Origin of the sequence: Citrobacter sp. FP75 (assembly GCF_018342065.1) — a bacterium.
Taxonomy (GTDB): Bacteria; Pseudomonadota; Gammaproteobacteria; order Enterobacterales; family Enterobacteriaceae; genus Citrobacter.
On record NZ_JAFDOE010000002.1, the window covers coordinates 576,271 to 632,577 of the forward strand.

Annotated in this window: 58 protein-coding genes and 6 tRNA genes (2 of these 64 cut by a window edge); 31 read left to right on the forward strand and 33 right to left on the reverse strand. The window is 53.4% G+C overall.

Going from position 1 to position 56,307, the window contains the following annotated elements:
• The 5 genes in view from hycE to hycI are tightly spaced (at most 9 nt apart) and all read left to right on the forward strand, a layout consistent with a single transcriptional unit that may run on beyond the window.
• Positions 1-659, forward strand: partial view of a formate hydrogenlyase subunit HycE gene (gene hycE / locus JQ822_RS10390; RefSeq protein WP_213133397.1) — the end only. Its footprint begins 1,051 nt before the window's first position; only the last 659 of its 1,710 coding nucleotides appear in the window; its start codon lies off the left edge, out of view; the stop codon is at positions 657-659.
• A gap of 9 nt (positions 660-668) precedes the next feature.
• A complete protein-coding gene (gene hycF / locus JQ822_RS10395) occupies positions 669-1,211 on the forward strand; it encodes a formate hydrogenlyase subunit HycF (protein ID WP_213133398.1) in 543 nt (180 codons plus the stop codon).
• Positions 1,211-1,978 carry a formate hydrogenlyase subunit HycG gene (gene hycG / locus JQ822_RS10400; RefSeq protein ID WP_016154184.1) on the forward strand — a complete coding sequence of 256 codons (768 nt, stop codon included), beginning with the start codon at positions 1,211-1,213 and terminating at the stop codon, positions 1,976-1,978. Before hycF ends, hycG begins: the two co-directional genes overlap by 1 nt.
• On the forward strand, positions 1,975-2,385 hold the full coding sequence (locus JQ822_RS10405) for a formate hydrogenlyase maturation HycH family protein (RefSeq protein WP_213133399.1): 411 nt from the start codon (positions 1,975-1,977) through the stop codon (positions 2,383-2,385). The genes hycG and JQ822_RS10405 overlap by 4 nt, the downstream gene beginning before the upstream one ends.
• On the forward strand, positions 2,378-2,848 hold the full coding sequence (gene hycI / locus JQ822_RS10410; RefSeq protein ID WP_213133400.1) for a hydrogenase maturation peptidase HycI: 471 nt from the start codon (positions 2,378-2,380) through the stop codon (positions 2,846-2,848). Before JQ822_RS10405 ends, hycI begins: the two co-directional genes overlap by 8 nt.
• 64 nt (positions 2,849-2,912) lie before the next feature.
• Here the strand turns inward: hycI and JQ822_RS10415 are convergent, their stop codons facing one another.
• The 3 genes from JQ822_RS10415 to ascF all read right to left on the reverse strand — a co-directional run bounded on the left by JQ822_RS10415 (position 2,913) and on the right by ascF (position 6,249).
• A complete protein-coding gene (locus JQ822_RS10415; RefSeq protein WP_213133401.1) occupies positions 2,913-3,152 on the reverse strand; it encodes a SymE family type I addiction module toxin in 240 nt (79 codons plus the stop codon).
• A gap of 195 nt (positions 3,153-3,347) precedes the next feature.
• Positions 3,348-4,772 (reverse strand): 6-phospho-beta-glucosidase, encoded by a 1,425-nt coding sequence (locus JQ822_RS10420; RefSeq protein WP_213133402.1) that lies wholly within the window; start codon positions 4,770-4,772, stop codon positions 3,348-3,350.
• A gap of 22 nt (positions 4,773-4,794) precedes the next feature.
• The gene (gene ascF / locus JQ822_RS10425; protein ID WP_213133403.1) at positions 4,795-6,249 is read right to left on the reverse strand and encodes a PTS cellobiose/arbutin/salicin transporter subunit IIBC; all 1,455 of its coding nucleotides are present in this window, start codon (positions 6,247-6,249) and stop codon (positions 4,795-4,797) included.
• Between the two features lie 263 nt (positions 6,250-6,512).
• Here ascF and JQ822_RS10430 point away from each other — a divergent pair, with 263 nt between their 5' ends.
• From JQ822_RS10430 to hypF, 3 genes are all read left to right on the forward strand, one after another.
• A complete protein-coding gene (locus tag JQ822_RS10430) occupies positions 6,513-7,526 on the forward strand; it encodes a LacI family DNA-binding transcriptional regulator (RefSeq protein ID WP_213133404.1) in 1,014 nt (337 codons plus the stop codon).
• A 144-nt stretch (positions 7,527-7,670) separates the two neighbouring features.
• A complete protein-coding gene (hydN, locus tag JQ822_RS10435) occupies positions 7,671-8,216 on the forward strand; it encodes an electron transport protein HydN (RefSeq protein WP_096759340.1) in 546 nt (181 codons plus the stop codon).
• Positions 8,217-8,359: 143 nt separating this feature from the next.
• A complete protein-coding gene (gene hypF, locus JQ822_RS10440) occupies positions 8,360-10,600 on the forward strand; it encodes a carbamoyltransferase HypF (RefSeq protein ID WP_213133405.1) in 2,241 nt (746 codons plus the stop codon).
• Positions 10,601-10,710: 110 nt separating this feature from the next.
• On the opposite strand, the gene norW is transcribed toward hypF, so the two are convergent.
• Positions 10,711-11,844 carry an NADH:flavorubredoxin reductase NorW gene (gene norW, locus JQ822_RS10445; RefSeq protein WP_213133406.1) on the reverse strand — a complete coding sequence of 378 codons (1,134 nt, stop codon included), beginning with the start codon at positions 11,842-11,844 and terminating at the stop codon, positions 10,711-10,713.
• Positions 11,841-13,289 (reverse strand): anaerobic nitric oxide reductase flavorubredoxin, encoded by a 1,449-nt coding sequence (gene norV, locus JQ822_RS10450; protein ID WP_213133407.1) that lies wholly within the window; start codon positions 13,287-13,289, stop codon positions 11,841-11,843. Before norV ends, norW begins: the two co-directional genes overlap by 4 nt.
• 191 nt (positions 13,290-13,480) lie before the next feature.
• Here norV and norR point away from each other — a divergent pair, with 191 nt between their 5' ends.
• Positions 13,481-14,998 carry a nitric oxide reductase transcriptional regulator NorR gene (gene norR, locus JQ822_RS10455; RefSeq protein ID WP_213133408.1) on the forward strand — a complete coding sequence of 506 codons (1,518 nt, stop codon included), beginning with the start codon at positions 13,481-13,483 and terminating at the stop codon, positions 14,996-14,998.
• Here the strand turns inward: norR and gutQ are convergent.
• From gutQ to srlA, 7 genes are all read right to left on the reverse strand, one after another.
• Complete coding sequence (gene gutQ, locus JQ822_RS10460; RefSeq protein WP_213133409.1) at positions 14,995-15,960, reverse strand: arabinose-5-phosphate isomerase GutQ; 966 nt, start codon at positions 15,958-15,960, stop codon at positions 14,995-14,997. The genes norR and gutQ overlap by 4 nt on opposite strands.
• Positions 15,953-16,726 (reverse strand): glucitol operon DNA-binding transcriptional repressor SrlR, encoded by a 774-nt coding sequence (gene srlR / locus JQ822_RS10465; RefSeq protein ID WP_003037350.1) that lies wholly within the window; start codon positions 16,724-16,726, stop codon positions 15,953-15,955. The genes gutQ and srlR overlap by 8 nt, the downstream gene beginning before the upstream one ends.
• Positions 16,727-16,794: 68 nt before the next feature.
• Positions 16,795-17,154 (reverse strand): transcriptional regulator GutM, encoded by a 360-nt coding sequence (gutM, locus tag JQ822_RS10470; protein ID WP_213133410.1) that lies wholly within the window; start codon positions 17,152-17,154, stop codon positions 16,795-16,797.
• Between the two features lie 58 nt (positions 17,155-17,212).
• A complete protein-coding gene (srlD, locus tag JQ822_RS10475) occupies positions 17,213-17,992 on the reverse strand; it encodes a sorbitol-6-phosphate dehydrogenase (RefSeq protein WP_213133411.1) in 780 nt (259 codons plus the stop codon).
• A 17-nt stretch (positions 17,993-18,009) separates the two neighbouring features.
• Positions 18,010-18,372 carry a PTS glucitol/sorbitol transporter subunit IIA gene (gene srlB, locus JQ822_RS10480; protein WP_213133412.1) on the reverse strand — a complete coding sequence of 121 codons (363 nt, stop codon included), beginning with the start codon at positions 18,370-18,372 and terminating at the stop codon, positions 18,010-18,012.
• A gap of 13 nt (positions 18,373-18,385) precedes the next feature.
• Positions 18,386-19,357, reverse strand: a complete 972-nt coding sequence (gene srlE, locus JQ822_RS10485; protein WP_213133413.1) for a PTS glucitol/sorbitol transporter subunit IIB — start codon at positions 19,355-19,357, stop codon at positions 18,386-18,388.
• The gene (gene srlA, locus JQ822_RS10490; RefSeq protein ID WP_213133414.1) at positions 19,354-19,917 is read right to left on the reverse strand and encodes a PTS glucitol/sorbitol transporter subunit IIC; all 564 of its coding nucleotides are present in this window, start codon (positions 19,915-19,917) and stop codon (positions 19,354-19,356) included. The genes srlE and srlA overlap by 4 nt, the downstream gene beginning before the upstream one ends.
• Before the next feature lie 260 nt (positions 19,918-20,177).
• On the opposite strand from srlA, the gene mltB reads away from it, so the two are divergent.
• Positions 20,178-21,257, forward strand: a complete 1,080-nt coding sequence (gene mltB, locus JQ822_RS10495) for a lytic murein transglycosylase B (RefSeq protein ID WP_213133415.1) — start codon at positions 20,178-20,180, stop codon at positions 21,255-21,257.
• A 45-nt stretch (positions 21,258-21,302) separates the two neighbouring features.
• Here mltB and JQ822_RS10500 read toward each other — a convergent pair whose 3' ends face one another.
• Positions 21,303-21,554 (reverse strand): hypothetical protein, encoded by a 252-nt coding sequence (locus JQ822_RS10500; protein WP_213133416.1) that lies wholly within the window; start codon positions 21,552-21,554, stop codon positions 21,303-21,305.
• Positions 21,555-21,747: 193 nt separating this feature from the next.
• Between JQ822_RS10500 and pncC the strand changes: the two genes are divergently transcribed.
• The 16 genes from pncC (at position 21,748) to JQ822_RS10580 (ending at position 33,792) form a co-directional block, all read left to right on the forward strand.
• The gene (pncC, locus tag JQ822_RS10505; protein ID WP_213133417.1) at positions 21,748-22,245 is read left to right on the forward strand and encodes a nicotinamide-nucleotide amidase; all 498 of its coding nucleotides are present in this window, start codon (positions 21,748-21,750) and stop codon (positions 22,243-22,245) included.
• A 92-nt stretch (positions 22,246-22,337) separates the two neighbouring features.
• Positions 22,338-23,402 carry a recombinase RecA gene (gene recA / locus JQ822_RS10510; protein WP_213133418.1) on the forward strand — a complete coding sequence of 355 codons (1,065 nt, stop codon included), beginning with the start codon at positions 22,338-22,340 and terminating at the stop codon, positions 23,400-23,402.
• Positions 23,403-23,470: 68 nt separating this feature from the next.
• A complete protein-coding gene (recX, locus tag JQ822_RS10515) occupies positions 23,471-23,971 on the forward strand; it encodes a recombination regulator RecX (protein WP_213133419.1) in 501 nt (166 codons plus the stop codon).
• Positions 23,972-24,099: 128 nt separating this feature from the next.
• Positions 24,100-26,727 carry an alanine--tRNA ligase gene (gene alaS / locus JQ822_RS10520; RefSeq protein WP_213133420.1) on the forward strand — a complete coding sequence of 876 codons (2,628 nt, stop codon included), beginning with the start codon at positions 24,100-24,102 and terminating at the stop codon, positions 26,725-26,727.
• A 360-nt stretch (positions 26,728-27,087) separates the two neighbouring features.
• Positions 27,088-27,273: a carbon storage regulator CsrA gene (gene csrA, locus JQ822_RS10525; RefSeq protein ID WP_000906486.1), complete on the forward strand. Its 186-nt coding sequence runs from the start codon at positions 27,088-27,090 to the stop codon at positions 27,271-27,273.
• A gap of 380 nt (positions 27,274-27,653) precedes the next feature.
• Positions 27,654-27,746, forward strand: a tRNA-Ser gene (locus tag JQ822_RS10530).
• 3 nt (positions 27,747-27,749) lie between these two features.
• Positions 27,750-27,826, forward strand: a tRNA-Arg gene (locus JQ822_RS10535).
• A 60-nt stretch (positions 27,827-27,886) separates the two neighbouring features.
• Positions 27,887-27,963, forward strand: a tRNA-Arg gene (locus JQ822_RS10540).
• A gap of 194 nt (positions 27,964-28,157) precedes the next feature.
• Positions 28,158-28,234 (forward strand) — tRNA-Arg (locus tag JQ822_RS10545).
• A 194-nt stretch (positions 28,235-28,428) separates the two neighbouring features.
• Positions 28,429-28,505: transfer RNA gene (locus JQ822_RS10550), tRNA-Arg, on the forward strand.
• A 36-nt stretch (positions 28,506-28,541) separates the two neighbouring features.
• Positions 28,542-28,618, forward strand: a tRNA-Arg gene (locus tag JQ822_RS10555).
• A gap of 167 nt (positions 28,619-28,785) precedes the next feature.
• The gene (gene yqaB, locus JQ822_RS10560) at positions 28,786-29,352 is read left to right on the forward strand and encodes a fructose-1-phosphate/6-phosphogluconate phosphatase (protein ID WP_213133421.1); all 567 of its coding nucleotides are present in this window, start codon (positions 28,786-28,788) and stop codon (positions 29,350-29,352) included.
• Entirely contained in the window at positions 29,349-29,777 is a 429-nt protein-coding gene (locus JQ822_RS10565) for a YqaA family protein (RefSeq protein WP_213133422.1), read from the forward strand. The genes yqaB and JQ822_RS10565 overlap by 4 nt, the downstream gene beginning before the upstream one ends.
• 77 nt (positions 29,778-29,854) lie before the next feature.
• Positions 29,855-31,411, forward strand: a complete 1,557-nt coding sequence (gshA, locus tag JQ822_RS10570) for a glutamate--cysteine ligase (RefSeq protein WP_213133423.1) — start codon at positions 29,855-29,857, stop codon at positions 31,409-31,411.
• Between the two features lie 148 nt (positions 31,412-31,559).
• Positions 31,560-32,075 carry an S-ribosylhomocysteine lyase gene (gene luxS / locus JQ822_RS10575; protein WP_016154160.1) on the forward strand — a complete coding sequence of 172 codons (516 nt, stop codon included), beginning with the start codon at positions 31,560-31,562 and terminating at the stop codon, positions 32,073-32,075.
• Between the two features lie 346 nt (positions 32,076-32,421).
• Positions 32,422-33,792 carry a carbohydrate porin gene (locus JQ822_RS10580; RefSeq protein ID WP_213133424.1) on the forward strand — a complete coding sequence of 457 codons (1,371 nt, stop codon included), beginning with the start codon at positions 32,422-32,424 and terminating at the stop codon, positions 33,790-33,792.
• 48 nt (positions 33,793-33,840) lie between these two features.
• On the opposite strand, the gene emrB is transcribed toward JQ822_RS10580, so the two are convergent.
• The 14 genes from emrB to JQ822_RS10650 form a co-directional block, all read right to left on the reverse strand.
• The gene (emrB, locus tag JQ822_RS10585) at positions 33,841-35,379 is read right to left on the reverse strand and encodes a multidrug efflux MFS transporter permease subunit EmrB (protein WP_213133425.1); all 1,539 of its coding nucleotides are present in this window, start codon (positions 35,377-35,379) and stop codon (positions 33,841-33,843) included.
• Between the two features lie 16 nt (positions 35,380-35,395).
• Positions 35,396-36,568 (reverse strand): multidrug efflux MFS transporter periplasmic adaptor subunit EmrA, encoded by a 1,173-nt coding sequence (gene emrA / locus JQ822_RS10590; RefSeq protein ID WP_213133426.1) that lies wholly within the window; start codon positions 36,566-36,568, stop codon positions 35,396-35,398.
• Between the two features lie 130 nt (positions 36,569-36,698).
• Positions 36,699-37,229, reverse strand: a complete 531-nt coding sequence (gene mprA, locus JQ822_RS10595; protein ID WP_135324576.1) for a transcriptional repressor MprA — start codon at positions 37,227-37,229, stop codon at positions 36,699-36,701.
• 90 nt (positions 37,230-37,319) lie between these two features.
• A complete protein-coding gene (gene ygaH / locus JQ822_RS10600; protein ID WP_213133427.1) occupies positions 37,320-37,655 on the reverse strand; it encodes an L-valine transporter subunit YgaH in 336 nt (111 codons plus the stop codon).
• The gene (locus tag JQ822_RS10605; protein ID WP_213133428.1) at positions 37,645-38,382 is read right to left on the reverse strand and encodes an AzlC family ABC transporter permease; all 738 of its coding nucleotides are present in this window, start codon (positions 38,380-38,382) and stop codon (positions 37,645-37,647) included. The genes ygaH and JQ822_RS10605 overlap by 11 nt, the downstream gene beginning before the upstream one ends.
• Before the next feature lie 122 nt (positions 38,383-38,504).
• Positions 38,505-39,689, reverse strand: coding sequence for an MFS transporter (locus tag JQ822_RS10610; RefSeq protein ID WP_213133429.1), 1,185 nt, complete (start codon positions 39,687-39,689; stop codon positions 38,505-38,507).
• Positions 39,690-39,839: 150 nt separating this feature from the next.
• Entirely contained in the window at positions 39,840-40,835 is a 996-nt protein-coding gene (gene proX / locus JQ822_RS10615; protein WP_213133430.1) for a glycine betaine/L-proline ABC transporter substrate-binding protein ProX, read from the reverse strand.
• Positions 40,836-40,928: 93 nt separating this feature from the next.
• Positions 40,929-41,993 carry a glycine betaine/L-proline ABC transporter permease ProW gene (gene proW / locus JQ822_RS10620; RefSeq protein WP_213133431.1) on the reverse strand — a complete coding sequence of 355 codons (1,065 nt, stop codon included), beginning with the start codon at positions 41,991-41,993 and terminating at the stop codon, positions 40,929-40,931.
• The gene (proV, locus tag JQ822_RS10625; RefSeq protein ID WP_213133432.1) at positions 41,986-43,188 is read right to left on the reverse strand and encodes a glycine betaine/L-proline ABC transporter ATP-binding protein ProV; all 1,203 of its coding nucleotides are present in this window, start codon (positions 43,186-43,188) and stop codon (positions 41,986-41,988) included. Before proV ends, proW begins: the two co-directional genes overlap by 8 nt.
• Before the next feature lie 354 nt (positions 43,189-43,542).
• Entirely contained in the window at positions 43,543-44,502 is a 960-nt protein-coding gene (gene nrdF, locus JQ822_RS10630) for a class 1b ribonucleoside-diphosphate reductase subunit beta (protein ID WP_213133433.1), read from the reverse strand.
• A 10-nt stretch (positions 44,503-44,512) separates the two neighbouring features.
• On the reverse strand, positions 44,513-46,657 hold the full coding sequence (nrdE, locus tag JQ822_RS10635; protein ID WP_213133434.1) for a class 1b ribonucleoside-diphosphate reductase subunit alpha: 2,145 nt from the start codon (positions 46,655-46,657) through the stop codon (positions 44,513-44,515).
• A complete protein-coding gene (gene nrdI / locus JQ822_RS10640; RefSeq protein WP_213133435.1) occupies positions 46,630-47,040 on the reverse strand; it encodes a class Ib ribonucleoside-diphosphate reductase assembly flavoprotein NrdI in 411 nt (136 codons plus the stop codon). Before nrdI ends, nrdE begins: the two co-directional genes overlap by 28 nt.
• Positions 47,037-47,282, reverse strand: a complete 246-nt coding sequence (nrdH, locus tag JQ822_RS10645) for a glutaredoxin-like protein NrdH (RefSeq protein WP_213133436.1) — start codon at positions 47,280-47,282, stop codon at positions 47,037-47,039. Before nrdH ends, nrdI begins: the two co-directional genes overlap by 4 nt.
• Before the next feature lie 222 nt (positions 47,283-47,504).
• Positions 47,505-47,936, reverse strand: coding sequence for a carboxymuconolactone decarboxylase family protein (locus tag JQ822_RS10650; protein WP_213133437.1), 432 nt, complete (start codon positions 47,934-47,936; stop codon positions 47,505-47,507).
• 90 nt (positions 47,937-48,026) lie between these two features.
• Between JQ822_RS10650 and pdxR the strand changes: the two genes are divergently transcribed.
• The gene (gene pdxR / locus JQ822_RS10655; protein WP_213133438.1) at positions 48,027-49,361 is read left to right on the forward strand and encodes a MocR-like pyridoxine biosynthesis transcription factor PdxR; all 1,335 of its coding nucleotides are present in this window, start codon (positions 48,027-48,029) and stop codon (positions 49,359-49,361) included.
• Between the two features lie 122 nt (positions 49,362-49,483).
• A complete protein-coding gene (locus tag JQ822_RS10660) occupies positions 49,484-49,834 on the forward strand; it encodes a DUF2002 family protein (RefSeq protein ID WP_135324589.1) in 351 nt (116 codons plus the stop codon).
• 35 nt (positions 49,835-49,869) lie between these two features.
• Here the strand turns inward: JQ822_RS10660 and alaE are convergent, their stop codons facing one another.
• Positions 49,870-50,319, reverse strand: coding sequence for an L-alanine exporter AlaE (gene alaE / locus JQ822_RS10665; protein ID WP_096756011.1), 450 nt, complete (start codon positions 50,317-50,319; stop codon positions 49,870-49,872).
• A 487-nt stretch (positions 50,320-50,806) separates the two neighbouring features.
• Between alaE and stpA the strand changes: the two genes are divergently transcribed.
• A complete protein-coding gene (gene stpA / locus JQ822_RS10670; protein ID WP_213133439.1) occupies positions 50,807-51,211 on the forward strand; it encodes a DNA-binding protein StpA in 405 nt (134 codons plus the stop codon).
• 187 nt (positions 51,212-51,398) lie between these two features.
• Here stpA and JQ822_RS10675 read toward each other — a convergent pair whose 3' ends face one another.
• Positions 51,399-51,926 (reverse strand): rhodanese family protein, encoded by a 528-nt coding sequence (locus JQ822_RS10675; protein ID WP_213133440.1) that lies wholly within the window; start codon positions 51,924-51,926, stop codon positions 51,399-51,401.
• Positions 51,927-51,935: 9 nt separating this feature from the next.
• Complete coding sequence (locus tag JQ822_RS10680) at positions 51,936-52,235, reverse strand: ArsR/SmtB family transcription factor (protein WP_213133441.1); 300 nt, start codon at positions 52,233-52,235, stop codon at positions 51,936-51,938.
• A 184-nt stretch (positions 52,236-52,419) separates the two neighbouring features.
• On the opposite strand from JQ822_RS10680, the gene JQ822_RS10685 reads away from it, so the two are divergent.
• Positions 52,420-52,578, forward strand: a complete 159-nt coding sequence (locus tag JQ822_RS10685) for a YqaE/Pmp3 family membrane protein (protein WP_003037242.1) — start codon at positions 52,420-52,422, stop codon at positions 52,576-52,578.
• A gap of 97 nt (positions 52,579-52,675) precedes the next feature.
• Positions 52,676-53,125, forward strand: coding sequence for a peptidoglycan-binding protein LysM (lysM, locus tag JQ822_RS10690; RefSeq protein WP_135324594.1), 450 nt, complete (start codon positions 52,676-52,678; stop codon positions 53,123-53,125).
• A 12-nt stretch (positions 53,126-53,137) separates the two neighbouring features.
• On the opposite strand, the gene csiR is transcribed toward lysM, so the two are convergent.
• The 3 genes from csiR to gabT form a co-directional block, all read right to left on the reverse strand.
• On the reverse strand, positions 53,138-53,824 hold the full coding sequence (csiR, locus tag JQ822_RS10695) for a DNA-binding transcriptional regulator CsiR (RefSeq protein WP_135324595.1): 687 nt from the start codon (positions 53,822-53,824) through the stop codon (positions 53,138-53,140).
• Between the two features lie 45 nt (positions 53,825-53,869).
• Positions 53,870-55,270, reverse strand: coding sequence for a GABA permease (gene gabP / locus JQ822_RS10700; protein ID WP_213133442.1), 1,401 nt, complete (start codon positions 55,268-55,270; stop codon positions 53,870-53,872).
• 186 nt (positions 55,271-55,456) lie between these two features.
• A protein-coding gene (gene gabT / locus JQ822_RS10705) for a 4-aminobutyrate--2-oxoglutarate transaminase (protein ID WP_213133443.1) crosses the window boundary here: on the reverse strand, positions 55,457-56,307 show its 3' portion. It continues 433 nt past the right edge of the window; only the last 851 of its 1,284 coding nucleotides appear in the window; the start codon falls outside the window, past its right edge — the gene reads right to left on this strand; the stop codon is at positions 55,457-55,459.

Genomic DNA, 56,307 nt, shown 5'->3' on the forward strand with positions numbered 1-56,307 from the left:
AGATGCGTCGCGACGTGCAGGAGCTGGTCGATATGCTGCTCAGCACCCCGAACATGGAACAGCGCACCGTCGGTATTGGTCGTCTGGATCCGGAAATTGCCCGTGACTTCAGTAACGTCGGCCCGATGGTACGCGCCAGCGGCCACGCGCGTGATACCCGCGCCGATCACCCGTTTGTGGGTTACGGTCTGCTGCCGATGGAAGTGCATAGTGAGCAGGGTTGTGACGTAATTTCCCGTCTGAAAGTGCGTATCAATGAAGTCTATACCGCGCTGAACATGATTGATTTTGGCCTTGATAACCTGCCGGGCGGCCCGCTGGCCGTAGAAGGCTTTACCTATATTCCACACCGTTTCGCGTTGGGCTTTGCCGAAGCGCCGCGCGGGGATGACATCCACTGGAGCATGACCGGCGACAACCAGAAGCTGTATCGCTGGCGCTGCCGTGCGGCCACCTACGCCAACTGGCCGACGCTGCGCTACATGCTGCGCGGTAACACCGTTTCCGATGCCCCGTTGATTATCGGTAGCCTCGATCCTTGCTACTCCTGTACTGACCGCATGACCGTGGTTGATGTGCGTAAGAAGAAAAGCAAAGTCGTGCCATACAAAGAACTTGAGCGCTATAGCATCGAGCGTAAAAACTCGCCGCTGAAATAAGGAATCGCCATGTTTACCTTTATCAAAAAAGTCATCAAAACCGGGGCGCCAACGTCATCGTATCCGCTGGAGCCTATCGCGGTCGATAAAAACTTCCGTGGCAAACCGGAACACAATCCGCAACAGTGCATTGGCTGCGCGGCCTGTGTTAATGCGTGCCCGTCCAATGCGCTGACGGTCGAAACCGACCTGGTCACCAATGAGCTGGCCTGGCAGTTCAACCTCGGGCGCTGCATCTTCTGCGGCCGCTGCGAAGAAGTCTGCCCGACGGCGGCGATTAAGCTGTCACAAGAGTATGAGCTGGCGGTGTGGAAGAAAGAAGATTTCCTGCAGCAGTCCCGCTTTGCGCTGTGTAATTGCCGTGTCTGCAACCGTCCTTTTGCGGTGCAAAAAGAGATTGATTACGCCATTGCGCTGCTCAAGCACAACGGCGACTCCCGTGCGGAAAATCACCGTGAAGGCTTTGAGACCTGCCCGGACTGTAAGCGCCAGAAATGCCTGGTGCCGTCTGACCGTATTGAACTGACTCGCCATATGAAAGAGGCCAGCTGATGAGCAATTTATTAGGCCCACGTGATGCCAACGGCATTCCGGTACCGATGACCGTGGATGAATCCATTGCCAGCATGAAAGCGTCATTGCTGAAAAGTATCAAGCGTTCAGCGTACGTTTACCGCGTTGACTGCGGTGGCTGCAACGGTTGCGAAATCGAAATTTTCGCCACGCTGTCTCCGCTGTTCGACGCCGAACGTTTTGGCATCAAAGTGGTTCCGTCGCCGCGCCACGCGGACATCCTGCTGTTTACCGGTGCGGTCACCCGCGCGATGCGTTCTCCGGCACTGCGTGCCTGGCAGTCTGCCCCGGACCCGAAAATTTGTATCTCCTACGGGGCCTGTGGCAACAGCGGTGGTATCTTCCACGACTTATACTGCGTATGGGGCGGCACCGACAAAATCGTACCGGTGGATGTGTATATTCCTGGCTGCCCACCGACGCCTGCCGCCACGCTGTACGGCTTTGCGATGGCGCTTGGCCTGCTGGAGCAGAAAATCCACGCGCGTGCGCCCGGCGAACTGGACGCACAGCCCGCTGAAATTCTGCATCCGGATATGGTTCAGCCGCTGCGCGTGAAGGTCGATCGCGAGGCGCGCCGTCTGGCTGGCTATCGCTACGGTCGTCAGATTGCCGATGACTACATGACGCAGTTAGGGCAGGGTGAGCATCAGGTGGCGCGCTGGCTGGAAGCGGAAAACGATCCGCGTCTGACCGAGATCGTCACGCATCTTAATCATGTTGTAGAAGAGGCGCGTATCCGATGAGTGAAACGGTGGTGTTCAGTCAACTGAGCCGTAAGTTTATTGATGAGAACGATGCAACGCCCGCCGAGGCGCAGCAGGTTGTCTATTACAGCCTGGCGATTGGTCACCACTTAGGCATAATCGACTGCCTGGAAGCGGCGTTAACCTGCCCGTGGGACGGCTATCTGGCGTGGATTGCCACGCTTGCCGAAGGAAGCGAAGCCCGGCGTAAGATGGAGGGCGTGCCGAAGTACGGTGAGATAGTCATCGATTTCAATCATGTGCAAATGTTGGCGCGCGCGTTTGATGACGCGCTCGCCGTGCAGACGCCGCAGCAGCAGGAATGGAGCAAGCTGGTGCTCAGCATGCTTCACGACATTCATCAGGAAAGCGCCATCTATCTGATGGTGAGGAGACACCGTGACTGACGTTTTATTGTGTGTCGGCAACAGCATGATGGGCGACGACGGCGCGGGCCCGCTGCTGGCAGAAATGTGCGCCGCTGAGCCTAAAGGCAACTGGGTTGTCATCGACGGCGGAAGCGCGCCGGAAAATGACATCGTCGCGATCCGCGAACTGCGTCCGCAACGTCTGCTGATTGTGGATGCCACCGACATGGGCCTCAACCCTGGTGAGATCCGTATTATCGATCCCGATGATATTGCCGAGATGTTCATGATGACCACTCACAACATGCCGCTGAACTATTTGGTCGATCAGCTGAAAGAGGATGTTGGCGAAGTGATTTTCCTCGGCATTCAACCGGATATTGTCGGCTTTTATTACCCGATGACGCAGCCAATCAAAGAGGCGGTAGAAACCGTGTATCAACGATTAGCCGGTTGGGAAGGCCGTGGCGGATTCTCAGAGTTAGACGCGCCAGAAGAGTAAGCTCTGTCTGCGCCGGATGTCAGCCACGCGCGTCATCCGGCCTGTTTCTCCCATACATCCGCCGTTACTCGGTCACCTGCTCAATAATTAATTTCCCCTGCATTACCGAAACATTCACCGCCGTGCCGGTAGGGAATCCTGCCTGTTCCAGCCAGTCGCCGTTCAGCGTTAATGAGGCGTGCCGACTGATTCGCAGGGTGAACCCGGTGTGGCGATCTTCGTAGCGTCTTCTGACATAACCCACTTTTAAACGACGCACGGGTTTGGAGATAAGCATTGTTGTTTGAGTATTATCAGTAGGCATGAACGTTTCCTTGTTACCAACGATGAAAAGTAAAAACTACTGAATAAAATGCCAGTAAAAACGCCCGGCAGCAAATCGCAGAATGGAATGACGATCCAGAAAAAGGAATGTAAAAAATGAAACGAGAAGGGGGCGCTAACTGTTCGGGGCGGGTCAATATGCAGGCTGGATAGCAAGTGCCATCCAGCCTGACGATCAATCCAGATCGGCTCCGTTACTGGCGATCACTTTTTTGTACCACCAGAATGATTTCTTACGGGTACGCGCCAGCGTGCCGTTGCCGGCGTCATCGCGATCCACATAGACAAAGCCGTAGCGTTTGCTCATCTCACCGGTGGAGGCGGAGACCAGATCGATACAGCCCCAGGTGGTGTAACCCATCAGCGGCACGCCGTCTTCGATAGCGTCTGCCATCGCGCGAATATGCTCGCGTAAATAGCGGATGCGGTAGTCGTCGTTGATCTCGCCGTTGGCATCCATTTCATCTTTCGCTCCCAGCCCGTTTTCCACCAAAAACAGCGGTTTCTGGTAGCGGTCATACATCATGTTCATGGTGATGCGCAGACCCAGCGGGTCAATGCCCCAGCCCCATTCGCTGGCTTCAATGTACGGATTGCGCAGCGACTTCACCACGTTGGCGGCGCTGGTGTTGCCGGTGTTCATTTCTGCAGAGGCACAGCGTGAGGCGTAATAGCTGAAGGAGACAAAGTCGACGGTGTTTTTCAGGATGTCGTCATCTTCCGGGGCTTTTTCAATCACCACGCCTTTTTCGCGAAACACGCGAGCTGAGTAGGTGGGATAAGCACCGCGCGCCTGTACATCGATAAAGAACAGGTTTTCACGATCCTTTTCCAGCGCGGTCCACACATCCTCAGGTTTGCACGAGTAAGGGTAGAAGTTTCCGCCGGCCAGCATGCAGCCGACCTGGTTGTGTGGGTTAACGTCATGGGCGATTTTGGTCGCCAGCGCGCTGGCAATCAGCTCGTGGTGTGCGGCCTGGTATTTTACCTGATTCTGGTTTTCACCTGCTTCAAACACCAGTCCTGCGCCGGAAAAAGGGCTGTGCAGCATAATGTTGATTTCATTAAACGTTAGCCAGTATTTCACCAGACCATCAAAGGCTTCGAAGCAGGTACGGGCGTAGCGGGTAAAAAATTCCACCATTTTGCGGTTACGCCAGGAGCCGTACTCGGTGACCAGATGCATCGGCACATCGAAGTGGCACAGCGTGACTAACGGCTCAATGCCGTACTTTTTACACTCGGCAAACACCGAACGATAAAAATCGATGCCCTCCTGATTGGGGGCGAGTTCGTCCCCGTTCGGATAGAGCCGACTCCAGGCAATTGAGGTACGAAACACCGTAAACCCCATTTCCGCCATCAACGCGATATCGTCTTTATAGCGATGATAAAAATCGATCGCCTCATGGCTGGGATAAAACTCGTCATCTCGCAGTTGAACGCGTTTTTCCTGCCCCAGTTTGACCGGCATCCGATGTTCGCCGTGGGGGATCATATCCACGGTGGTCAGCCCTTTGCCGCCTTCCCGGTACGCCCCTTCAGACTGGTTGGCGGCCAGTGCGCCGCCCCATAAAAATCCTTGCGGAAAAACAGACATAGTAAACCTCAGTTATTGCCAGTCAGATGCTGGCTCCATTGATATTGCCTGGTTGCGCGGCCTGATTTTTTCTGGCCTGCGTGGCTGCATCTTCGACAGGAATATCCTCAAAGCCCAGAATCAGTGTTAATACAAAGGAAAGCACCACCGCCAGCGCCATCACGCCAAATACCCAAACAATGGTCATCGGGTTGGCCGGATCGAAAAACTGCACGCTGGTGAACAGACCCGGTGCAGCCATCGAGTGGCTCGCCAGCCCGGCCATCCCGGCAACGGCACCGCAGATGAAACCGCTGATAAGACTTGCGATCAGCGGGCGTTTCAGACGCACCGCCACACCGTACAGCGCCGGTTCGGAAATCCCAGCCATGATGGCGGAGGCTGCCGCGGCTAACGCCGTCTGGCGCAGTTCCGGATTTTTGGTTTTCCATGCGACGGCTAAAGAGGAGCCGCCCAGCGACAGGTTGGCGCCGATTTCAGACGGCATCACCATGCCTTCTTTACCGGTTTCGGCAATGGTCTGAATAATGGTGGGGGTAAAGACACGGTGCATACCGGTCATCACCAGCAGCGGCCACAGCGCGCCCATAATGGCTACCGACAGCCAGCCCAGATAGCCGTGAATGGTATACACCAGTGCGGAGATAGCGCTACCGATCCAGATGCCGATCGGGCCTATTAAGACGATGGCGAGCGGGGCGGCGATCAGCACGATCAGCATCGGTTTCAGGAAGTTTTTCGTTACTGCCGGGGTGATGCGATCCACCCAACGTTCGATGTACGACAGGCACCAGGTCATGACCAGCGCCGGGATCACCGTGTAGGTGTATTTCACCGCCGTCACCGGGATCAGGGCGAACTCGACGTGCTCGCCCTGTGCGGCCTTCGCCATCAGGTCGATAAAGCTCGGATGCACCAGCACGCCCGCAATGGCGATAGCCAGCGACATATTGGTTTTGAATTTTATGGCTGCCGAGGCGGCGACCATCAGCGGCAGGAAGAAGAACGCGCCGTCGCCGATCACCGTCAGGATGGTCAACGTCGAAGAGCCTTTTTGCAGCACGCCGGTCATTTCGAGGATCATCGCCAGCAGCTTCAACATCGATCCGCCGATAATCGCCGGGATCAGCGGTGACATAGTGCCGATCAGCGCATCGAGGATCCCAGCACCGATGCGTTTGAGCGTCAGTTTGGGTTTGCCTGCGGGTTCACTGGGCTGCATATCGCCCGGCAGCAGGCTGACGACCTCGCGATACGCCTGCGACACGGTATTACCAATGATCACCTGGCACTGATTATCGTTACGCACGACGCCGAGCACGCCATTGAGCGTTTTTAGCGTAGCGCTGTCGACCCGCGAATCATCTTTGATAACGAAACGCAGGCGGGTCATGCAGTGTGTTACTGCGGTGATGTTCTCGACGCCGCCCAGAGCCGTCACAACCGAGCGCGCCAGCGCTGCATAATTCTTAGACATCGGATTTAATCCTGTTTTATCAGTAGGGTAGGTAATGTCTTACCGTTTATTTTTGTCTCATTTCTGTCATGATGAAACATTGATAGGAAACCGGTTTCACAAAATCATGTTTAATTTATGTGTTTTGTGCAAGGTCTGATTTTGATCTTTTTTTATAATTGTGACTACGATCACCAGATATGGCGTTCTGCGATTTAGCAGCCAGGACAGCGGCGAAACGGTGCAGTACACTGCGTCACATTGAGTGAAAAGGGATGAGTAATATGACCACGATGCTGGAAGTGGCGAAGCGTGCTGGCGTGTCGAAAGCGACGGTTTCCCGGGTGCTTTCGGGGAACGGCTACGTCAGCCAGGAGACCAAAGACCGCGTGTTCCAGGCCATTGAAGAGAGTGGCTATCGTCCCAATTTGCTGGCGCGCAGCCTGGCGGCGAAGAGTACGCAGACGCTGGGTCTGGTCGTGACTAACACTTTGTACCACGGCGTTTATTTTAGCGAGTTGCTGTTTCATACCGCGCGTATGGCGGAGGATAAGGGACGCCAGCTTTTACTTGCTGACGGTAAACACAGCGCCGAGGAAGAACGCCAGGCGATCCAGTATCTGCTCGACCTGCGCTGTGACGCGATTATGATCTATCCACGTTTTCTCAGCGTGGATGAGATAGACGATATCATCGATGCCCACGCTCAGCCGATTATGGTGCTTAACCGACGGCTGCGGAAAAACAGCAGTCACTGCGTCTGGTGCGATCAAAAGCAAACCAGTTTTAACGCCGTTTCACAGTTGATTAGCGCTGGGCATAGCGAGATTGCTTTTATTACCGGCTCGATGGATTCACCCACCGGCGTGGAGCGACTCTCTGGTTACAAGGACGCGCTGGCACATCATGGCATCTCTGTGAATAATGATTTGATCGTTAACGGTAAATGGACACCTGCTTGCGGAGCTGAAGGTGTTAAAACCTTGCTTTCACGTAAGTCGAATTTTACTGCGCTGGTGGCGAGCAATGATGACATGGCGATCGGCGCGATGAAGCAATTGAACGAACGGGGCATCAGTATTCCCGCGCAGGTGTCGGTGATTGGTTTTGATGATATTGCCCTTGCACCATACACGATCCCGGCGCTTGCCAGCGTCAAAATCCCGGTCACGGAGATGGTCCAGGAAACCATCGGTCGCCTGATTTTTATGCTGGACGGCGGAGCGTTTACGCCAGAGAAAACCTTTACCGGCGAGCTTATCCCTCGCGCCTCTCTTGCGCCGTCACTTTCGCGCTGATGCTGTCATTTGTCATCGTCACTAGTGACGATGACACGCAAACCCGAGAATACCTGAAATAAAAACCCTTTAATAACAGAGTATTAAATTCTGGCACGATTTATGAATGCTTCGGCAGATAATCTGTCATTGCTGGAGAATTTGATGAACCGTTTCATCATTGCAGACGCCAATAAATGCATTGGTTGCCGTACCTGTGAAGTGGCCTGCGTGGTATCCCACCAGGATAACCAGGACTGCGCATCGCTGACCCCTGAAACCTTTTTACCGCGTATTCATGTGATCAAAGGCGTTAACGTCTCTACCGCGACGCTGTGTCGTCAGTGTGAAGATGCGCCGTGCGCTAACGTCTGCCCGAACGGTGCGATTAGCCGCGATAAAGGCTTTGTTCACGTAATGCAGGAACGCTGTATTGGCTGTAAAACCTGCGTGGTCGCTTGCCCCTACGGCGCAATGGAAGTGGTTGTTCGTCCGGTTATTCGTAACAGCGGCGCGGGTCTGAACGTACGTGCAGAAAAAGCCGAAGCTAACAAATGCGACCTGTGCCACCACCGTGAGGCCGGCCCTGCCTGTATGGAAGTCTGCCCGACCCATGCGCTGATTTATGTCGACCGTAATAAACTTGAGCAGCTGAGCGCGGAAAAACGCCGTCGCGCGGCGCTGGATTCCACCGCATCTTTGCTGTTCTGATATCTGCAAATCCGCGTAAAATACGGTAGTACTTATGCCGGATGGCGGCTTCGCCTTATCCGGCCTACTGTTCGCATCCCCGTAGGCCTGATAAGCATCGCGCCATCAGGCTAACCGGGATTGATGACTGCGGGAATAATCTAATGACAATAAACAACCACTCCGGCGTAGAGCTGCGTATTCGCGGTAAAGTACAGGGCGTCGGGTTTCGGCCCTTTGTCTGGCAACTGGCGCAGCGGCTACAGCTGCATGGCGACGTCTGTAACGACGGCGACGGGGTGGTTGTGCGTTTGCTCGAAGACGCAGCGCAATTTATTGCCGAACTGCATCAGCACTGCCCGCCGCTGGCGCGAATTGACAGCGTTGAGAGCGAACCGTTTACCTGGACGCAGCGGCCTGCCGATTTCTCTATTCGCCAAAGCGCTGGCGGCACGATGAATACGCAAATCGTACCCGATGCCGCAACCTGTCCCGACTGTCTTGTTGAAATGAATACCCCCGGCGAACGCCGTTATCGTTATCCTTTCATCAACTGCACCCACTGCGGCCCACGCTTCACCATTATTCGCGCGATGCCGTATGACCGTCCGTTTACCGTCATGGCCTCATTCCCGTTGTGTCCACAATGCGAAGCGGAATACCGCGATCCATATGACCGTCGCTTTCATGCGCAGCCTGTCGCTTGTCCGGCGTGTGGCCCGCATCTTGAGTGGATAAGCGAAGATCTGCGAGCGGAAAAAGAAGCGGCGTTGCAGGCGGCGGTTACGCGGCTAAAAGCGGGCGGCATTGTGGCCGTCAAAGGCATCGGCGGGTTTCATTTGGTTTGTGACGCGCGCAACGACAATGCCGTGGCGATGCTCAGGCTGCGCAAACATCGCCCGGCTAAACCGCTGGCGGTGATGCTGCCGGTGGGCGACGGGCTACCGCAAGCCGCACGGCGTTTGCTGACCACCCCTGCCGCGCCGATCGTGCTGGTGCAGAAACGCTATGTAACTGCATTGAGCGAGGGAATAGCGCCAGGGTTAACGGAAGTTGGCGTCATGCTGCCAGCGAATCCGTTACAGCATTTACTCTTACAAGAGATGAATTGCCCGCTGGTGATGACTTCCGGCAACCTTAGCGGCAGGCCACCGGCCATTACCAATGCGCAGGCGCTGGACGATTTAGGTGAGATTGCTGACGGTTTCTTGCTGCATAACCGCGAAATTGTGCAGCGTATGGATGACTCTGTGGTGCGTGAAAGTGGGGAAATGCTGCGCCGTTCCCGGGGTTACGTGCCGGATGCTGTCGCGCTGCCGCCGGGTTTTCGTGACGTGCCGCCAATGCTGTGTTTAGGTGCGGATCTGAAGAATACCTTCTGCCTGGTACGCGGTGAACAGGCGGTTATTAGCCAGCATCTGGGCGATCTCAGTGATGACGGCATTCAAAATCAGTGGCGCGATGCGTTGCATCTAATCCAGAACATTTATGATTTTACGCCGCAGCGTATCGTCTGCGACGCACATCCCGGCTATGTATCCAGCCAGTGGGCGAGCGAGATGAATCTGCCGAGTGAAACGGTGCTGCATCACCATGCGCATGCTGCGGCATGTCTGGCCGAACACGGCTGGCCGCTGGAGGGCGGTGATGTGATTGCCCTGACGCTGGACGGTATCGGCATGGGTAAAAACGGCGCGCTGTGGGGCGGCGAGTGTCTGCGGGTCAATTATCGTGAATGCGAACATCTTGGTGGCTTACCGGCGGTAGCGCTGGCGGGCGGCGATCTGGCGGCACAGCAGCCGTGGCGCAACCTGCTGGCGCAGTGCCTGCGTTTTGTGCCTGACTGGCAGCATTACCCGGAAACATCGGCGCTGCAACGGCAAAACTGGAACGTACTGGCTCGCGCCATTGAGAGGGGAATCAATGCCCCGCTGGCATCATCGTGCGGGCGCTTGTTTGATGCGGTTGCCGCCGCGCTGCATTGTGCGCCGGAATCGCTGAGCTATGAAGGCGAGGCCGCCTGTGCGCTGGAGGCGCTGGCGTCGCAGTGTGCAGGCGTGCAACATCCGATCATGATACCGCTTAACAACAACCAGCTGGATTTAGCTGTTTTCTGGCGGCAGTGGCTGAACTGGCAGGGTGCACCCGCAGAAAGAGCGTGGGCATTTCACGATGCGCTGGCGCGTGGGTTTGCCTCGCTGATGCGTGAGCAGGCCGAAGCGCGCGGGATTAAGACGCTGGCATTCAGCGGCGGCGTGATGCATAACCGCTTGTTGTCATCGCGGCTGGCGTTTTATCTGTATGATTTTACCTTGCTGTTCCCGCAGCGTTTACCGGCAGGCGACGGTGGATTGTCTTTGGGGCAGGGCGTGATTGCCGCGGCACGGGCGCAGACGCAAAAATAAAAAAAGCCCCGGGACTGGCGGGGCAAGAAAAACAAGTCGGGGCATACCGACAAGTGGCAACGCACGTCCGTGTGCGTGAGGTTAATAAATCAGGCTGCGGTACAACAGACTTACACGGGCAGCGTTTTCAGCAGCGCAAAGGCCTCTTTCATTCGATCTTCGCTCACCACGAAGGCACACAATTGGCCTTCGCTGTTCATTCCTCTGGCGACCATACCTTCTGCTTCAGCCGCAATGTGCCAGTTCAGATCGCGACGCTGGGTTTCTCCGGCCAGATGTAATGGCAGTTCCGGCGTTTTGACTTTTACCAGCATGGCCGGCAGTTTCAGCGGGGCGTTGCCGCCGAGCAGATTCTTCGCCAGATACATGGCGCTTAGCTGAATCGGCTGCAGGAACGGGAGTACCTGGCCGTTAATTTCCGCACAGTCGCCGAGAGCATAAATGTCCGGGTGGCTGGTTTGCAGATAGCTGTCGACGCAGACGCCACGATTGATGTTCAATCCGGCGCGACGCGCCAGCGCGGTTTCCGGACGCAGGCCGGTGGCGGCAATCACCGCATCGACTTCTACGCTGCGGTTACGATCGAGCGTGGCGCGAATACCGATGCTGGTTTGCTCCAGACTCTGCAACTGTGATTTCAGCAGCAGGTGCACACCCATATCGGTCAGACGATGCTGCAAGCGACTACTAACTTCCGGCGGCATTAACGAGGCCAGAATGCTGGCGGCGTTATCGATGAGCGTTACCGCTTTACCGGCGCGGCAGAAATCCATTGCAAGTTCGCTACCAATCAAGCCGCCGCCAACAATCAGTACTCGCTGGGCGTCACGCAGTTGCGTTTCACAGGCGCGATATTCCTGCTGGCTGTTCAGCGTCAGCATTAACTCACGCCCGGTAACTGGCGGTACAAAGGCCGAAGCTCCCGTCGCCAGCACCAGTTTGTCGAACTGCCATTGTTGGTCCTGACTTTTTACCACGTGAGCACTGGCGTCGATGTCGGAAACCCAGGTGTGTGGGAACAAATGCAAATTAAACTGTTCGGCAAACTCCCCCGCCGACTGGCGGGTGAGGTCGTCTGCACACTGTGCCTGACTGATAACATGGCTGAGATCGGGCTTGTTGTACTCATCCATGCTGTCAGCGGCAATCAGGGTCAGCGGGACAGTCGCATCCTGCTTACGGATATTTTTGACTAACTGACGGGCGGCGAAGCCCGAACCAATAATGACAATACCGCGGCTCATTTTGCCTCCGTAGCCAGTACGTCGAAGACGTCTTTGCCTAATGAACATTCCGGGCACAGGAAGTTGTCTGGTACGTCGCTCCACGGTGTACCCGGTGCGACATCCTGCAGCGGTTCACCTTTCGCTGGATCGTAAATCCACTGACACACGCTGCACTGCATGCTTGGGCCAAGGTCAGCGGCAGCCGCAGCGGCACAGGCGCACTCTTCTTCTTTGGTTGCTGTTTTCACTGTCGTTTCTGGCAGCGGAGCAAGCGCCCACTGACGTGCAATTTCACGACCGTGTTGACGGCACAGCTCCAGCGCATCCAGATCCGGACGCCATTTCGCCTTCAGGCTCAGCGACATTTCGAAACCGGCATCCTGCAAACGCGTGGACAAACGGTCTACCGCACCGCCGCTCCAGCCGTGTGAACCAAAGGCGCTGGCGCGTTTGTTACGAAAACGCAGGCCGGTCATCTCTTCCACCAGACCGGCGATTTTCGGCATCATCACGTTGTTCATCGTGGAGGTACCGACCAGCACGCCTTTAGAACGGAAGACATTAGTCAGGACTTCGTTTTTATCGCTACGGGCGACGTTAAAGATTTTCACCGCCACGTTCGGGTCAACTTCGTTGATGCCCTGAGCAATGGCGTCTGCCATCATGCGGGTGTTGTTGGACATGGTGTCGTAGAAAATGGTGATGCGATCTTCCTGGTAATCCGCTGCCCATTTCAGGTACAGCTCAACGATTTGCGTTGGATTTTCACGCCATACCACGCCGTGGGAAGTGGCAATCATATCAACCGGCAGGTTGAAGCCGAGGATCTCAGTGATTTTCGGCGTCACCAGACGGCTGAACGGGGTCAGGATGTTGGCATAGTAGCGCTGGCACTGTTCGAACAGTTCGGTCTGGTCAACTTCGTCGTTGAACAGGCGTTCGTCGCAGTAGTGCTGACCAAAGGCATCGTTACTGAACAGCACCGCATCGCCGGTCATGTAAGTCATCATGCTGTCCGGCCAGTGCAGCATTGGCGTTTCAACGAAGATCAGCTGTTTGCCGTTGCCGATGTCCAGTGAGTCACCGGTTTTTACGACGTTGAAGTTCCATTCCGGGTGGTGGTGGTGCCCGGTGATGGAGTCAATGGCATTAGCGGTGCAGTAAATCGGCGTGTCCGGAATGCAGGACATCAGCTCGGTCAGCGCACCGGCATGGTCTTCTTCTGCGTGGTTAATGATGATGTAGTCGATATCTGCCAGGTCAATTTCACTGCGCAGGTTCTGCACGAATTCACGGCTAAACTTGTGGTCTACTGTATCGATCAGGACATTTTTTTCTTCACGGATAAGATAGCTGTTGTAGCTGCTGCCGCGCAGCGTTTTGTATTCAGTCCCGTGGAAATCACGCACTTCCCAGTCACGTTGGCCAACCCAATGAATGTTATTTTTAACCAGAATAGACATAGCAACCTCAGTAATTAATTCAGCGTTTTTCTAAAAAAGATGTTTTGTTAATTGCAGGTTGCGTGCCAGCTTTTTATTTATTTGATTTTAAAGGAATTTTTGTTAACTGCCTATTAGGTGGTAGTCAAAATGACTATGTGTTTTATTGTCAATATGACAATATGTATTGTCAAAATGACAATGAGGTAGCCATGAGCTTTTCAGTAGACGTGCTGGCGGGCATCGCCATTGAATTACAAAGCGGAATTGGGCATCAGGACCGTTTTCAGCGCCTGATCACCACCTTGCGTCAGGTGCTGGAGTGCGACGCGTCGGCACTGCTGCGCTACGAGTCACGACAGTTTATTCCGCTGGCGATCGATGGGCTGGCGCAGGATGTTCTCGGCAGGCGCTTTACGCTGGAAGGGCATCCGCGTCTGGAAGCGATTGCCCGCGCCGGGGATGTGGTGCGATTTCCCGCCGACAGCGATTTGCCTGACCCTTACGACGGGCTGATCCCCGGCCAGGAAAGCCTGAAAGTTCACGCCTGCATCGGACTGCCGCTGTTCGCCGGGCAGAATCTGATTGGCGCGTTGACGTTGGATGGTATGGAGCCGGACCAGTTCGATGTTTTTAGCGATGAAGAGCTGCGCTTGATTGCCGCACTGGCGGCGGGCGCGCTGAGCAATGCGCTGCTGATTGACCAACTGGAAAGCCAGAATATGCTGCCGGGCTCGTCGACTGCCTTCGAGCAGGTGACGGAAACACAAATGATTGGCCTGTCGCCCAATATGATGCAGCTGAAAAAAGAGATTGAGATTGTGGCAGGCTCCGATCTCAACGTCCTAATCAGCGGCGAAACGGGAACCGGGAAAGAACTGGTGGCGAAAGCTATCCATGAAGGTTCGCCGCGTGCGGTGAATCCGCTGGTGTATCTGAACTGCGCGGCGTTGCCGGAAAGCGTGGCGGAAAGTGAACTGTTTGGCCATGTGAAAGGGGCCTTTACCGGCGCCATCAGCAATCGTAGCGGCAAATTTGAAATGGCGGACAACGGGACGCTGTTTCTCGACGAGATTGGCGAACTGTCGCTGGCGCTGCAAGCCAAGCTGCTGCGTGTGCTGCAGTACGGCGATATTCAGCGCGTGGGTGACGATCGCAGCCTGCGCGTCGACGTGCGCGTGCTGGCGGCAACTAACCGTGATTTACGCGAAGAGGTGCTGGCCGGGAATTTCCGTGCCGATCTGTTCCACCGTCTGAGCGTCTTTCCCCTTTCCGTACCGCCGCTGCGTGAGCGTGGCGAAGATGTGGTGCTGCTGGCAGGTTATTTTTGTGAACAGTGTCGGCTGCGACTGGGACTTTCTCGCGTGGTGTTAAGCCCCGGTGCGCGTAACCATTTGTTGAACTACGGCTGGCCGGGGAATGTACGTGAGCTGGAACATGCCATTCATCGTGCGGTCGTTCTGGCCAGGGCCACCAGGGCAGGGGATGAAGTAGTGCTGGAACCGCAGCATTTTGCCTTGCAGGATGAAAGCCCTGTTCCGCAGCCGGACGTTGTTACGGAGATCCCGCAACATCACAATCTGCGTGAAGCAACGGAGTCATTTCAGCGGGAGATGATCCGTCGGGCGTTGGCGCAAAATAATCACAGTTGGGCGGCAAGTGCGCGGGTGCTGGAAACAGACGTCGCCAACCTGCACCGGCTGGCGAAACGTCTGGGCTTGAAGGATTAGAGGATGCCCGCCTGATAAAAATCCTGCAGGTTGATAGCGCCGGTGAGTTTACCGTTTTCATCCACCACCGGTGCGGCGGTGATTTTGCGTTTCATCAGGATCTCTTTGGCGTCAATCGCGCGGCTCTGTGCCTGCAGCGTGACGCCATTATGGGTCATCGCTTCGCGAACCTCAGTGCTAAGCGCTCCGCCACCGACCAGCCAGCGGCGCAGGTCGCCATCGGTAAAGACGCCTTTCACCAGAGACTGTTCGTCGCAGACAGCCACCAGGCCAAGACCCGTACGGCTTAGTTCCAGCATCGCGTCCATGACGCTGGTGGTGAGCGTCACCTGCGGTATAGCATCGTCGCGTCGCATCAGATGATGCACTTTGTTTAACAGACGAGCGCCCAGCGCCCCGGCCGGATGCGAGCGGGCAAAATCTTCTTCGTTAAAGCCGCGAGCCTGCATCACGGCGATTGCCAGCGCGTCGCCCATCATCAACGTGTTTACGGTGCTGGAGGTCGGTGCCAGGCGCATCGGGCAGGCTTCCCGCTCAACGGAAATATCCAGTACGGCTTTGGCCGCCAGGCCCAGTGGTGAGGTCGGCTTTCCGGTCATTGTCAGCAGGGCGACGGATTTGTCTTCCAGGCGTGGAATGATGAGATCCAGTTCTTTCGCGCCGCCGGAGTAGGAGATAAACAGCATCACATCACGGCTTTCAATCATGCCTAAGTCACCGTGCAGCGCTTCCGCCGGATGCACAAAAAAGGCGGGGGTGCCGGTACTGGCGAGGGTCGCCGCAATTTTTTTGCCGATATGACCTGATTTGCCAATACCGGAGACAATCACTTTGCCTTCACAGTGGATAATCGTATTGGCGGCACGGACAAAATCATCGCCCAGTCGCTCTGGCAGTCGGCTGGCTTCCTGTAGCTCCAGCATTAACGTCTGACGGCCCGCGTTCAGTAGTGCATCACTCATTGGTTTCTCCGGTTATGATAACTTCAATCCCTTTTGCTTCCAGCGCCTGACGAAACGCAGGGTCGATGCCCGCATCGGTAATCAGCTTGTCGACGCTTTCCAGACTGCACACAACATTGGGGCTTTTGCGTCCGAATTTCGACGAGTCCGCCATCAGAATCACTTCGCGAGCGGCATTGCACATCGCTTTACTGACGCTAAACACCTCATTAAACGTGGTCACACCGGCATTGAGATCGATGCCGTCGGTGCCCATGAAGAGTTTATCAAAGCTGAACTGCTCAAAGGCGTTTTCTGCCAGCTGACCGTGAAATGACGCAGATTTTTTGCGAAACGTCCCGCCGGGCATCAGGATGGTTTGCTCGTTGTCCAGCTCAGAAAGGGCATTAACAATGTGCAGACTGTTGGTCATGACGGTGATGTTGCTAAAGCGCGTGAGCATCGGCACCATCTGCAATACGGTACTGCCCGCGTCCAGAATGATCGAGTCGCCATCGTGAATAAAACGGACGGCGGCTTCGGCAATCTGCTCTTTTTTATGCGTGTTGATCAGCGTTTTGTGATCGATTGGCGGATCGGATTCGTCTTTATTTAATACCACGCCGCCATAGGTACGAATGACGGTTCCGGCATTTTCCAGAATGACCAGGTCTTTGCGAATGGTCGTGCCGGTGGTGTCAAAGTAGTGGGCCAGTTCTTCAACCGAGCATTTTCCCTGCTTTTGCAGATGCTCCAGTATGGCAGCCTGACGCTGACGAGGTTTCATAGGCGTGATTACCTTGAATTAAATTTGCGAAATGATAATTTCGCAAGCTATTAGCATTCACAACGAAATTACCCATGTTTCAGTTTAAGCGCCAATGATAGTGCATTCTGCGATAGCGGATCATGGGGAAAGATCACATCAGGCTGTAAATCATCAAGATGTTTGCCCATTATCGTGGCAATTTTGCCGGGTCTGGCGAATACAGTAAGACCTTTCATAAATAACGTATCAGTCACCCGCTGTTGTTCATCCAGCGCGATGGCGACCACCACGCGCGGTTTAAAACGTCCGCCGGAACGACCCACGCCGACCCGACCCTGCTGGCAGAGTTTATCGAATGCCCGGTTAAAGCGGGATATTTGCCAGCCGCCGAGCGCCAGTTGCAGGCACCAGGCGATAGCGGCGACGGTAATCAGTGCGGAAACCATAATGTGCTCCTTTGATGTTGCCGGGTGACGTCGCGAGTGCGCCACCCGGCAGTAAAGATCAGAACATCACCTGACCGCCGGTCACGTTGATGGACTGCCCGGTGCAGTAAGAGGCTTTCGGGCTGGCGTAAAACAGCAGCATGTTCAGCACGTCCTGATAATCGCAGCCGCGTTTGAGCGGAACCTTATCAATGTAGTACTGCTCCACTTCGTCCGGCTTGAGGCCCAGTTTGGTGGCATACTGCGGTAATAACGACTGGAACATCGGTGATTTCAGCAGATTGCCAAGCATCAATGAATGCACGGTAATACCGTACTCAGCCAGATCCAGCGCCAGTGACTGGGTTAAGCCCACGCCGCCAAATTTTGCCGCGCTATAGCCTGAGTTGTGTTTACTGCCCACTTTCCCCGATTTGGAGTTGATCTGGATAATGCGCCCCTGAACGCCGTCGCGGATCATCAGGCGTGAGAATTCACGTGCGCAGAGGAAGTAGCCGACCAGATTCACCTGCAGCGAGCGGTCGAAATCACCGAGTTCAAAGTCGCTGATAAAAGCCGCTTTGGCGATGCCCGCACTGTAAACCAGCAAGTCAGCGCGACCGAATATTTCATCCACGCCGCGTGAAAGCGCCAGCACGCTCTGTTCGCTGGTGGCATCTGCGCCAAAACCGTAGGCGGTACCTTCGCCAAACTCGGCGTTAATTTCCTGCGCTACGTTGGCGGCTTTATCGCTTTGAATATCCACCACCGCGACGCGGTATCCTTCTGTCGCAAGCCCACGGCAAAGGAATGCCCCCAGGGTCTGGCCTCCACCAATGACAACGGCAACTTGATTCATTTCTTTCTCCTTCAATCTTAAGCAATAAACTTCAAAATACAGCCCGGCGCGATGTCGTCCGGTACGGGCCCCGCAACGTGTACGGTGCCGGGAAATTCCGCTTCACTTAGCCCGTCGAAGCGTAAGGTGATATGCCCCAGTTCACGCAAATTCAGCTCGGCCACGCTGCCTACGGCGGTGACCGGGTAGCGATGCTGGCCTAGTTCAAACTGGATCCCTGCTTGCAATGAGCCGCTCAGCTCGCCGTGACAATGAATGAAACAAAACTCTTCGATATCTGCAGGCGCACCTTCACGGAAGGTAATCAGCATCTGGTCGCAAAGCGCATCCGGGGCGCTCTGACCGATTCGAGTGATGGTGGTTTGATAAATCACGGTCATTTTTGAGTGCCTCTTATTGGTAAATAAAGCCGGAAACAAACCAGGCGATAAGGACGGTAGGCGCGCCGGTCAGGAAACGGCTTACCAGTACGGACGGTACGCCGACGCGCACGGTGTCTTGGCGGGCTTCGGCCAGCGATAATCCCACAGGAATAAAATCGCATGCTGCCTGGGCGTTAATCGCAAACAATGCAGGCAGCGCCAGATGTGGTGGGATATTGCCAAGGCCAATCTGTACGCCGATCAGAACACCGATAACCTGCGCGATAACCGCACCGGGGCCGAGGAACGGCGACAGCAGTGGGAAGGAACAGATCAGCGCCAGAGTCACTAACCCCAGCGGATGGCTGGCCAGTGGTGCGAGGCCGTGGGCAATCCAGTCACCCAGACCGGAAGCCATGATGATGCCGATCAGCGCCGAGACAAACGCCATAAACGGCAGAATGGTTTTCAGCACGGTATCAATCGTGTCGCGCCCGGACTGGAATAGCACCGCCACGGCGGAGCCCATGCCCATGCCGACTTTCGCCAGCAGACCATCACTCTGTTCGGTAATCTTTTTACTGGTGTCATAGTCGCGACCGGCCGTGGGACTTGCCGGTTGTGGCGTAGCGGCGGTTTCACCGATTGCGGTAATGTTTTCTTCTTTTACGCCAGAGACATAAATATCTTCGGTAATGTATTGCGCCAGCGGGCCGGACTTCCCGGTGGAATGAATGTTAATTGTCGGAATCCGGCGCTTCGGGTAAATACCGCAGCGTAGCGTGCCGCCGCAGTCGATGATCGCCGCGCCAATTTCGTTCTCCGGCGGCTCGCCTTCTTTGAAGCCATCAACGGCCAGCCAACCGGTCAGACTCGCCAGTTTGTCGACAATCGCCGGGCGCGTACCGGCGGTGATATAGACAATTTTCTTTCCGGGCGTTGCTTCCAGTTCAAGCGGACCACCCCAGCCACCGGCACCTTTTTCAATACGAATACGCATCATGATGTTGCTCCCGCCAGGTGGACTTTCTGCTCAAGTTGAATGCCCATTTTCTTCTCGAAGATGGAGGTGATGAGATCGGTCACCCAGCCGCGAAAGAAGTTAGTCACCAGGCCGACCAGCAGATAGCTCACTGCGAGTGGGCCGAGCGGCAGGCCAAGCGTGGTCAGACCGCTGGCTATCCCCAGATAGACAAACAGTTCACCGGGGTTGATGTGCGGGAACAATCCGTTCATCGAATGGCAGCTGTAGGATGCCGCCGCGTAGTAGCTGGGCTTGTACTTCTCGGGCATAAATCGGCCCAGGCTCAACGTCATAGGGTTACAAAAAACAAATGTGCCGATGCACGGTAGCAGCAGATAGCGGGACAGCGGGTTGCCGGCGCAGCGCTGAGCAAAACGTTCAATACGCTGCTGACCAATAAAGTTAATTAGCGCGTTCATGATGACCAGCAGGCTAATTAAGAGCGGAAGGATCCCGGTGACCATGCCGGTAAACACTTCTCCGCCTTTCTGGAACAACCCGATGAACCACTCTGCGCCCAGGGTGATGGTGTCGATCATTATTCTCTCCTGTAGGGGTGGGTACTTGCTAAAACGTGGTTTATTTTAATCATATTGAAAGGTTTTAAAGTGTTATTTTGATCTCAAAATGAAAGATAAATATTTTTATTTGAAAGTTAGTGCGTGCGGGATCGCAAATGTGGTGGCAAATGGTGAAAGGGGAGATAAATTCTGCGAAGGAGCGCGACTACCGCTTCCTTGTGTGGCGGTGGATGCTTTACCATACTTCTCTCTGGCTGAATCTGTTTAATGGATGTCTCATGTTCAAGCGTCGTTATGTAGCATTACTTCCCCTTTGTGTGTTGCTTGCTGCCTGTAGTAGCAAACCAAAACCTTCAGAGACTCAAACGACAATGGGTACGCCTTCTGGCGGTTTCCTGCTTGAGCCGCAGCACAACGTCATGCTGTCGGGCGGCGACTTCGCGAATAATCCGAACGCGCAGCAGTTCATCGATAAAATGGTGAGCAAGCACGGCTTTGACCGCCAACAGTTGCAGGAGATCCTGTCGCAGGCCAAGCGTCTGGACTCGGTATTGCGTTTGATGGACCGCCAGGCGCCGACGACGCAGCCGCCAGCCGGACCTAACGGTGCATGGCTGCGCTATCGCAAGCAGTTCATCACGCCGGATAACGTGCAAAATGGCGTGGCGTTCTGGAATCAATATGAAGATGCGTTGAACCGCGCGTGGCAGGTCTACGGCGTACCGCCGGAAATTATTGTTGGCATTATCGGTGTGGAAACCCGCTGGGGCCGCGTGATGGGCAAAACACGTATTCTGGATGCGCTGGCGACGCTGTCGTTTAACTATCCGCGTCGGGCGGAATACTTCTCCGGTGAGCTGGAAACCTTCCTGCTGATGGCGCGGGATGAAAGCGATGATCCGCTGGATCTGAAAGGCTCCTTCGCCGGTGCCATGGGCTACGGACAGTTTATGCCGTCCTCTTACAAAGAATATGCGGTTGATTTCAATGGCGATGGACACATCAACCTGTGGGATCCGGTAGATGCCATCGGTAGCGTGGCAAACTACTTTAAAGGCCACGGTTGGGTGAAAGGCGATACGGTCGCTGTGCCGGCAAACGGCCAGGCACCAGGGCTGCCAAACGGCTTTAAAACCCAGTACAGCATTTCTCAGCTTGCCGCCGCTGGCCTGACGCCACAGCAGCCGCTGGGTAATCATCAAAAGGCCAGCCTGCTGCGCCTGGATATTGGCACTGGTTATCAGTACTGGTATGGGCTGCCGAACTTCTACACGATTACCCGCTATAACCACAGCACGCATTATGCGATGGCAGTCTGGCAGCTAGGTCAGGCGGTGGCGCTGGCACGCGTACAGTGAAGTAAGTCGATACGAGAGGGAAGGGCTGTCTTCCCTCTGCTTTTGTTATCGCTGAATTTGCGACTGGCACTCAGCGCGAAGTTGAGATATTTTTTTGGAAATCGTTAAGCTGTATCCCAGACATGCCAGCCCCAGGATGATTTGGCTGCCATCATAAGGTTCAATATATCCGGATGATAAGATGTTCAGAGCGCCCATTCCGAGTGAGCATACGCCGCCAATAATCAGCCATAACCTCAACTGCTGAGTTTGTTTCAATTTCTGTTGAAGGGGGTTTTCTATTCCTTTTGATGACATCTTTGCATCCTCTCCATATCTGTACGGAATAGTAATATACCGTTTATTCATCGTCAGTTTACCGCACTTTCCCCGAGTAAATGGTCTGCGGGTATTTTTTCGGAATACGGCTCGTAAAATCACACCCCCATCCCCATATCGGTTATGAAAGTGCTATCTTGTCCGGCATATTTTTTAACTGGCAGAGGCTGAAATGACCGACAGTGAACTGATGCAGTTAAGTGAACAGGTAGGATTGGCATTGAAAGCGCGCGGCGCGACGATGACCACCGCAGAATCCTGTACCGGCGGTTGGGTAGCGAAAACCATTACGGATATTGCGGGCAGTTCCGCCTGGTTTGAGCGCGGATTTGTGACCTACAGTAACGAAGCTAAGTCGCAGATGATTGGCGTGCGGGAAGAAACGCTGGCACAGCATGGTGCAGTGAGTGAGTCGGTGGTTGTCGAAATGGCCATTGGCGCGCTAAAAGCGGCCCGGGCAGACTTTGCTGTTTCGGTAAGCGGTATCGCAGGGCCGGATGGCGGTAGCGAAGACAAGCCGGTCGGGACAGTATGGTTTGCCTTTGCCAGCGTAAACGGTGAGGGGATCACGCGTCGGGAATGCTTTCGCGGCGACCGCGATGCGGTGCGTAGACAGGCGACCGCCTATGCGTTACAGACCCTGTGGCAACAATTTCTACAAAATACTTGATACTGTATGAGCATACAGTATAATTGCGTCAACTAAACATCATCTTTCACTATTCGCGGTTCAATCCGAGAGTGGCATGACAGGAGTAATTAATGGCTATCGACGAAAACAAACAGAAAGCGTTGGCTGCAGCGCTGGGCCAGATCGAAAAGCAATTCGGTAAAGGCTCCATCATGCGCTTGGGTGAAGACCGTTCCATGGATGTGGAAACTATCTCCACCGGTTCGCTTTCTCTGGATATCGCATTGGGTGCGGGCGGTTTGCCGATGGGGCGTATCGTCGAAATCTATGGCCCTGAATCTTCCGGTAAAACGACCCTGACGCTGCAGGTTATTGCTGCTGCGCAGCGCGAAGGCAAAACCTGTGCGTTTATCGATGCAGAACACGCGCTTGATCCTGTTTATGCCCGTAAGCTTGGTGTTGATATCGACAACCTGCTGTGTTCTCAGCCGGATACCGGTGAACAGGCGCTGGAAATCTGTGACGCGCTGGCGCGTTCCGGTGCCGTAGATGTTCTCGTTGTCGATTCCGTTGCTGCACTGACGCCGAAGGCTGAAATCGAAGGTGAGATCGGTGACTCTCACATGGGCCTTGCGGCACGTATGATGAGCCAGGCAATGCGTAAGCTGGCGGGTAACCTGAAACAGTCCAACACGCTGCTGATTTTCATCAACCAGATCCGTATGAAAATTGGCGTCATGTTCGGTAACCCGGAAACCACGACCGGTGGTAACGCACTGAAATTCTACGCATCTGTTCGTCTGGACATCCGTCGTATTGGCGCGGTGAAAGAGGGCGATAACGTGGTGGGTAGCGAAACCCGCGTTAAGGTCGTGAAAAACAAAATTGCCGCACCGTTTAAACAGGCTGAATTCCAGATCCTTTACGGTGAAGGCATCAACTTCTACGGCGAACTGGTTGACCTGGGCGTAAAAGAGAAGCTGATTGAAAAAGCCGGTGCATGGTACAGCTACAACGGTGAGAAAATTGGCCAGGGTAAAGCGAATGCAACCAACTGGCTGAAAGAAAACCCGGCTACCGCAAAGGAAATTGAGAAGAAAGTTCGCGAATTACTGCTCAATAACCAGGACTCAACGCCGGACTTCTCCATCGATAACAGCGGCGAAGACGTAAAAGAAACGAACGAAGATTTCTGATAATCTGGTTTCATCGCCTAAAAAGGGCTGCATATGATGCAGCCCTTTTCCATTTCTGAAGGTTAACTATGACTGATTCAACGCCGCGCCGCTCCGCTTATTCCCGACTTCTTGACCGTGCTGTGCGTATTCTCGCTATGCGCGATCACAGTGAGCAGGAACTTCGACGCAAACTGGCAGCTCCGGTTATGGGAAAAAATGGGCCGGAAGAAATTGATGCTACGCCGGAGGATTACGACAAGGTTATCGCCTGGTGTATCGAAAGCCGCTACCTTGATGATGACCGTTTTGTTCAGCAATTTATCGCCAGCCGTAGCCGTAAAGGCTATGGGCCTGCACGTGTACGCCAGGAGTTGGGGCAGAAAGGTATCTCTCGCGAAGCCATTGAACGTGCTATGCGTGAATGCGAGGTTGACTGGGCGCAGTTGGCGCGAGAACAGGCCATCAGGAAATACGGTGAGCCCCTGCCGATGGATTTTTCAGAAAAGGTTAAGGTCCAGCGTTTTTTGCTCTATCGCGGCTATCTGATGGAAGATATTCAGGCAATTTGGCGAAATTTTGAAGATTGAGCGCATACGGGATTTTACTTCCCCGTAAAGAAAACTTATCTTATTCCCACTTTTCGATTGCCAGAGGCGCAGTTTGCATGCCTACGCTGGTGATGACATTTCGTTAGCTTGATTTCTTCAGGATAATTATGAGCAAGAGCACCGCTGAGATCCGTCAGGCGTTTCTCGATTTTTTCCACAGTAAAGGACATCAGGTAGTTGCCAGCAGCTCCCTGGTTCCAAACAATGACCCTACTTTGTTGTTTACCAACGCCGGGATGAACCAGTTCAAGGATGTTTTCCTTGGTCTCGACAAGCGTAATTATTCCCGCGCAACCACCTCGCAGCGTTGCGTACGCGCGGGCGGTAAACACAACGACCTGGAAAACGTCGGTTACACTGCACGTCACCATACTTTCTTCGAAATGCTGGGTAACTTCAGCTTCGGCGATTACTTCAAACACGACGCTATTCAGTTCGCATGGGAACTGCTGACCGGTGAGAACTGGTTTGCCTTGCCGAAAGAGCGTCTGTGGGTAACCGTTTACGAAACTGACGATGAAGCCTTTGAAATCTGGGAAAAAGAAGTTGGTATTCCGCGCGAACGTATCATCCGTATTGGTGATAACAAAGGTGCGGCATATGCCTCCGACAACTTCTGGCAGATGGGTGACACCGGTCCTTGCGGTCCGTGCACCGAAATCTTCTACGATCATGGCGACCACATTTGGGGTGGCCCTCCGGGAAGCGCAGAAGAAGACGGCGATCGCTACATTGAGATCTGGAACATCGTCTTCATGCAGTTTAACCGTCAGGCTGACGGCACCATGGAACCGCTGCCGAAGCCGTCTGTGGATACCGGTATGGGTCTGGAGCGTATTGCGGCTGTGCTGCAGCACGTTAACTCCAACTACGATATTGACCTGTTCCGTGCGCTGATTGAATCCGTGGCGAAAGTCACCGGTGCTACCGATCTGAGCAATAAATCACTGCGCGTGATTGCCGACCATATCCGTTCTTGCGCATTCCTGATTGCTGATGGCGTTGTACCGTCGAATGAAAACCGTGGTTATGTGCTGCGCCGTATCATTCGTCGTGCGGTGCGTCACGGCAACATGCTGGGCGCGAAAGAAACCTTCTTCTACAAGCTGGTGGGGCCACTGGTAGAGGTGATGGGCTCTGCGGGTGAGGAGCTGAAGCGTCAGCAGGCGCTGGTTGAACAGGTTCTGAAGACCGAAGAAGAGCAGTTTGCCCGCACGCTGGAGCGTGGTCTGGCCCTGCTGGATGAAGAGCTGTCAAAACTGTCTGGCGATACGCTGGATGGCGAAACCGCCTTCCGCCTGTATGACACCTATGGCTTCCCGGTTGATCTGACGGCAGACGTTTGCCGCGAGCGCAACATCAAGGTTGACGAAGCAGGCTTTGAAGCCGCAATGGAAGAGCAGCGCCGTCGTGCGCGTGAAGCCAGTGGTTTTGGCGCAGACTACAATGCGATGATCCGCGTTGATGGTGCCTCAGAATTTAAAGGTTACGAGCATCTGGAACTGAACGGTAAAGTCACCGCTCTGTTTGTGGATGGTAAAGCGGTAGATGCAATTAATGCAGGCCAGGAAGCCGTTGTCGTTCTTGACCAGACGCCGTTCTATGCGGAATCCGGCGGTCAGGTTGGCGATAAAGGCGAACTGAAAGGTGCGGGTTTTGCGTTTGCTGTTAGCGATACGCAGAAATACGGTCAGGCGATAGGTCACATCGGCAAACTGTCTACGGGTTCTCTGAAAGTTGGCGATGCCGTGCAGGCTGACGTAGATGAAGCTCGTCGTGCGCGTATCCGCTTGAACCACTCTGCAACGCACCTGATGCATGCGGCGCTGCGCGAGGTTCTGGGCACGCACGTGGCGCAGAAAGGCTCATTGGTTAACGATAAAATTCTACGTTTCGACTTCTCTCATACCGAAGCCATGAAACCTGCTGAAATTCGTGCCGTTGAAGATCTGGTGAATGCGCAAATTCGTCGCAACCTGCCGATTGAAACAAACATCATGGATCTCGAAGCAGCGAAAGCCAAAGGTGCAATGGCGCTGTTCGGCGAGAAATATGATGACCACGTACGCGTGCTGAGCATGGGCGATTTCTCTACCGAACTGTGTGGCGGCACTCACGCCAGCCGTACCGGTGATATCGGCCTGTTCCGTATTGTGTCTGAGTCTGGCACCGCTGCAGGCGTGCGTCGTATCGAAGCCGTCACCGGTGAAGGCGCTATCCGTACCGTTCATGCTGAGAGCGATCGCTTAAGCGATATCGCGCAGTTGTTGAAAGGTGATAGCCATAATATCGGTGACAAAGTGCGTTCCGTACTGGAGCGTACACGTCAGCTCGAGAAAGAATTGCAGCAATTGAAGGAACAGGCCGCAGCGCAGGAGAGTGCAAATCTTTCCAGTAAAGCGGTTGATATCAACGGGGTGAAGCTGCTGGTCAGTGAACTTACCGACGTTGAACCTAAAATGCTGCGCACCATGGTTGATGATCTGAAAAATCAACTGGGGTCTACCGTTATCGTACTGGCAACGGTAGTTGAAGGTAAGGTTTCTCTGATTGCGGGCGTGTCTAAGGATGTGACTGATCGTGTGAAAGCAGGGGAACTGATTGGCATGGTCGCTCAGCAGGTAGGCGGTAAGGGTGGGGGTCGTCCGGACATGGCGCAAGCCGGTGGTACGGATGCCGCAGCTCTGCCTGCAGCGTTAGCCAGTGTGAAAGGCTGGGTCAGCGCAAAACTATAATAACTATACCAAAAATAATTCGAGTTGCAGGAAGGCGGCGACGCAGTGAATCCCCAGGAGCTTACGCTTGTAAGTGACTGGGGTGAGCGAGAAAGCCAACATACCTGCAGCTTGAAGTATGGCGGGTATATAAGCATTAGCGTATGCCGTAGCCCTGGTTACGGCATACGAATCAATGCTATCGACAACGATAAAGTCAGGTTGAAGTTGTGTATATCGGCTAAACTTAGGTTTAACAGAATGTGATGCCGTGACTGCTTACACTTAGGTGTTTGTCATCGCTTACTTTTTGGCGTTATATGATGGATAATGCCGGGATACAGAGAGACCCGACTCTTTTAATCTTTCAAGGAGCAAAGAATGCTGATTCTGACTCGTCGAGTTGGTGAGACCCTCATGATTGGCGATGAGGTCACCGTGACAGTTTTAGGGGTGAAGGGCAACCAGGTACGCATTGGCGTAAACGCCCCGAAAGAAGTTTCTGTCCATCGGGAAGAGATCTACCAGCGTATCCAGGCTGAAAAATCCCAGCAGTCCAGTTACTAAGGTTTTCGCGTCTCACCTTTCTGGTGAGGCGCAACCTGATTTAGCCCCCTCTCTTTACTTTCTTCTGCTACTTTTCCTCTTCTTTGTACCTCCCGATCTCTCGTGTGTTCTTCTGATTTCACGCTGTTTTCACCGCCGCGTTTCACTTTTTATCTTTTCTGCGATTTTTCTGTTTGATCGCCGACCCGAGAAAACGCCAATTTATCTGTTGATAAAACACTCTTTTTGTCGTTTTTGCAGACTAATTGCGCGTGAAATGTGCAAACGATAAAAGCGCTGGAAAAATTGTTTGACTTATAAGTCCCAGAAAGTAATATGTGCGCCACGCAGCGACGATGAGCAGAAACAAGTTCTTCGAAGCACTCGCAAGAGGCGTTGTTGGTGAGGTGGCCGAGAGGCTGAAGGCGCTCCCCTGCTAAGGGAGTATGCGGTCAAAAGCTGCATCCGGGGTTCGAATCCCCGCCTCACCGCCATTTGCATCCGTAGCTCAGCTGGATAGAGTACTCGGCTACGAACCGAGCGGTCGGAGGTTCGAATCCTCCCGGATGCACCATATTATCTGATGTTGCTTTAGCAGCGATATCGACTCTGTAGTAAAGTAAGTTTCCCTGATGCATCCGTAGCTCAGCTGGATAGAGTACTCGGCTACGAACCGAGCGGTCGGAGGTTCGAATCCTCCCGGATGCACCATCTTCTCCGAGATAACAGCTAAACTGTTGTTTCATGGTCTGCGAGATAATCGCGAGCGCCAGGGAGGAGAACGTTGCTTCAGCAACGGCCCGCAGGGCGAGGCGCAGCCGAGTAATCCTCCCGGATGCACCATCTCTTACTTGATATGGCTTTTATAGCGATATCAATATCGGCAGTAAAGCAAGTTTCCCGATGCATCCGTAGCTCAGCTGGATAGAGTACTCGGCTACGAACCGAGCGGTCGGAGGTTCGAATCCTCCCGGATGCACCATTTTCTCTGAGATAACAGCTAAACTGTTGTTTCATGGTCTGCGAGATAATCGCGAGCGCCAGGGAGGAGAACGTTGCTTCAGCAACGGCCCGCAGGGCGAGGCGCAGCCGAGTAATCCTCCCGGATGCACCATCTCTTACTTGATATGGCTTTTATAGCGATATCAATATCGGCAGTAAAGCAAGTTTCCCGATGCATCCGTAGCTCAGCTGGATAGAGTACTCGGCTACGAACCGAGCGGTCGGAGGTTCGAATCCTCCCGGATGCACCATTCTTTGTTTTGCACGATAGTCAGCAATTCCCTGATGCATCCGTAGCTCAGCTGGATAGAGTACTCGGCTACGAACCGAGCGGTCGGAGGTTCGAATCCTCCCGGATGCACCATCTTCTCTTTTTTTAAATCAAACTCCCAAACTCCCAAACTCCCAAACTCCCAAACTCCCAAACTCCCAAACTCCCAAACTTCCTGAACAATCCTCAATTCGCTGTCAGCGACAAAATCAATCAATTACGATAAAGTAACGTCTGGTTATTCGGCTTGTGAGAAGACGATGTACGAACATTATGCGGGTTTGATTTTTGATATGGATGGCACCATCCTCGATACTGAGCCAACGCACCGTAAAGCGTGGCATGAGGTATTAGGGCGCTATGGACTCCGTTTTGACGAGCAGGCTATGGTCGCACTCAACGGTTCTCCAACGTGGCGTATTGCGCAGTCGGTCATTGAACTGAATCGTGCCGATCTCGATCCCCATGCGCTTGCGCGTGAAAAAACCGACAGCGTTAAAAGCATGCTGCTGGATAGCGTCCAGCCGTTGCCGCTGGTTGATGTCGTCAAAGCCTGGCATGGTCGTCGGCCTATGTCGGTCGGCACCGGGAGCGAAAGCGCCATTGCAGAGGCGCTGCTCGCGCATTTGGGGCTACGCCACTATTTTGATGCCGTAGTTGCGGCCGATCACGTACAACGCCATAAACCCGCGCCAGACACGTTTTTGCTCTGTGCCGAGCGTATGGGCGTCGTTCCGGCTCAATGTGTGGTATTTGAAGACGCGGACTTTGGCCTGCAGGCAGCGCGTGCGGCAGGAATGGATGTTGTGGATGTCCGGTTATTGTGAGTGATGGACTGTCACTCCTGTCACTGTTTGCCAGCAGTTTTCTCAGCGCCACACTGTTACCTGGAAATTCTGAAGTTGTTTTGGTGGCCTTGCTGGTTTCTGGGGTGAGTCATCCCTGGGTCTTAGTCTTAACAGCAACAATGGGTAATAGCCTTGGAGGGTTAACTAACGTTATCCTTGGGCGCGTCTTCCCGTTGCGTAAAACTTCACGCTGGCAAGAGAAAGCCACGGGTTGGCTGCAGCGCTATGGCGCTGTCACACTATTATTAAGCTGGATGCCGGTTGTAGGTGATTTATTGTGCCTGTTAGCGGGGTGGATGCGCATCTCGTGGGGACCAGTACTCTTTTTTTTATGCCTTGGCAAAGCGTTGCGCTATGTTGTGGTCGCAGCGGTTACGGCTCAGGGTATTATGTGGTGGCACTAATTGTGTTGTGGGATAGCCAGTAGGGTAACCAATACCATTATGCTAATTAAAACGATTTTGACAGGCGGGAGGTCAATTTGATCCCGGACGTATCACAGGCACTGGCCTGGCTGGAAAAACATCCTCAGGCGTTAAAGGGGATTCAACGTGGTCTGGAGCGTGAAACGCTGCGTGTTAATGCCGATGGTTCACTGGCGACGACAGGCCACCCAGATGTGTTAGGCTCAGCGTTAACGCATAAGTGGATAACCACTGACTTTGCCGAAGCGCTGCTGGAGTTTATTACCCCACCGGGCGACGATATTCAGAAAATGCTCACGTTCATGCGTGACCTGCATCGCTATACCGCCAGAAACCTGGGGGATGAGCGTATGTGGCCGTTGAGCATGCCTTGCTATATTGCCGAAGGTCAGGATATTGAGCTGGCGCAGTACGGTACCTCGAATATTGGTCGTCTGAAAACGCTCTACCGTGAAGGTCTCAAAAACCGTTACGGTGCGCTGATGCAAACCATCTCCGGCGTACACTACAATTTCTCGCTGCCGATGGCGTTCTGGCAGGCGAAATGCGGTGTAACGGACGATGAAGACGCCAAAGAAAAAGTATCCGCAGGCTACTTCCGCTTGATCCGCAACTATTACCGTTTCGGTTGGGTGATCCCGTACCTGTTTGGCGCATCTCCGGCCATTTGTTCCTCTTTCCTGCAAGGGAAGCCCACAACTCTGCCGTTTGAAAAAACCGACTGCGGTATGTATTACCTGCCGTACGCGACGTCGCTGCGTCTGAGCGATTTGGGTTATACCAATAAATCGCAAAGCAATCTCGGAATTACGTTTAACGATTTGCATGAGTATGTGGCAGGATTGAAGCGCGCGATTAAAACCCCTTCCGAGGAGTACGCGGCAATCGGTCTGGAGAAAGACGGTAAACGTCTGCAAATCAACAGCAACGTGCTACAGATTGAAAATGAATTGTATGCGCCGATTCGCCCGAAACGCGTCACGCGCAGCGGAGAATCGCCGTCTGACGCGCTGCTGCGTGGCGGTATTGAGTACATTGAAGTGCGTTCGCTGGATATTAACCCCTTCTCGCCAATCGGCGTGGATGAGCAACAGGTACGTTTCCTCGATCTGTTCATGGTGTGGTGTGTACTGGCTGATGCCCCGGAAATGAGCAGCGATGAATTGTTATGTACACGCACCAACTGGAACCGCGTGATTCTGGAAGGTCGTAAGCCGGGCCTGACGTTAGGCATTGGCTGCGAAACTGCGCAGTTCCCGTTGCCTAAAGTGGGTAAAGATCTATTCCGTGACCTGAAACGCGTGGCACAAACGCTGGACAGCATCCACGGGGGAGAGGAGTATCAAAAAGTCTGTGACGAACTGGTCGCCTGCTTTGATAATCCTGAGCTGACGTTCTCAGCCCGGATCCTGCGGTCTATGATTGATGAAGGTATTGGCGGCACGGGCAAAGCGTTGGGCGAGGCTTACCGCAACCTGCTGCGCGAAGAACCGTTAGAAATGTTGCAGGAAGAAGAATTTATTGCTGAAACCGAAGCTTCAAAGCGTCGTCAGCAGGAGATTGAAGCGGCCGATACTGAACCGTTTGCCGCGTGGCTTGAAAAGCACTCTTGATACAAAAGAAAAAGGCCACTCGGGAGTGGCCAAAATTTCATCTCTGAAAACAGGGATGATGATAACAAATGCGCGTCTTTCACATACTCAGACTCGCCCCGGAACAAAGAGTTCAGATTTTTTTAAAAATTTTATCGGAGGTGGCAAAATGCCGTTGTTAGATAGTTTTACTGTCGATCACACCCGGATGGAAGCTCCCGCAGTTCGGGTTGCAAAAACGATGAACACCCCGCATGGCGATGCAATCACCGTGTTTGATCTGCGTTTCTGCATTCCGAACAAAGAAGTGATGCCTGAGAAAGGTATCCACACGCTGGAGCACCTGTTTGCTGGGTTTATGCGTAACCACCTCAACGGTAACGGTGTTGAGATTATTGATATCTCCCCGATGGGTTGTCGTACGGGCTTCTACATGAGCCTGATTGGCACGCCGGACGAGCAGCGTGTTGCGGATGCCTGGAAAGCGGCGATGGCCGACGTGCTGAAAGTGCAGGATCAGAATCAGATCCCGGAACTGAACGTCTACCAGTGTGGTACGTATCAGATGCACTCTCTCAGCGAAGCACAGGATATTGCGCGTCATATTCTGGAGCACGATGTGCGCGTTAACAGCAATGAAGAGCTGGCGCTGCCGAAAGAGAAGTTGCAGGAATTGCATATTTAGTCTGACTGATTAGTTGTTCCAGTATTTAAATCAACCCCAGTTTATAGCTGGGGTTTTTTATTGCTTAATATAAAGCATGATTATTATATTTTTCGTGTGAATATAATATTAATCAATTAGTGGATAACCTATTAAATAATAAAGTGTGATCGGGTAAACAGAAAGGCGTTTGTAATTAACGATGCCAGCCTGTAGTGATCACATAAATTAAAAAACATAAGTAATTAATAGAAAAACATAATGGAATACGTCAGGCAACCGGGTAATAACAAGACTCTTTTAATCACCGGTGGATGAGGCTTTTATCAACGCTCATCTGGTATACATTAAACTTTAGGGATAAAAAATGAAGGTGAAATATTTGGCGCTGATGATCGGTGCTTGCTTATCTCAAAACCTATGGGCAGCAAATAACAGTACGATTGAGCAACGCCTGGCTGAGCTGGAACAACGGGTTATTAGTGCAGAAAAACGGGCGACTGATGCCGAATCACAAATCCAGTCACTGAAGCAACAGCAGGTAGCAGCGGCACCTACGGTGAAAGTTGAATCAGCTGAACCCGTCACTGCAGAGGCTACTGTGCCAAAACTGACGTTATCCGGATTCAGTGACATTAAATTCTACGGCGACGTTGAATTTAATATGGATGCGGCAAGCCGTTCCGGCAGCCTGACATCGACGAGAACCTCAGCGAATAAAGATTGGGCACCAGGCACCAATGAGCGCTGGGATATCAACGGGCGTCTGCTATTGGGTTTTGATGGCTATCAACGACTGAATAACGGTAATTTTTCCGGGTTCTCGGTTCAACCCCTGGCAGATCTAACCGGCAAAATGAATCTTGATGATGCGGTTTTCTTCTTTGGGCGTGAAAACGACTGGAAAATTAAGGTTGGGCGCTTTGAAGCCTATGATATGTTCCCGCTTAATCAGGATACGTTTGTTGAGTATTCGGGGAATACGGCTAATGACCTCTACAGTGACGGCTACGGCTATATCTATATGATGAAAGAGGGGCGCGGCCGTAGTGACAGCGGCGGCAACTTCCTGCTGAGTAAAACGATCGACAACTGGTATTTTGAAGTTAACACATTGATGGAAAATGGCAGTACGTTATATACCGAAAAGCAGTATCACGGAGTGGACTTAACCAACGACAAAAACGTGGCTTACGTACGCCCGGTTATCGCCTGGCAAAACGGACGTTTCTCAACGGCGGTGGCGATGGAAAGTAATGTCATCAACAACGCCTATGGCTACTACGAGAATGGGAAGTGGATCGATCAGTCAGATCGTACAGGCTATGGTTTTACCATGACCTGGGACGGTCAAAAAACCGACCCGGAAGACGGCGCGGTGATTAACCTGAACACCGCCTATATGGATGCGACCGATGAGACTGATTTTACCGCCGGGGTGAATGCGTTGTGGCATCGATTCGAACTGGGCTATATCTATGCGCATAACGAAATTGACGCCTTCAATGCCACCAACCTGGATGCCGTTTGCGAGGAAGACTGCTGGATCACCGATCCCGGCAATTATGACATTCACACCCTTCATGCCTCATATTTATTCCCCAACGTGATGAATATGAAAAACTTTAATATTTATCTTGGTGCGTATGCCTCATGGGTTGAGGCCGATCCTCACAATGGCGACAACAGCGAGGATGCGCGTTACGGCGGGCGTCTGAGATTCAAATATTATTTCTAATTCTACGCACAATAAAAAAGGGATCCGCAGATCCCTTTTAATCGATATTTAGTGCGCGCCACCGCCGCCACCGCCCGCGCCGAATGGCGGTTTGGCGAACCAGACCAGGCCGAGCAGTACGATGAAGATCCCCGCCGACATCCAGAAGATTTCGTTAGCGGAAATAATCAGCCCCTGGCTGGTGATTTGCTGTGCCAGCCAGCCGGAGGCCTGCTCCTTGCTCATTCCCAGCCCCTGCAACTGGTCATACATCGCCTGTGCATTAGGGTTGTAAGGGTTAACGGACTCCGTCAACTGCGCGTGATGCAGCGATTCACGGTTAGTCCACATCGTTGTTGTAATCGATGTGCCGATAGAGCCCGCCAGCGTTCGCGTAAAGTTGGACAAGCTCGATGCCGCCGCCAGACGCTCAGGCGGTAAGCCAGACAGCGTGATGGTGGTCAGTGGCATGAAGAAGCAGGCCACGGCGAATCCCTGGATAAACTGTGGCCAGGCCGATGCGCCAAAATCCATACCAGGTTCGAAAGTGTATGCGCGCCAGTAGAAACAGACGGCATACATAATAAAACTGAACGTGACCAGCCGACGCATATCCAGCTTGTGGGCGAAGCGGCCGATAATCGGCGACAGGATAACCGGGATTATCCCCACCGGTGCGGACGCCAGACCGGCCCAGGTTGCCGTATAGCCGTAGACTTCCTGCAACAGCTGCGGCAGCAGGACGATTGCGCCGAAGTAGAGCATATAGGCCAGGCTGATACACAGACAGCCGATGGTAAAGTTTCGCGATTTAAACAACGAGAGATCGACAATCGGGTGTTCGTCGGTGAGCTCCCAGACAATCAGGAAACTGATGGCTACCACGGCGACGACCGTCAGGATGATGATCTCCTGCGAGGCGAACCAGTCCAGCTCTTTCCCGCGATCGAGCATAATCTGCAAACTGCCAATACCGACAACCAGCAGCGCCAGACCAATGGCGTCAATGCGCCGCTGTTCAGTGCGGGTTTCCCTACCGCGCAGGGTCTGCAGCGTCATTAACACCACCACAGCACCGATCGGCACGTTAATGAAGAATATCCAGCCCCAGTGATAGTTGTCGCTGATGTAGCCCCCGAGAATCGGGCCACAAATAGGCGCGACAATCACCGTCATCGACCAAAGCGCCAGGGCGACAGACCGTTTGGCAGGAGGATAGTTATTCAGTAACAGGCTTTGTGAAAGCGGAATTAACGGACCGGCGACAATCCCCTGAATCACGCGGAAGAAAATCAGCATGGTCAGGCTGTTGGACATCCCACACGCCCACGACGCAATGACAAAGCCGATGGTGGACCACATGAAAAGCTTTACTTCGCCAAAGCGTTTGGCCAGCCAGCCGGTGATCGGAATGGAGATAGCATTCGCCACCCCGAAAGAGGTGATCACCCAGGTCCCCTGGCTCAGTGAAGAGCCGAGGTTCCCGGCAATAGTAGGGATCGCCACGTTAGCAATGGTGGAGTCCAGCACCTGCATGAATGTCGCCAGTGACAGCGCGATCGTCATGATGACGAGCTGCGCGCCTTCCAGCGGTTTTTGCTGTTGCATCACACGCACCTTTGAATTAGCCCGCGTTGGCCCGCACGATCTCTTCGATCATCTTATTGACCGGAGCAAGGTTGATCTCACGTGCATTACTCTCCGCAACCGGCGTAGTACGGACTTGGCTTGCCAGAATCTGTCCATCGCGATTGGAGGTATTTACCGTCACCAGCGTAGATAGCCCAATCCGCAACGGATGTTGCGCCAGCTGCTGGGCATCCAGTTCAATACGTACAGGCAGACGCTGGACGACTTTGATCCAGTTACCGGTCGCGTTTTGTGCCGGCAGCAGGGAGAAGGCGCTACCGGTCCCCATATCGAGGCCGACAACTTTACCGGTGTATTTCACGTCATCGCCGTAAATATCACTGATCACCGTCGCGGGTTGACCGATGCGCATATGTGCGAGTTGCGTTTCTTTAAAGTTGGCATCCACCCACAGGTTGGTGGCAGGGACGACAGCCATCAGCGGCGTGGTTGGGCTTATTTGCGCACCTGGCTGTACGGCACGACGGGAAACATAACCGGTCATCGGGCTGACAATTTTGGTACGTTCCAGCGCCAGCCAGGCATTACGCACTTCGGTGGCCGCTTGTTGCACGGCTGGTTGGTCTTCCAGCTTGCTGCCCAGAATCATCGCCTGGTTGGCATTATATTGTTGGATAGCGACATCAAGCTGGGCCTGAGCGCTGGCAACGGCATCACGCGCATGTTGCAGCTCTTCGCGACCAATCAGATTGGCGTTCCCCAACGGGACGCGGCGATTAAAGTCGCTTTGTGCCTGCGCCAGTGCGGTTTTCTGCACGTCAATGCTGGCCTGAAGCTGCTTGCTGTTGATCATCAACTGGTGCGTCTGGCGCACGCTGGAGGCCAGCGCCGTTTTGGCTTTTTCGAGCGCCTGCTTAGCGTCCGTCTGATCGAGGGTGACCAGCACATCGCCTTGTTTGACATAGTCAGTGTTATCAGCCCAGACTTTCGTCACGCTGCCTGATACCTGCGCCATGATTTGAACCTGGTTCCCTGCCACGTATGCATCGTCCGTCTCTTCGACATGACGCAGTACTAAAAACCAATAAATCCCATAGGCCACGGCAATGATAATAAAGAGCAAGGTCAGAAGCAGTAGCGTACTTTTACGTTTGCCATTTTTCTTGACCGGTTGCTGCGGGGTTTGAGTCTCCGCATTTGCGCTCATGTTGTTCTCCACGATCTTATTTTTTTCACATCGGCTGAGCCGACCTGTTTATCAGAAAGGCCAGCAGTGTGACCTGCTGGCCTGTCGGTTTTTTGATTTATCAATCTGGATTTTTGAGCGAGTCAGCGCGTTAACGCAGCGCTTCGAGTACCGTACCATCCTGCTCCATCTGATCAAGACGGGTCAGAAGTTTACGGGTGATGTGCTCAAGCTGATCTTTTTCAGTGGTGCTTAGAGATGACCAGAGCTGATGCAGACAGTTATGCTGAGGTGGTAACACCTCTTGCAAAAATGTATGGCCTTTCTCGGTTAACTGCAGATGCAGGCAGCGGCGATCGTTATCGCTTTCGCGACGTTCGATCCAGCCACGTTTTTCTAACTCATCCGCGATACGCGTGGCGTTAGTCCGTGACGAACCCAGCGCGCAACTCAGTTCAGAAGGCTGAATACTGTGGTTTTCCTGAGACTCCAGCGTAATCAACGCCATAAACAACGTCTCGTTAATCCCTTGAGCTTTCAGCATTTTATTGCGGTTTTCCAGCAGCTTGCCCTGCATGTGCATGCAAAGACGAGTCAGAAGAACTTCCTGGTAAGGGAATTCTTCGTAGCGGCTGGCGCGAAATTTTAGCATTTGTTCAATGGGCGTAAACGAACTATCCATTTGGGTATAACCTCATTAATTTCAGCCGATATAGTAACGACAGTGACAAATAAAGTAAATGTATTATTTATTTAAAATGATTATTTTTACCTATAAAACAACCCACATTTTCCAGGCTAATCCGTAGCCCAGAGCACTCAGCAATGTCGGAATGATGATGCTGCGGGTCTTAAAATAGCTTGCACCCAGTACAACAAACCCCACCAGCGTTGGCACAAATCGACGTGCGTCGTGCATCACTTCTGGTGCGGTAGACACCACCAGCAGGGCGCAAATTGATGCAATGCCAATGGTGTCGAGTAATATGCCGGTTGCGCCGCGTTTCGTCGGGCGAACATTTCCCACTCCCAGACGCAGCGGTAAGTAACGAAAACAATAATTAACGCAGCCGACCAGCAGGCCAAGCAGCAGAACCTCATAACTCATCCGGCGCCCCCTGCCAGAATGACTGGATAAGCGCCGTCAGGCATCCGCAGACAATGCCTGCGAGTATGGCGGCAGGAATGGAAAACAACGTCACGCCCGCCAGCGCCCCGACGAGTGCTGCGGTAACGCATAGCGACTGCTTACGCTGGAATGACGCGAGGAGAAAACTCATAAACAGGGCCGGGAGCATAAAACCCAGCGCCGCTTCGACCGCCGGAAAATCCTTCAGTAAGCCACTGCCGGAAAACGCGCCAATAACCGTACCGAATACCCATGAAATCCAGGCACATAGTGCGATCCCCATCATCCAGTTCTCACTCCAGCGACGATTCTCCCGTACCAGTTTCGCCGTCGCGGCGGCAAAGACTTCATCCGTGAGGCCAAAGGCCCACAGTGCGCTTTTGGGTTTGCTGAGTCGTTGGGCGATGCGGCTGCGCAGGGAAGGTCCATACAAAACATGACGCACATCCATGGCCATCACGGTGAGCGCGGCGACCCACAGCGAGCTGCCTGCGGCAAGCATCGTGGTGATGACAAACTGGCTCGCACCGGCATAGATGATGCAGGAGAAAAAGACGCTTTCGACGGGCGTAAAGCCCAGGCGAGTGGCATTGAGACCAAATGCAAAGGCAACCGGAATATAGCTGATGACTATCGGGAGGCTATCTTTGAATCCTTCCGTTAACGTTGCCGGGCTGGGGTCAGACTGGGGAACAGGGCTTTCCATAGGGTTATAGGCTTCATTACCGAAATTTAAATAATCTGGCTCAATGAGTTATAACCTTAGCAGACTGATGAGCTCCTTAACACCCTGAGGAGCTCAATCAGCGGTAAACACGTGCTATACGCTTAATTTACGGCTTCCTGGCGGTGAAAACCTCGCCACCAGACCAGTAGGTTGAGTATGGCAACGGTCATACCCGCCAGACAAACGCCAGCCCAACCGGCATGCTGCCAGGCAGAGGCTGATATCAGTGAACCTGCCGCCCCGCCAATAAAATAGCTGGTCATGTATCCGGCAGTCAGCCGGTTACGCGCATCCGGGTGAATGCGGTAGATAACCGTCTGGTTGGTGATATGCACACCCTGAACGGTGAGATCCAGTATCAGGATACCGATAATCAGCATCGGCACTGACGTATGGCCAAACCAGATTGCCAGCCAGGAGAGCAGCAGTAACAGCAGACCCGCAGTGGTGGTAAGGTGGGATTTACCCTGATCGGCAAAACCGCCCGCCGGGCGAGCGCCTAGCGCACCGGCGGCACCGGCCAGACCAAACAGACCGATCATACCCTCTGAGTAGTTAAACGGCGGAGCGGCCAGTAAAAACGCCATTGATGTCCACAGAATGCTGAAGTTGGCAAACGTCAGGCAGCCCAGCATCGCCCGGGTACGCAGCAGTTTATCGTGGATAAACAGGCTGAATACCGAGCCCAGCAACTGCGGATAGTTAAGATGGGTTTCCGATTTCATCTTCGGCAGACCGCGCCACAGCGCGATAGCCATCAGCGCCATCAGTACCGATGCCACCCAAAATACCGTGCGCCAGCCGCCGAGATTTGCCAGCAGTCCAGCCACGGTGCGCGCCAGTAAAATCCCTAACAGCAGGCCGCTCATAATGGTGCCGACAACTTTACCGCGCTTGTCCGGCGTGGCGAGCGTAGCCGCCAGCGGAACCAAAATTTGTGCGACGACCGAGAACAGCCCGGTCAGCGCGGTGCCGAGGATCAGCATGCCCAGCGACTGGCTGCTGGCGGTAATCAACATGCCGCCTGCTGCGAGCAACGTCATCGAAACGATCAGCATCCGACGCTCAAACATATCGCCAAGCGGTACCAGAAACAGCAGACCTGCGGCGTAGCCAAGCTGCGCGGCGGTGACAATAAATCCTGCGGTACTGGCTGACAGTGAGAAGTTGCGCGCGATGGTGTCGAGCAGCGGCTGCGCATAATAGTTACTGGCAACGGCAAGGCCGGTGGCGATGGACATTAACAGGATCAGCGAAGGGCTAAGTCCCTGAGTGGTTTTCGTCATTGTTTTCAACTGAATAATGGGTTGCAGAAAACAATCATAACGGAAGTGATTAGATGTTGCTGATTTGTTGGGTGATGGATTGTGCGGTTGGGGATGTGCAGTAGGCCGGATAAGGCGCAAAGCGCCGCCATCCGGCATAATAAACGGTAATTACTTCTGCGCAGCCAGCGCGTCTTTTACCCAACCGTCGAACTGCTGCTGGTGGGCTTTGATCCAGCCGTCAACGTGACCCTGAACATCGGCCTCAGACGCTTTACCGTCATGCATCATCGCGTTCTGCGCGTTGATGTCCGCCAGCGGCAGCTTCATGATGGCGAACAGCTTTGCCGCCGCCGGGTTTTTCTCCGCCCACGCTTTGTTAGCAACAATATGCATGGTGTTTACCGGGAAGCCGTAGTTCGCGCCGTTCGGCAGTTTGGTATCGATATCTTTCTGCTCACCCGGCAGAGAAGAGAATGGCACCTGCAGCCAGACCACATCTTTGCCCGGTTTCATTACGTCGCTCACCCAGTACGGTGTCCAGGTGTAGTACAGCACCGGTTTGCCTTCTTTAAAGCGAGTAATGGTGTCGGCCATCATCGCCGCGTAGTTGCCGTGGCTGACCTCGACCGTTTTTTCAAGATCGAAGGCTTTGTTCTGGTGGTTAATGACCGCTTCGCAGCCCCAGCCCGGTGAACAGCCCATCATGTCGGCTTTACCGTCGCCGTTGGTATCAAAGATTTTGGCGATCTGCGGATCTTTTAACTGGGCGATGTTGGTGATTTTGTACTGCTCAGCGGTTTTCTTGTCGATCAGATATCCCTGCGCAGCACCTGTAACGAATACCCCCTCGCGATAAAACTTTTTGTCTCCACCCGCTGCGGCATACATATCATCATGCAGCGGCTGCCAGTTCACGGCGGTAAAAGTTGCATCGCCAGAGGCAATGGAGGTGTAGCCGACGTTGTAGTCAACTTCGCTTGTTTTGTTAACGGTATAACCCAGTTTTTCCAGCGCACGGGCGACCAGCTGTGTCTGGAAGGACTCTTCAGAAATCGTGCTCTGGATCGGCTGTACGGTGATGCCTTTGCCTGGCAGGTCGGCAGCGAAAGTGCTGGTGGAGACAAGGGTGGCAAACGCTGTGGCAAAAAGTACGGTATGTCGCATCGTTGTTCCTCATTACACTTCATCTTGAATGATTTTGTGTAAGCTGATGAATTGTAGGCCCGGTAAGCAATGCGCCACCGGGCAACGGGTGAATTACTTAATGAACGGGCGAGTGATAAGCCCAACGGGACCGGTGGTGTACCAGCGACGGTTACCACGGCTGCGCGAGTCGCGACCGACGGCCTGCGTCAGGCGATCCAGAATGATGGCGAGGATAACAATCCCAACCCCGCCGACGGTGGCCAGTCCCATATCGAGACGACCGATACCGCGCAGAACCATCTGACCCAGCCCGCCAACGGCGATCATCGAGGCGATGACGACCATCGAGAGGGCGAGCATCAGCGTCTGGTTTACCCCTGCCATAATGGTGGGCATCGCCAGCGGCAGCTGCACTTTGAACAGCATCTGACGCGGGCTGGCGCCAAAGGAACGCGAGGCCTCAATCAGATCGGCTGGCACCTGGTTAATGCCCAGAATGGTCAGACGGACAATCGGCGGCAGGGCGAAGATAATCGTCACCACCACGCCCGGGACGTTACCAATACCGAACAACATCACAATCGGCACCAGATAGACGAACGCTGGCGTAGTCTGCATGGCATCCAGCAGTGGACGTACAATCTTCGCCGCACGCGGACTGCGCGCCAGCCAGATCCCCATTGGCAAGCCTATCAGCACGCAGAACAGCAGCGCGGTCAGCACCAGCGCCAGGGTGATCATCGCCTGCGACCAGGCACCAATAGCACCAATCGCGACCAGTGAAATCAGCGTAGCAACGCCCATTCCAACGCCGGAAATCTGCCAGGCGATCAGAGCGAAAAGAATAATCGCCACCGGTGCTGGCATTCCCAGCAGCAGTTGCTGAAAGCCGTTGAGAATGTAATCCACCGGGACACGAATACCCTGGAAGACGGGACGAAAATGGGTAACGACCCAGTCGATCCCTTCGGTGACCCAGCTATCCAGCGGGATCAGCGTTTTATGGAACGGATCCATAATATTGAAATGCTCAGGCGCCGGTGCGGGCGCACTGGTCAGCCAGTCTGCGCTGCCGCCGTCGGCAGGCGCGTTTGGCGCGCTCCCCCAGGCATCAGCGGATTGTGCGGCGCTATCAGCCGCAGGTGTGGTGTCCCACGGATTAGTTTGATCAGCCATTGTTTGCCCCCTCCCTGTCTAAAGCCTGTAGCAGCATGCGTTTGGAAATAATGCCCACATACTGATGTTCCTCATCTACAACCGGCACCGCGCACGGCGCTTGCCCGACATGAGAAAGCAGCTCGCTCAGCGGTGTTTTCGCCTCCACGGCTAACGGTTCGTCGATCAGTGCGGCCTCAATACCCTGTGCCTGTTTTAAGGCAGCTTTTAATGAGTCGATGGAGACCACGCCGACAAACTTATTACCGCGTTCGATCACGTAACCAAATTCACGATCTTTATCCTGCAATAATTGCAGGGCCGAACGTGGGCCAATCCCGGGGGTTTTGCGAATTAAGCCTTCAGGGCTACGACGGGAAATATCTTTCGCGCTGAATACCTGGCTAATATCAACGCCACGGAAGAAGGTGCGCACATAATCATTGGCCGGGTTATTCAGGATTTCATCCGGGGTACCGACCTGCACCACTTCACCATTTTGCATAATGGCAATGCGGTCACCAATACGCATGGCTTCGTCGAGATCGTGGGAAATAAAGACCACGGTTCGCTGATGCTTCGCCTGCAGTTTTACCAGCTCATCCTGCATCTCGGTACGAATTAAGGGATCGAGCGCAGAGAAGGCTTCATCCATTAATAAGATGTCAGGGTTAATGGCTAATGCGCGGGCAAGACCGACACGCTGGCGCATACCACCGGAAAGTTCATCCGGGTATCCGTGAGCGTAATTCTCAAGCCCAACCTGGCGCAGCGCATCCAGTGCTTTTTCACGACGTTCATCCGCAGCAATACCGGCTAATTCCATACCGAAGGCCGTATTGTCCAGCACCGTCATGTGCGGCATCAGGGCAAAGGACTGGAATACCATCGCAATCTTTTTTCTGCGCACCTCGCGAAGTTCGGCATCGGATATCCGGGCGATGTCTACGCCGTCAATCAGTACCTGTCCGCGGGTGGGTTCAATCAGGCGATTGAGAAGGCGTACCATTGTGGATTTACCCGAACCGGATAATCCCATGATGACAAATATCTCGCCTTCTTCAATGGCCAGACTGGCGTCTTTAACGCCAAGCGATAGCCCTGTTTTTTCCAGAATCTGCTCTTTTGAAAATCCTTTTTCAATATATTTGAACGCTCTCTGGGGATGCTCGCCAAATATTTTATAGAGATTTTTAACTTCTAATTTAATTGCCATGCAATAGAATGATTCCTGTTATTTGTTTATATCGATATATTACCTGGTGGAAATAGTGACCTTTTTCTACCCTAACATACTGAGAATCTGAGACAACCCTGAATTTGGTTATGGCATGAATATTGCCGAAGGCCAGGTGGCGGGATTTCCCATGATATAAGGGCTGAGCGTGGATAAGGCTTGATCGATATTTTTTGTAAATGACAGCGAAAATCCACCTGAATTGTTGAAATGCAGGCGAATAATACGGCTAATATTGAGTGTAGATCACACAATGATATTTGTGTGATAAAAATGTGATCCCGTTAAAATAATAACGCGGAAAATGTAGGGTATTTTCCGCGAAAATGAGAACTAGAAATTCCAGTCGTCGTCCTGCGTTTCAACGGCTTTTCCCATCACGTATGACGATCCTGAACCGGAGAAAAAATCATGGTTTTCGTCGGCGTTGGGCGACAGCGCGGCGAGGATGGCCGGGTTAACATCCGCCATTTCCGCCGGGAACAGGGCCTCATAGCCCAGATTCATTAAGGCTTTATTGGCGTTGTAACACAGGAACGCTTTCACATCGTCGACCCAGCCAGTTTCGGCATACAATTCTTCCGTGTAGCGTACTTCGTTATCGTACAAATCCATGAGCAGATCGAGGGCGAAATTCTTCAGTTCTTCTCGATCGTCAGCTGAAATATGCTCCAGCCCTTTTTGATATTTATAGCCGATGTAATAACCGTGAACTGCTTCATCACGAATAATCAGGCGAATAAGATCGGCAGTATTCGTCAGTTTGCCGCGACTGGAGAAATACATCGGCAGCCAGAAACCGGAATAGAACAGGAAAGATTCCAGAAATACGCTGGCAATTTTCTTCTTCAGTGGGTTATCGCTGGCGTAATGGTGCAAAATACTATTCGCTTTGCGCTGCAGCGAGGCGTTTTCTTCACACCAGGCGTAGGCCGCATCCACATCCTTGGTCTGACACAGCGTAGAGAAAATAGAGCTGTATGAACGGGCATGCACAGCTTCCATAAAGCTGACATTCGACAACACAGCTTCTTCATGTGGAGTTAGTGAATCCGCCATCAGCGCGGGGGCACCAGCAATATTCTGAATGGTGTCGAGCAGCGTCAGCCCGGTAAAGACGCGAATAGTGAGCTGCTGTTCGGTGGCACTCAGCGTTTGCCAGGCGGGAATATCATTCGATAGCGGAACTTTTTCCGGCAACCAGAAATTACTGGTCAGGCGGTTCCACACCTCCAGATCTTTATCATCCTCAATCTTGTTCCAGTTGATGGCGCTCACGCGGTTCAGTTTCATCCTGCTCTCCTCACAATGCGCATGACACGCAGCCTTCGATTTCAGTGCCTTCCAGCGCCAGCTGGCGTAGTCGGATGTAGTACAGCGTTTTGATGCCTTTTTTCCACGCGTAGATCTGCGCTTTGTTGATATCGCGGGTGGTGGCGGTATCCGGGAAAAAGAGCGTCAGCGACAGACCCTGATCGACGTGTTTTGTCGCTTCGGCGTAGGTATCGATGATTTTTTGCGGACCAATTTCATACGCATCCTGATATAACGCCAGATTGTCATTGGTCATAAACGGGGCAGGGTAATAAACGCGTCCGGTTTTGCCCTCTTTACGAATCTCCACCTTAGACACAATCGGGTGAATACTTGAGGTGGCATGGTTGATGTAGGAGATGGAGCCGGTTGGCGGCACCGCCTGTAAATTCTGGTTGTAGATGCCGTAGCGCATCACATCTTCACGCAGTTGCGACCACATTTCGCGTGTTGGCAGCGTCACGCCGCTGATGGCAAACAGCGCGCGGACTTTCTCGGTTTTCGGCTGCCAGTCACCTGTTAAATAGCGGTCAAAATATTCGCCGCTGGCGTAGCGCGACTGGCTGAATCCGGCAAAGGTCTGGCCGCGCTCTTTGGCCAGCAACATTGAGGTATGCAGGGCATGCCAGGTGATGGTGTAGAAATAGAGGTTGGTGAAATCCAGCCCCTCCGGCGAACCGTAGGCAATACCTTCGCGCGCCAGATAGCCATGCAGGTTCATCTGCCCAAGGCCAATCGCGTGTGAGGCGCTGTTTCCGGCTTCAATCGACGGTACGCTGCGGATATGGCTCATATCTGAAACGGCGGTTAAACCGCGAATTGCCGTTGCAACGGTGCGGCCAAAATCCGGTGAATCCATGGTGTGGGCGATGTTCAGTGAGCCGAGATTGCAGGAGATATCACGTCCGGTCTGCGCGTAGTCCAGGTTTTCATCGTAGGTTGAGGCGCTGTTGACCTGTAAAATTTCCGCGCACAGGTTGCTCATATTGATGCGACCAGCAATCGGGTTGGCGCGGTTCACCGTGTCTTCAAACATGATGTAGGGATAGCCTGACTCAAACTGAATTTCCGCCAGTCGCTGGAAGAAGTCACGGGCGTTGATGTATTTCTTACTTACGCGTGCGTCGGCGACCAGTTGATCGTACAACTCGCTGACGGCGATATCGCTAAACGGTTTGCCGTAAATACGCTCCACGTCATAGGGAGAGAACAGCGCCATCTGCGCATTCTCTTTTGCCAGACGGAAGGTGACATCCGGGATCACCACGCCGAGCGAGAGCGTTTTGATGCGAATTTTTTCATCGGCGTTTTCGCGCTTGGTATCGAGAAAACGCAGAATATCCGGGTGGTGCGCGTGCAGATACACCGCCCCCGCTCCCTGACGTGCACCCAATTGATTGGCATAGGAAAAAGCATCTTCCAGCATCTTCATCACCGGGATCACCCCGGAAGACTGATTTTCAATGCGCTTAATCGGTGCCCCGGCTTCGCGCAGGCTGGAGAGCAGAAACGCCACGCCACCGCCGCGTTTGGAAAGCTGCAGTGCCGAATTTACTGCGCGTCCAATGGACTCCATGTTGTCTTCAATGCGTAGCAGGAAGCAGGAGACCAGCTCGCCGCGCTGAGCTTTGCCGCAATTGAGGAAGGTTGGCGTGGCGGGCTGAAAACGCCCGGCGAGCATTTCATCGGTAAGTTGCAGGGCGAGAGTCTCATCACCCTGTGCCAGCGTCAGCGCCACCATTGTCACGCGATCGGCAAAATCCTCGAGGTAGCGCTTACCGTCAAAGGTTTTCAGCGTATAGCTGGTGTAGTACTTCCATGCGCCGAGAAACGTCTGGAAGCGAAACCCGCTGGCGTGGGCGTGGGCAAAAAGCTTCACCACGAAAGCGCGATCGTAACGGGTCAAAACGCTTTCGTCGTAATAGCCTTCGCTAACCAGCGTATCCAGACGCGCGTCCTGACTGGCAAAAACCACCGAGTTGGGTCGCACGTGGGTAGCCATAAAAGCGTCCACCGCCTGATGGTCTTTATCAAACTGAATACGCCCGGCGTTGTCGTACAGATTCAGCATGGCGTTTAACGCGTGATAATCCAGCGTGGGCTGAATTACGCGTTCTGCGGTTGTTGTTGCCAAAATTCGTTCACTCCTTTTCGAACGTTGTCGATGTCGCCTGGTGTCCCCATCAGCTCAAAGCGATAGAGCCACGGCACGGCGCATTTTTGTGAAATCACGTCACCCGCGCGACCGTAAGCGTCGCCAAAATTGCGATTGCCGGCGGCGATCACGCCGCGGATTAATGCCCGGTTGTGGACATCGTTTAAAAAGCGGATCACCTGTCTCGGGACCGCGCCTGCCGTACCGCCGCCGCCGTAAGACGGCACGACTAAAATGTAAGGTTCGTCTACCCGGATCCGTTCGCGTTCGTTTAGCGGGATCCGCACGGCAGGCAGCCCCAGACGCTGCATAAAGCGATGGGTATTTTCAGAGCTGCTGGAGAAGTAGACGAGGGTACTCATGCGCTGGCCACGTGGGGTTGTGGGCGCAGGCGATTGATCATATCCGGGCGAAATCCTGACCAGCTGGTTTCCCCTGCCACCACCACCGGTAATTGCCGAAATCCCTGCTCGCGAAGGGTATCAGCCATCTCAGGGGCCAGATCGACATTCACCATCTCAAAGTCAAACCCACGGCTTTCCATTGCTCGTTTCGTGGCGTGGCACTGAACACAGTTGTTGCGAGTGTAAATAACAATGCGCATGATTCGTATTTCCATTTTAGGATAAAAGAGCGGCGCGATAATGGCGTCGGGTTGTGTGTGTTCTGATGGAATCAATACTAGATGTAGTTTAAAAAAGATTCAACCATACAAGATATGGGAATTTTAGATTGATGAGGGCCGGGTGATGAACGTGGCGGGGGAAGGGTTGTGTTTCATGACAGGTTGCCGGATGGCGACATACCGCCATCCGGCAGCGCAGAATTACATGCGCATACCCACCGCCAGGCGGTTAAAGCAGTTCATCAGGCTAATAGCGAACGTCAGATCGCTGACCTCTTTGGCGCTAAAATGGTCAAGCAGCGGCAGATAAACATCGTCTTCGGCATGCGTAGAGGCGATATGGGTGACTGACTCGGCCCAGGCCAGCGCCGCACGTTCCTGCTCACTGAAATGGTGGCTAACCCGCCATCCTGCCAGCGCATCCAGTTTAGCCTGATCTACGCCAGACTTACGCAGGGCTTTGCTGTGCATTTCCAGACAAAACGCGCAGCCATTGATTTGCGAGACCCGCAGGTAAATTAGCTCCGTCAGCGTAGGTTCCAGCGCGCAGTTTTCCAGCGCTTTGCTGGCCTGAACCAGGGCGTTATAGATTTCAGGGCTGAGTTCATAATAGGGCTGGCGTAACATCGTCATGGTATTTCTCCTCGTTTGGATGACCCGCACTGTAGCACTATAATGGTCTGCTATAGAGAGCCATATTATTATCAAAAAAGCAGACCATAGATGCCACGCTACCAGCAAATCGCCCGTCAGTTAAAAACCGCTATTGAGAAAGGTGAACTTAAGCCTGGCACACGATTGCCATCCAGCCGCACCTGGTCCCAGGAACTGGGCGTTTCACGCTCGACGGTGGAAAACGCCTACGCCGAGCTGGTGGCGCAGGGCTGGCTTGAACGACACGGGCAGGCAGGGACGTTTGTCAGTAAACAACTGCGACTGGACGCCACGCCCGTCGCGCCAGCGGTTTTTGCCGGAGAAAGCCCCACGCCGCAGCCTTTTCAGATGGGATTACCGGCACTCGATCTCTTTCCCCGCGATGTCTGGGCGCGGGTGATGGGGCGGCGTTTACGCACGCAGACGCGTTTTGACCTCGCGCTTGGGGATGTTGGAGGCGAACTGTTGTTACGCCAGGCGATAGTTGATTACCTGCGGGTGTCGCGCAGTATTGAATGCCTGCCGGAGCAGGTTTTTATCACTTCAGGCTATGCGGCCTCAATGACCTTGATCCTGCGGGCGCTGGCCAAGCCTGGTGAAGGGATGTGGGTAGAAGATCCCGGTTTTCCGCTGATCCGTCCGGTTGTAACGCAGGAGCAGGTTGCACTGATGCCCGTCCCGGTTGATGGCGAGGGTTTGGATGTGAGCGCTGGGATCCGTGACTACCCTCAGGCGCGTTTTGCACTCCTCACGCCCGCCCATCAAAGCCCGTTGGGTATTGCCCTCTCACTCGCCCGTCGACACCAGTTGCTGGAGTGGGCCACTCGCGCGCAGGCATGGATCATTGAAGATGATTATGACAGTGAGTTTCGCTACCACGGAAAACCGTTGCCGCCGCTAAAAAGCCTGGATGCGCCGCAGCGGGTAATTTATGCCGGAACGTTCAGTAAATCGCTGTTTCCCGCTTTACGCACGGCATGGCTGGTGGTGCCCGTCACGCAGGTCGCGCGCTTTCACCGTCAGGCGGCGCTGACAGCCTGTAGCGTGCCGCTGCTATGGCAGCAAACGCTGGCGGATTTTATTCGTGACGGCCATTTCTGGCGCCACCTGAAAAAAATGCGTCAACACTACGCTCAACGGCGTCAGTGGATGGAAAGTGCGCTGGCAGAACAAGGCTTTACCGTCGTACCCCAGGAAGGGGGCATCCAACTGGTGATGTCGGTGACAGGAGAGGATACGGCGCTGGTGCGCAAAGCGAATCAGGCCGGCCTGGCGGTTCAGGCGTTGAGTCAGTGGCGAATAACATCAACGGGAAAGGGCGGAATATTACTGTCATTTACCAATATCCATTCGGCGGAAATGGCCCGGCAGGCAGCCCGTCAACTTCGGCTGGCAATAACCTGATTCAGCGCCATGCTTAAGTTAGCCGTCTTACCTTATTCACACGTTTATGGACTTTTCTGAAAGCGTTGCTAATGCTGAATCAGGTAAGGTAAGCCCGCAGTAAAAGATAACGAGGAAAATATATGTATTTAAGACCCGATGAGGTGGCGCGCGTACTTGAGAAAGTGGGCTTTACCGTGGATGTGGTGACGCAGAAAGCGTACGGTTATCGACGTGGCGAAAATTATGTGTACGTTAACCGTGAAGCGCGCATGGGACGTACCGCATTAGTCATTCATCCTACATTAAAAGAGCGAAGCTCTTCGCTGGCAGACCCGTCGACGGATATTAAAACCTGCGATCACTATCAGCAATTCCCGCTTTATTTAGCCGGAGAAACCCATGAGCATTATGGTATTCCCCATGGCTTTAGTTCGCGTATTGCGCTGGAACGTTATTTAAATGGGTTGTTTGGCGACGTGAGTTCAAACTAAAGACGCGACTGGCGGGGCCAGTCGCGAAGAGACGTTTAGGCTTTCGCCTGATGATAGCTGCTGACTTTAAACAGGCGGCGGCAATAATCAAGGAAGTAGCCGTATACGGCACCCATCAGCATTGATACCACGATGTTTGAACTAACAGCCGCTGTGATCTGGTGCCAGTCTGCGCCAACCGTGAGCAGAATAACCACATACACCGGTGACTGGAATGTCACGTATGCCAGCACATCAGCCAGATTTTTTGCCCATCCCGCCGGCGTGGCTTTACGCGCCGCGCGCATAAACAGATCGCGATACATACCGTAAGGCCAGGCGATCAGAATGTTGACCGGAATCGCCACCAGTCGGGAAGAAAGCGACTGCTCAAAGGTCATTCCTGAGAGAAATACTTCAATCAACATGTTCACGACAGAACAGTAAACAACCATCGCGAACGTGTCTGCTACAGCATGACGCAAGCGTGACTGCGGAGAGAACATGTTAATGCTCCTTGTAATAAGAGGTAAAAAGGTTTTGAATGCCTTGTTACTAGTGATTTGTCTTGTTGCTTTCGCGTTTTAATAGGATATCTGCCTACATAATAACTATCAACTAGCTTAAAATTTTTATTTATAACCTTTTTGTCGATAAAATGCTCTGTAATGGTTTGTTTTTTGTTCGTTTTGGCATTTTCGTTGTCATGTTGATTAAATTTCTTTTAAATCATTATGTTATGATGACTTGTTTTTCTGGTTTTTTTACGCCCCTTTCTGAATGTTGACGAATAGCACGCAGACATATTTATTTTTTTTATCGGCTTATTATAAAATATCGCGAGGTTGTTCATTTGTGAGACAGATAAATAATAACATGAACTTTGGGTTTAATAGTTTGCGAGCGACAGGGACTGGAAATAGAATAATCAATCGAATACAATTTCTTCTGTATGGCCAATTTTGTTTTATGCGTTAAAGAGGTTTTATTAATATGAGCTCAATGTTAAAAAACTTAAATAATATCCGTTCGCTGCGGGCGATGGCGCGTGAATTTCCCGTCGATATTCTCGAAGAGATGCTGGAAAAGTTCAGAGTTGTGACGCAAGAACGACGTGACGAGGAAGAACTGTTACAGCGGCAACGAGCAGAGAAGCAGGAAAAAATTAATACCTTGCTGGAGTTGATGAAAGCGGACGGAATTGATCCCGAAGCGTTGCTTAACATAACGACAGCGACATCACGAGCTGTTAAAAAACGTCCGCCGCGCCCGGCGAAATATCGTTATATCGATCTCAATGGGGAAACGAAAACCTGGACCGGACAAGGCCGCACGCCGAAGCCCATTGCGCTGGCACTGGCAGCCGGTAAAACTCTCGATGATTTTTTGATCGCATAACGATATACACAAAATCATTCAAGTTGCATCAAGGCGGCAAGTCTGAGAATCCCCAGGAGCTTACTCAAGTAAGTGACTGGGGTGAGCAGATGTAGCCAACGCAGAGGCAGCTTGAAGGATGACGTGTATAATTGTTGGCGGATAACGCATGTTTATCCGGCTTTATTTCAGCTGACTTCAACGTTAATTAATGAATTCTCTGGTTCCAGGGCATTTTGTCCAGCAGTCGCGCCATGCCGCAAAAGCCGGTAACGCCCGCCAGGATAAGCCCGGCGCCGACAAAACCGCTGAGCAGGAAGAAGGCGCTGCTAATGGCGTAACCGAGAACTACGCCGAGTAAGATAAGGCTACCTGCGGCAATTTGCACCTGGCGCATCAGCGGTAACGGCTGTGATTTATCTTCGACAACCGATAAACCTGCTGCCTTCCAGCCGTCGATTCCCCCCTCCAACAACCAGGATTGTGCTGGTGCAGCAATCGCACTCAGTTTTGCGGCCGCGTTTTGCGTGCGCTTCCCTGACTGGCAGTGAAAAATAATGCGTTCGGCGCGTAAATTATCTGGTAATGACCCCTGCTCAAGCGCAGACAACGGTGCCAGATGCGCCTGCGGGATATGTTCGCGCAGATATTCATCGGCATCACGAATATCAATCAGTTTGGCTCCCTGCGCGAGCAGCGCCTGCGCCTCGCGCGGGGAAATCGTCCCAATAGTCATGTTGGCTCCTTATGGGCAATACAGTGTTTTTAATGTGGCGATGAGGGAATTCACCGCCGCATTTTTGATGAAGTAGAGAATGCGCTGGGCATCACGTTGGCTGTCGATCAACCCTTCCTCGCGCATCCGAGCCAGATGCTGGGAGGTAGCGGAAGGGCTAAGCCCGGTGATCCGCGCCAGCTCACCTGCGCTGGTCCCCGGCGACCCGCAGAGCATGCACAAAATCAGCAGCCGTTTCGGGTTGCTCATTGCTTTCAGTAAGGTAGCGGCCTGTTCAGCGCTGGCCTGGAGTTGTTCAAGTTCAGTCATATTTATTTTAGTAGTTGCTAAATTAAGTGAATTCTAAAGTAAAGCGGCGACGTACGCCAGCGTCAAGAGCGTAAAGGAGGGTAAAACAGCAGGGCGAGACGGGAAGAGTTAGCTACACTGATTAATCTTAGAGATAAAATCTCTTTCTAAACAATGACTAATTTTTTGCTTGTATGGAGTGTGTATGGGTTTCTGGAGAATTGTTTTCACCATCATTCTGCCCCCGCTTGGCGTGCTGCTGGGCAAAGGTTTCGGCTGGGCGTTTATCCTCAATATTGTGCTGACGCTGTTGGGCTATATCCCGGGTCTGATCCACGCGTTCTGGATACAAACGCGTAATTAATACCTTCTTCTCATACGGCGCATTTGCGCCGTTTTCTTTGCCGTCCTTTCTCCTCTGCTACACTTCCAGGTGTTGATTGTTAACTACCGAGGTGGATATGGGACTCTTCAATTTTGTAAAAGATGCGGGTGAAAAACTTTGGGATGCGGTCACTGGAAATCATGACACTGCCGATCTGGCGAAAAAGGTGCAGGAACACCTGAGTAAAACCGGTATCCCTGATGCCGATAAAGTGAATGTCCAAATTAACGAAGGCAAGGCCACCGTTTCTGGTGATGGATTAAGTCAGGAAGCGAAAGAAAAAATCCTGATAGCGATTGGCAATATCTCGGGTATCGGCAGCGTAGACGATCAGGTTAAAACCTCTGCGCCTGCGAGTGAAAGCCAGTTTTATACCGTGAAATCAGGAGATACCCTGAGCGCGATTGCCAAACAGGTTTACGGTAACGCCAACCTGTATAATCAGATATTTGAAGCAAATAAACCGATGCTGAAAAGCCCGGATAAAATTTATCCTGGGCAGGTTTTGCGTATTCCGGAACAATAATGGTGTTCAGGCTTATTCCGTCAGTAATTTGCCGGACATCGCCTGCTGAATAATCGGAATCGGCGTCAGCAGATGCTGGCGCATTAATTCGCTGGCGCGTGTGGCATCGCGCGCCAGAATCGCTTCGGTTAGCGTCTGATGCTGATCGTGCTTATCTTCCAGCATTTCCACTGACAGCACCGTTTTACGCAGCCAGATAAACCGGTAGCGTGCCGCCAGCGAGAACAGTCGTTCACGCATTTGCAGCAGATATTGCGATCCACAGCCAGCAACAATCGCCGAATGAAACGCCTGGTGGCGTTGATCCCATTCATCCAGCATTTTTTCGCTGGCATCAATGGCCTCCAGCTTGCTGAGCATATGCGCGCGCGCCAGAATCTCGGCTTCCCAGGCATCGTCACCCCGCGCAATAGCCAGACTTACCAACATGGCTTCCATATTGGCGCGGGCGTCAAAAATATCCAGCAGCTCCTGCTCAGACATTGACGCTACGCGATACCCTTTCTGATTGACCACTGTGACCAGTCGCTCCGCCACCAGCTGTGAAAGTGCTTCGCGCAACGGCCCGACACCCAGTTCATAGCGCGAAGTCAGCAGGCTCATCCGCAGTTTTTCATCGGGCTGATATACTCCGCGGATGATGTCGTTCTTGAGCCAGCGGTATCCATCAATGGCCGTCGGTTGGGAAATGGCGGTCATGGTCTTACTCCTGAAAAGGTGTCCCGGCCTGCGCCGGGAACGGGTTTAACGCGAACTGTGCAGCGGTGCTTTTTGCCACGATAGCAGCTTTTTCCAGCGTGCCATAATCGGCACGGTGCAAATAATCGTGATGGCTAACAGCCCGGTTGAGATAACTTCCAGCTGTTGTGCCGGACGAAACAACATTGCTACCAGTACAAAACCAATAAAGCCGATCACCAGCCACGTCAGCCACGGATAGAGCCACATTTTCATCTTGATATCAGTCCCTTCCGCCAGCAGGATTTTGCGCATCCGCAGTTGGGAAATGGCAATGACCAGATAGACCAGCAGCGCGATGGCGCCAGAGCTGTCGATGAGAAATTTAAACACTTTTGCCGGTGCGTAATAATTCACGATCACGGTGAGAAACGCCGCCCCGGTGGAGAGCAGCACGGCGACATAAGGCGTTTTACTGCGGTTAGTTTTTCCCATAAAGGCCGGGGCATCGCCGCGACGACTCAGGGAATAAAGCATACGGGAGGAGGTATACAGCGCCGAGTTCAGACAGCTGGTCACCGACAGCAATATCACGCAATCCATAATCAGTTTGGCGTGCGGGATATGCAGCAGCTCCAGCACCGAGCGGTAAGAGCCCACCTCTTTTAGTCCCGGCATGTTCCATGGGATCAGCGCGACCACCACGAAAATGGAACACAGATAGAAGATGGAAATACGCCAGATAACCGAGTTGGTGGCGCGCACGATGTGTTTATCCGGCGTGTCGGATTCTGCGGCAGCAATGGTGACAATCTCAGCCCCCATAAAGGAGAACATGGTGATCAGCATTGCGCTTAGCACCGCGCCAAAACCGTTGGGCATAAAGCCACCCTGATCCCACAGTCTTGATACTCCGCTTACCTCGGCGTACGGATAAAAACCGCTAATTGCCGCTGCACCCAGGGCGATGAACGCCAGGATGGCGATCACTTTGCACAGCGCCAGCCAGAACTCAAACTCACCGTAATTTTTAACGCTCAGCAAATTACTGCCGGTTAATGCCAGCGTGATAACCAGGGAAAATAACCAGATGGGAACGCCCGGGATCCATGAATGCAGGATGATGGCGGCAATATTGGCTTCCAGCGGGATAACCAGCACCCAGAACCACCAGTACAGCCAGCCGATGGTATACCCTGCCCACGGGCCGATGGCTTTATCGGCATAGGTGGAAAACGATCCGGTATCTGGCGTGGCGACGGCCATTTCGGCCAGCATACGCATAATCATCACTACCAGTAACCCGGCGAACAGATAGGCCAGCAGTACCGCCGGACCGGCTTCTGCAATGGCCACGCTTGACCCTACAAACAGACTTGCGCCGATAACGCCGGCAATAGACAGCATGGTGACGTGGCGTGATTTCAGCCCGCCCCCTAAATCATGTGATTGCGACACTTGCCCCATCTTTAAACCTCTCGAAAGTATTTCACTTGGGAGAGCACCCCGGCATTCCCGCGCTGGGGCACGCGTATTATTGTTATTGATCCTGCTTGCCGAATGGCGGCTCCGCCTTATCCAGCCTACGGATTGCGTTTTTTGTTGGCCGGATAAGGCGCGTTTGCGTCATCATCCGGCACAGGTGCAAACGTGTTAGCCTTGCTTCGCCTCGGCAAAACACTGAGCGATAATGTCCAGCCCCTGGCGGATTTGCCCCTGTTCAATGGTTAGCGGAACAAGGATGCGCAGCACGTTGTAGTACGGCCCACAGGAGAGCAGGATCAGCCCTTTATCACGGGCGCGGGCGACAATCTCGGCGGTCAATTTAGCGTTAGGCTTATTGCGATCGCCATCCTCGAACAGTTCGATAGCAATCATCGCGCCGAGACCGCGCACGTCGCCTATCTCGCGGTGGGTTTCGGCAATCGCCAGCAGACCGTTGCGCAGGGTGTTGCCGAGGTCATTGGCTTTTTGCAGCAGGTTTTCCTGTTCGAAAATATTCAGCACCGCCAGCGCGGCGGCGCAGGCAATGGGGTTTCCGGCATAGGTGCCGCCCAGACCGCCCGGTGGGATCGCATCCATGACTTCGGCGCGTCCGGTCACGCCCGCCAGCGGGAAGCCTCCGGCAATGGATTTAGCGAAGGTGGTAATATCCGGTGCGACGCCCATCTGCTCCATGGCGAACAGCGTGCCGGTCCGGCCCGTGCCGCTCTGCACTTCATCGGCAATCAACATGATCCCATGCTCATCACAAATGGCGCGCAGGCGCTGCATAAAAGCAGGTGAGGCGGCATAAAAACCGCCTTCGCCCTGGATGGGTTCAATGACGATGGCGGCAATATCTTCCGGCGCGGCATCGTTTTTGAAGATGCGATGGATGCTGGCGATGGCATCGTCTTCGCTGATGTCATGCAGCGCGCAAGGATACAGGGCGCGATAGACGTGGCCCGGCATCAGTCCCATCCCGGCTGAGTAAGGATTTACCTTGCCGGTCAATGACAGGG

Bases quoted from the DNA above. Each gene is read 5' to 3' on its own strand.
- norR (WP_213133408.1), top strand. From the start codon at position 13,481: ATGAGCTTTTCAGTAGACGTGCTGGCGGGCATCGCCATTGAATTACAA.
- JQ822_RS10675 (WP_213133440.1), bottom strand. From the start codon at position 51,926: ATGACTATTGGGACGATTTCCCCGCGCGAGGCGCAGGCGCTGCTCGCG.
- JQ822_RS10650 (WP_213133437.1), bottom strand. From the start codon at position 47,936: ATGACGATGTTACGCCAGCCCTATTATGAACTCAGCCCTGAAATCTAT.
- ascF (WP_213133403.1), bottom strand. From the start codon at position 6,249: ATGTCTAAGAATTATGCAGCGCTGGCGCGCTCGGTTGTGACGGCTCTG.
- JQ822_RS10500 (WP_213133416.1), bottom strand. From the start codon at position 21,554: ATGTCATCAAAAGGAATAGAAAACCCCCTTCAACAGAAATTGAAACAA.
- srlA (WP_213133414.1), bottom strand. From the start codon at position 19,917: ATGATCGACACCATCACCCTGGGCGCAGAGTGGTTCATCGGGTTGTTC.
- csrA (WP_000906486.1), top strand. From the start codon at position 27,088: ATGCTGATTCTGACTCGTCGAGTTGGTGAGACCCTCATGATTGGCGAT.
- srlE (WP_213133413.1), bottom strand. From the start codon at position 19,357: ATGATGCGTATTCGTATTGAAAAAGGTGCCGGTGGCTGGGGTGGTCCG.
- proW (WP_213133431.1), bottom strand. From the start codon at position 41,993: ATGGCTGATCAAACTAATCCGTGGGACACCACACCTGCGGCTGATAGC.
- nrdF (WP_213133433.1), bottom strand. From the start codon at position 44,502: ATGAAACTGAACCGCGTGAGCGCCATCAACTGGAACAAGATTGAGGAT.
- srlB (WP_213133412.1), bottom strand. From the start codon at position 18,372: ATGACCGTGATTTATCAAACCACCATCACTCGAATCGGTCAGAGCGCC.
- recX (WP_213133419.1), top strand. From the start codon at position 23,471: ATGACTGATTCAACGCCGCGCCGCTCCGCTTATTCCCGACTTCTTGAC.
- hydN (WP_096759340.1), top strand. From the start codon at position 7,671: ATGAACCGTTTCATCATTGCAGACGCCAATAAATGCATTGGTTGCCGT.
- pdxR (WP_213133438.1), top strand. From the start codon at position 48,027: ATGCCACGCTACCAGCAAATCGCCCGTCAGTTAAAAACCGCTATTGAG.
- JQ822_RS10580 (WP_213133424.1), top strand. From the start codon at position 32,422: ATGAAGGTGAAATATTTGGCGCTGATGATCGGTGCTTGCTTATCTCAA.
- nrdI (WP_213133435.1), bottom strand. From the start codon at position 47,040: ATGAGTACCCTCGTCTACTTCTCCAGCAGCTCTGAAAATACCCATCGC.
- JQ822_RS10680 (WP_213133441.1), bottom strand. From the start codon at position 52,235: ATGACTGAACTTGAACAACTCCAGGCCAGCGCTGAACAGGCCGCTACC.
- hycF (WP_213133398.1), top strand. From the start codon at position 669: ATGTTTACCTTTATCAAAAAAGTCATCAAAACCGGGGCGCCAACGTCA.
- JQ822_RS10685 (WP_003037242.1), top strand. From the start codon at position 52,420: ATGGGTTTCTGGAGAATTGTTTTCACCATCATTCTGCCCCCGCTTGGC.
- srlR (WP_003037350.1), bottom strand. From the start codon at position 16,726: ATGAAACCTCGTCAGCGTCAGGCTGCCATACTGGAGCATCTGCAAAAG.
- pncC (WP_213133417.1), top strand. From the start codon at position 21,748: ATGACCGACAGTGAACTGATGCAGTTAAGTGAACAGGTAGGATTGGCA.
- ygaH (WP_213133427.1), bottom strand. From the start codon at position 37,655: ATGAGTTATGAGGTTCTGCTGCTTGGCCTGCTGGTCGGCTGCGTTAAT.
- luxS (WP_016154160.1), top strand. From the start codon at position 31,560: ATGCCGTTGTTAGATAGTTTTACTGTCGATCACACCCGGATGGAAGCT.
- JQ822_RS10415 (WP_213133401.1), bottom strand. From the start codon at position 3,152: ATGCCTACTGATAATACTCAAACAACAATGCTTATCTCCAAACCCGTG.
- csiR (WP_135324595.1), bottom strand. From the start codon at position 53,824: ATGACCGCCATTTCCCAACCGACGGCCATTGATGGATACCGCTGGCTC.
- nrdH (WP_213133436.1), bottom strand. From the start codon at position 47,282: ATGCGCATTGTTATTTACACTCGCAACAACTGTGTTCAGTGCCACGCC.
- mltB (WP_213133415.1), top strand. From the start codon at position 20,178: ATGTTCAAGCGTCGTTATGTAGCATTACTTCCCCTTTGTGTGTTGCTT.
- emrB (WP_213133425.1), bottom strand. From the start codon at position 35,379: ATGCAACAGCAAAAACCGCTGGAAGGCGCGCAGCTCGTCATCATGACG.
- hycG (WP_016154184.1), top strand. From the start codon at position 1,211: ATGAGCAATTTATTAGGCCCACGTGATGCCAACGGCATTCCGGTACCG.
- mprA (WP_135324576.1), bottom strand. From the start codon at position 37,229: ATGGATAGTTCGTTTACGCCCATTGAACAAATGCTAAAATTTCGCGCC.
- JQ822_RS10420 (WP_213133402.1), bottom strand. From the start codon at position 4,772: ATGTCTGTTTTTCCGCAAGGATTTTTATGGGGCGGCGCACTGGCCGCC.
- stpA (WP_213133439.1), top strand. From the start codon at position 50,807: ATGAGCTCAATGTTAAAAAACTTAAATAATATCCGTTCGCTGCGGGCG.
- hypF (WP_213133405.1), top strand. From the start codon at position 8,360: ATGACAATAAACAACCACTCCGGCGTAGAGCTGCGTATTCGCGGTAAA.
- gutM (WP_213133410.1), bottom strand. From the start codon at position 17,154: ATGGTTTCCGCACTGATTACCGTCGCCGCTATCGCCTGGTGCCTGCAA.
- srlD (WP_213133411.1), bottom strand. From the start codon at position 17,992: ATGAATCAAGTTGCCGTTGTCATTGGTGGAGGCCAGACCCTGGGGGCA.
- yqaB (WP_213133421.1), top strand. From the start codon at position 28,786: ATGTACGAACATTATGCGGGTTTGATTTTTGATATGGATGGCACCATC.
- norV (WP_213133407.1), bottom strand. From the start codon at position 13,289: ATGTCTATTCTGGTTAAAAATAACATTCATTGGGTTGGCCAACGTGAC.
- JQ822_RS10430 (WP_213133404.1), top strand. From the start codon at position 6,513: ATGACCACGATGCTGGAAGTGGCGAAGCGTGCTGGCGTGTCGAAAGCG.
- JQ822_RS10660 (WP_135324589.1), top strand. From the start codon at position 49,484: ATGTATTTAAGACCCGATGAGGTGGCGCGCGTACTTGAGAAAGTGGGC.
- emrA (WP_213133426.1), bottom strand. From the start codon at position 36,568: ATGAGCGCAAATGCGGAGACTCAAACCCCGCAGCAACCGGTCAAGAAA.
- gutQ (WP_213133409.1), bottom strand. From the start codon at position 15,960: ATGAGTGATGCACTACTGAACGCGGGCCGTCAGACGTTAATGCTGGAG.
- alaS (WP_213133420.1), top strand. From the start codon at position 24,100: ATGAGCAAGAGCACCGCTGAGATCCGTCAGGCGTTTCTCGATTTTTTC.
- recA (WP_213133418.1), top strand. From the start codon at position 22,338: ATGGCTATCGACGAAAACAAACAGAAAGCGTTGGCTGCAGCGCTGGGC.
- proX (WP_213133430.1), bottom strand. From the start codon at position 40,835: ATGCGACATACCGTACTTTTTGCCACAGCGTTTGCCACCCTTGTCTCC.
- alaE (WP_096756011.1), bottom strand. From the start codon at position 50,319: ATGTTCTCTCCGCAGTCACGCTTGCGTCATGCTGTAGCAGACACGTTC.
- lysM (WP_135324594.1), top strand. From the start codon at position 52,676: ATGGGACTCTTCAATTTTGTAAAAGATGCGGGTGAAAAACTTTGGGAT.
- norW (WP_213133406.1), bottom strand. From the start codon at position 11,844: ATGAGCCGCGGTATTGTCATTATTGGTTCGGGCTTCGCCGCCCGTCAG.
- JQ822_RS10605 (WP_213133428.1), bottom strand. From the start codon at position 38,382: ATGGAAAGCCCTGTTCCCCAGTCTGACCCCAGCCCGGCAACGTTAACG.
- JQ822_RS10610 (WP_213133429.1), bottom strand. From the start codon at position 39,689: ATGACGAAAACCACTCAGGGACTTAGCCCTTCGCTGATCCTGTTAATG.
- proV (WP_213133432.1), bottom strand. From the start codon at position 43,188: ATGGCAATTAAATTAGAAGTTAAAAATCTCTATAAAATATTTGGCGAG.
- JQ822_RS10405 (WP_213133399.1), top strand. From the start codon at position 1,975: ATGAGTGAAACGGTGGTGTTCAGTCAACTGAGCCGTAAGTTTATTGAT.
- gabP (WP_213133442.1), bottom strand. From the start codon at position 55,270: ATGGGGCAAGTGTCGCAATCACATGATTTAGGGGGCGGGCTGAAATCA.